Origin of the sequence: Maribacter sp. UBA3344 (assembly GCF_002362375.1) — a bacterium.
Taxonomy (GTDB): Bacteria; Bacteroidota; Bacteroidia; order Flavobacteriales; family Flavobacteriaceae; genus Maribacter; species Maribacter dokdonensis.
This window is the reverse complement of the sequence record NZ_DERI01000028.1, coordinates 1-57671: the sequence shown is the minus strand read 5'-3', so window position 1 is coordinate 57671 and position 57671 is coordinate 1. Positions and strand designations below refer to the sequence as shown.

The following is a 57671-nucleotide window of genomic DNA, read 5'->3' as shown; positions in this document are numbered from 1 at the left end:
TCTAAACCATTCTTTATCTCTGGTAAAATGAATAGTACTAAAACTCATAAAACAATATGTTCTTATTGCGGTGTAGGCTGTGGTATGTTGGTAGACGTTGATGCAAAAGGAACAATAAGTGTAGATGGTAATCCAGATTACCCATCTAATAAAGGTATGCTTTGTACCAAAGGACGAAATCTAAACTACGTAGCGCAAGATACAACAGATCGTATTTTGTATCCAGAAATGAAATGGAGTAGAAATCATCCTTTACAACGTGTTTCTTGGGATGCCGCCTTTGAACGTGCTGCGGCGGTTTTTAAGAGTATCATTGCAAAACACGGTCCAGATAGTGTAGGATTTTATGTGTCAGGCCAATGCCTAACAGAAGAATACTATCTAATAAACAAATTGACCAAAGGTTTTATAGGCACAAATAATATAGATACCAATTCTAGACTGTGCATGAGTTCTGCCGTAGTAGGATATAAGAAAACTTTAGGGGAAGACTCCGTTCCAATTTGTTATGAGGATATAGAATTGGCAGATTGTTTTTTAATAGCAGGAGCAAATCCGGCTTGGTGCCATCCTATTTTATATAGAAGATTGGAAAAGCATAAAGAAGAAAATCCGCAGGTTAAAGTAATTGTCGTAGATCCTAGAAAAACCCAAACCTGTGCAGGGGCAGATTTACATTTGCAGATTTTACCGGGTACCGATGTAATTTTATTTAATGCCATTGCGCGTAGATTAATAGATAAAAGAAAAATAGATGTTGCCTTTATTAAAAAACACACTGCAAATTTTGAAGCGTGTAAAGAAATGGCTTATACACTAACGCTCAAAGAGGCGGCTAAAAAATGTGGTATTCCAGTAGCGGATATACGTAAAGCGGCAGAGTATATTGGCAATGCCAAAAAGTTCATTAGTATGTGGACCATGGGGCTGAACCAAAGTGTTATAGGTGTTGCTAAAAATGTCTCGTTATTAAACCTATCGTTATTAACAGGTCAAATAGGAAAACCTGGTTCTGGTCCGTTTTCATTGACAGGGCAACCAAATGCCATGGGGGGTAGAGAAGTTGGTGGTATGGCCAGTTTATTGGCAGCCCATAAAAACTTGGGCAACCCTAAGCATAGAAAAGAAGTGTCCGACTTTTGGGGAGGTGGAGAAATTCAGGCAGAACCAGGGTATACCGCTACAGAAATGTTCGATGCCTTGGATGAAGGAAAACTAAAGGCCATTTGGATCATCTGTACCAATCCTGCAGTTAGTATGCCCAATGTAAAAAAGGTAGAAAGAGCATTGAAAAAGGCAAAATTCGTGGTGGTACAAGACATATCACATAACTCGGAGACGACTAAATTTGCAGATTTACTACTACCTGCTGCAGGTTGGTTAGAAAAAGAAGGTACCATGACCAATTCTGAAAGAAGAATTAGTTATCTGCCAAAAGTAATAGATGCGCCAGGAGAGGCCTTGCCAGATGCAGAGATTATTTGGCGTTTTGCACAAGCAATGGGCTATACAGGATTTGATTATGCAAATAGTAGTGAGGTCTATGATGAGCATTGTTTGCTTACCAAAGGCACGGAGATAGATATATCTGGTCTGTCTTATGATCGATTGAAGAATGAAGGTAGTTTTCAATGGCCCGTACCGCACAAAACACATAAGGGAACACCAAGGTTATTTACAGATCGTAAGTTCTTTACCAATGACAAAAAGGCACATTTTAATGCCCCTTCAACGCTTTATAATAAATCTGAGGAAACGGATAACGAATATCCATTAATATTAAATTCAGGTAGGGTACGCGATCAGTGGCATACACGTACCAAGACCGGTAAGGTTAAGAGGTTATTGACCCATATTCCACAACCTTATTTAGAAATGAATGCTGTAGATGCCTACTTAAGAAAAATTAAGGATGGAGATATTGCAGTGGTCAAAAGCAGACGTGGGCAGGTACAGGTGAAGGTACAGCTCAACTATGATATAAGAGAATCGGTAGTTTTTTTACCAATGCATTGGGGTAAAGTATTGAACAATGATTTTGGTAGGGCAAATAACCTGACCAACGATTTGGTAGACCCAATATCTAAAGAGCCGGATTTTAAATACTGTGCGGTTGAGGTCTCCAAATTTGTCAAAAAGAAGCAGAAGGTAGTAGTCGTAGGTGCCGGTGCCGCTGCATATCGTTTCATACAATCTTACAGAGAAAAAAATACAGAAGATGAACTTCATGTGTTTTCAAAGGAAAAAGACCCTTTTTATAATAGGGTTCTACTACCGGAATATGTTAGTGATGAACTTTCTTGGGAAGCTTTGGAAAAATTGAAGGAAGGTGAGTTGCAAAAGTTAGATGTCACCTTGCATTCCGGTATTTGTATTGACAATATCAATGCAGATGAAAAGACGATTTTAGATTCTTTGGGGAAAGTGCATTCTTATGATCTGCTTATTATGGCAACGGGTAGTAGGGCATTTATCCCTAGTGATGTTCAAATAAAATTACCTGGTCGCTTCACCATGCGTGAAAGAGGCGATGCCGATAAGCTTAGAAAATATTTAGCGGAAACCGGTCTAAAGGCAAAAGATCAGAATGTGGTCATTGTAGGTGGCGGACTTTTAGGTTTGGAGCTTGCAGCGGCATTGAAAAAGATCAACATCAACATTAGCATTATTCAAAGGGCACCGCGTTTAATGGAACGTCAATTGGATAGTGTTGCAAGTAGGCTGTTAGCGGAAGATGTGATGGAACGTGGCATAAACCTCTATTTTGATAATGAGGTAAGTACCGTTTTTGAGGATAAGGGCCAAAAACATAGTCTTTTAGTAAATCTAAAAACAGGTAGAACCATTCAATGTAATGCCATTGTGTATGCCATTGGTACTAGGCCCAATATAGAATTGGCAAAACAGACTGGGGTTCATACCCGAAGGGGAGTCGTTGTAAATTCATACTTACAAAGTAGCGACCCTTCTATTTTTGCACTCGGGGAAATAGCGGAATACAAAAATTCGTTGTTCGGAATTACCTCGGCAGCTGAACAACAAGCTGATATTGCAGCAAATTTTATTCTTGGCGATTTCAGCAGTATTTACAACGGCTCTGTTTTAATGAATATTTTAAAGTTCGAAAATTTAGATCTCTGCAGCATTGGCATGGTCAACTCACCGTTAGGGGATCCATCGTATGAAGAAATTATTTTAATGGATGTCAGCAAGCGCTTTTACAAGAAATGTATCGTAAAAGATGATACGCTTAAAGGAGCCATTTTAATGGGCGATAAAAATGAATTTGCAGAATTTAAAAGGCTCATAGAAGAGGAAATTGAACTCTCTGAAAAGCGGGATGAGCTGTTGCGTGGCGCTTCTACCTCTGTTCCGTTAAAGGGCAAGTTGGTCTGTTCCTGTAGTCAAGTGGGCGAGGGCAATGTTATTGATGCCATTAATGGCGGATGCTCCGAGTTCAACAAATTATGCTCAGAAACAGGTGCAGGTTTAGGCTGTGGTAGCTGTAAGCCAGAGATTAAGGAGTTATTACAAAAACAGCTGGTATTGGCTAATTAAAAATAGGACATTATGAACGATGATCTGCATAGAATATTGATCAAGGGAGGGGTTACTTCCCCGGGTGAATTAAAGGATATTATTACCATGCTAGAGTCTGCCGGTCTTACCAGTGTTAACTTTGGTTCTAGACAAGATATTTTATTTCCGTTGAAAGATGCCAAAGAAGAGCAATTGGAAAGTATTTCAAAATTTAATACTGATATCATTGCCAATAGATCGTATCAGAATATTGTAAGCTCTTACGTATCTGCAGATATTTTTGACATGACCCATTGGTTAAAGGGATCTACGTATTTATATATTTTAGAAGGTTTTGATTTTTTACCAAAACTCAAAATCAATATTACCGATCCTAAACAAAGGCTAGTGCCTATTTTTAGTGGCAATCTCAATTTTATAGCATCTGATCAAGAAGATTATTGGTATTTAAACATTAAACTTCCACACTGGAAATCATCTGCTTTTTATCCGGTTTTAATTTATAGTTGGGATATAAATTCCATTTCAAAGCAAATAGAGGAAATTCATGAAGACATTTCAGATATAGATGAGTTGTTCTTTGTAATGAACAAAAACTTGGAGACGAACAATAAAACCATGGAAAAGGAATTAAAGGTTCCTTTTCAGACCTTCCCGTACTATGAGGGTATGAACCGGTTGGGTACCGATCTTTATTGGTTGGGACTGTACTGGAGAAATAATAAATATGACCTATCGTTTTTAAAGGCGTTCTGTGGTTTTTGTTTAGATAATAGTATTGGTAAAATCTGTATTACACCCTGGAAATCTTTCGTGGTAAAAGGAATTAAAAAATCAAGTAGACCAGAACTTGAAAGGTTTTTGGGCAAAAGGGGAATTAATGTTAGGCACTCTCAGTTAGAGATGAACTGGCACGTACCAATTGATGACGGTGAAGCCCTTGAGCTTAAAAAATATTTGGTCAGAAGTTTTGATCAAAATGATATTAGTACCTACGGTCTTACTTTTGGTATAAGCAATGAAGTGGGTAAGCGTTCGCACTTTGCCTCGGTGATTATTGAAAAGAACAGCTTGCCCACCATTGTTAAAGAGTTTGAAGTTCGCCCAACGTACAATGTGCTACATTTTGAACATTTTGATCCCAATAGTCAAAAGTATATTACCTACGCCCAAGATATTGATAAAATAGAACTGCCCGGTCTGTTAATGGAGTTGAGTAAGATGTATTTTGACCAACTAGGGCAAGTTGACGATTTGGAAAAAACTACAGATGTTGAGGTGGTTGAAACTAAACAGCAGTTATATCAATGTCAAGATTGCTTTACGGTATATGATGAATCTTTTGGAGATGAAGATTTCAATATAGTTGCAGGCACAAAATTTCAAGATATAAGTGAGGCATATGAGTGCCCGGTCTGCTCCGCTCCTAAATCAAAGTTTAAGGAAGCCATGATACAAATGGGCTAATAATACTATATGGTTTTCTAGTTGCCCTATATTCAATAAGTTAGTGTATATTTAATGGAGGTAATAAATTCGCTTTTGGAGTTAAAACTTAAAAACGTGAAGCCATAATTTTGTGGTATTATTCTAAATAAACCAACACTCATGACCAGGGTAAATGTAAATGAAAGCCGTAAAGAACCGGTATTGGCCAAAGCATTAAAGTTCACTATTGTAATTGCCGTTATCGGTATTCTGTTATGTGTACTGTTTATGGCTTTTGGTATTTAAACTTTACAGTTATTGAAAAAACACCGTAATCAGCCTTACCACTTTTCTACTATGGTTGCATTACAGGAAGTTCAAGTATGCGGTCTGGTCCGTAGAATTTTAAAGCAATACCGAACACGATTACAGATAATACCATACCTATCATAAAAATGGTATATGTCCATCTTAGAATGCGATACTTTCTTTCCAGGACCACACCCAGAAAATATAGGTCTTTTGTTAGAGAACTATATATATAATCCTTGTCCTTTATAAGTTCTTTCATAGCCCAATTGTACTGCTCTAGTTTCATTTTGTGAAAATTACCGAAGAACAATAAATTGACTTTTTTGGTGGTAACCTCTTCTTCTGTAAACTGTCCAGTGGTTACGTTAGGTTTTGTGGCAATAATGGACATTACCATAGAAACTACACTAAAAATGATGAACAAAAAGGTAGGGTAGAATAAATAATCGTTTGTGGGGTTGTCTAATTTGGGCACCAAATTAGCGAGCGCCATAGATATGATAATGGCATTTACGGACAATAGGATGTTTGCCTTGGTGTCTGCAATGTCACTAAGTTTTAAATGATTTTGTAACGTAACTCTATACAATGTCTGTATTCCCCTATCTGGCAGTTCTCCTTTGAACTTAGCTTTTAAACTTTCTTTTTTTACGAGCTCTTTGTGCTTTTTTCTCGCTTTAATGAGCCTCTTAATATTTTTATCTTTTCCCTTTTGCCAATTATTTATGGCATAATCTGTATAAAAGCGATGATTGGTAAGTAAGAATTTTATATTCTCTTCGCGCCAATCTGCCGTTGTAAAGCTTTGTTTGCCAATAAGGGCGAGTTCTTCACGTAAAAGCTCTGTAGATGCAACAAAATTTTTAATATGAAAGTGTGATGAGTCTGCATCGCGAATTATTTTCTCTAATTCGTTTACTGGCTCGTAATTTTTTTTAGTGGCCATAATAAGGCTACAAACAACTTCAGAGAAGGAAACGGAAATTTTATATTCTGCCAAGAAATCTTTTACCAATAGGCAACTTTGCTCTTCGTGATCGGTATAAGATTTTGTGTAGCCCAGATCATGAAACCAAGCGGCAACTAATAATTGTTCACTTTCTTCGTCTGAAATATTCTCTCCTTCGATCAATTCTTTAGTACTCTCTACAACACGTTGGGTGTGCCTAAGATTATGATATAAAAATCTTGGGTCAATATTGCCGGTCAAGAGATCTGTGGCAAATACTTCGGCTTTTGAAACTATTGTAGACATAAGTTTAATGAAAAAGATAATACTTTAGAAATGTACAAAAATTATCTGCTTATGTTAAATGGATATTCCAAAACCAACCTGAATAAGATTACTTTCCTTAGAATTAAAATACCCAATATTAAACGTAAGTGCCTTTAAGCTGCTGATCCAAAAACCGCCGCCTTGGGAAGTATGCCAAACATTTGAACTTTCATTGGGCATCCATACCCTACCATAATCAAACCCACCATACATACCAATGGTCACAGGAGATACAGCGGTGATGTAACGCTTTAGTTTTAGTTTAAGATCTGAAGATTGGTAGAAATAAGACTTGCCGGTAAAACGTTCATCCCTAAATCCTCTAAGTCCGTTACCACCACCAATAGAGGGTGTATGGTAAAAATATACATCATTGTAATCAAAAAGTCCTTTGTATTCCGCAGTAGTACTAAATACAAGGTTTCCTTTATGTTCTAATTTATGGTCAAAACCTACTTTCAAAGAAGCATAACCAAACTTGTTGTCATTATTGGCGATATTCATTTTATAACCAGCGGAGAAGCCAAAGTAAATTGCTTTTGATGGAAAATCACCTGCGTCATCACGATCATATTCCCCTGTCAATTCTAGTCCTCCGTAGTTTTGGGTTTCAAATATTTCATTATTAAGATTGTTACTATTGAACAATCTGTTTGGGTTGTCATCTACCTTAAACGACTCAAATAACCCTCTGATACGAAGGCTGTAATATGCTAAACCGGCACTTGCCTTGAACATTCTAATTCTGCCTCTATAATAATCTCTATCAAGGGCATCTTCATTGTTTACAGTTTCGTTACCAAAGCCAAAAAAGTTCTTTACATAACGATCATTGGCAAAGTAGGCACTTGTTTCAAAATTCCATCCGGGGAAAACACTTCCGTAAATACCAGAGTAAGACAGTTCAGCAGCTTTAAAATTAAAGTAGTAATTGGCACTAATGCTATGCTGTTGTCTAAATGAATTGCCATCTATTCCTTTTTGGGTATAGGTGTTTGATGCTCCTAGAAAAAAACCATCGTCCGTTCTAAACCCTAATGTGGGCACCAATACATTGGTATTAGGCTCAAAATATCTAAAATGAAAAGTGTTCGTCTTATAATTATCGGTTAATAGGGTTTTAGGTTTTTGATCTTGAATATCAATCTTTTCATGTTCCCAATCGTACAATTTTACTTTTTTCTTATTGCCTATGGTGTAAGTATCGTCACCATAACCTCCAATTATTCTTAATTTGGTTTTAGGGTTTTCTTCACCTTCAACAACAAAAACATCATCATCACCTAAACCATAGATCCAGACTTCTTTCGTTAAACTATCATTGAATGTTCTTGAGTAGACCAATTCATTTTTTTCATCACTTAAAATACGTTTTACTACAACCTTGGTTTCACCATTTTTCATTCTGGTCATGGTAAAGATGTCGTCTTTTTCGGTACCGAGTACGGCTACAATTTTATTAAGGTAATTTGCATACGCTTCAGCGGTTTTGGGCAATGTTTCTAGTCGTTGTTTTAAACTTTGCTTAATATATTCTGAAGTTTCATCTTGCACCGCCATGGGCAAACGTTTAAAGGCTTTTTCTATAACCTCTGCCGTCATTCCATCTTGTATGGCTCTTGCCTCTTCTACCCATGCCTCTGGTCCATAACTAGTGGCCAATGTTCTATCTAATCTGTTACCGGAAAGGTTCAGCCATTTTACATTATCTACATCCTCATCATAGGTTTCCCAATTTCTTGTACCGGGAACAAACCACTGTACAAAAGGGATTACTTTGCCATCGAACCTTGGGAATGCATTGTCCCTATCTCTTGGAACGGGCATAAACTCTTTCTCACCATCCGGACTTTCATATTCGATCCACCTCCATTGATCTTGGTGGCGGTCCCAATCGCCAATAAGCATATCGAAAATTCTAGCTCTAATAAAGCTCTTTTCATCTACCCCATAAGACTCATCGCTCTTTATTTTTTCTAACATATCAGTAGTACTTTCATAGTCTACCACTTCACCGGAATTTTCATGGATCGTTCTTCTATAGCCCTTATAATGTGCTTGTTCTTCAGACGGTCTACGCTCTATATAATATAACTCATCACCATAGTTTTCATTGAACTGTTTAAGGCTGTCTTGCTTTGGAACATAAAACAAATCTGTATCAGAATGGTTTATTCCTACGGATTTAGCTAAAGGATTAATGACCAGCTGCATGTATGGGTGGGCAGTAGTAAAGAAATCTGAAATTGCTTTTTCTGCCCAAGTATCTTGATAATCTTGCGTATTATACGATATGCCCGGAAGCTTGAATTTTAAAAACTTAAGCGCGCTTTTCTTTAATGATCGCATGGCATATTGTTTGCCGTTTGCATCTTCTAAACGAAGGGAGAAAGATTGGTGTCCGCCTCCTTCTTTAACAACCGAAAGACCTCCGTAAAGGGTGTCTAATTGAACTATGGGGGCTTCTACAGGCTGACCATAATAGTTACGATAACGCTCTCCCCACAAAAATTTATAAAATCCACTTTTATTGTAATCCTTTGGGTCGTCTAAGATATTGGTCTCTTCTATTTCCTTACCATTTGCCGTAAATTGATCAAATTCTTTTTCAGGTTCTTTTTTAGAAAGGACATTAAAGGTCTTGCTAGATGAAAGATCGTTTTCAGAAACAAACGTTACTTTAGAACTACCATCTTTAAAATAGTCTAGCCTTGCAAAGCCACGCTCGCCATACACATATTCACCATGATAATCAATAGAACCACCTATGGCGGTAATTCTACCAGCTGTTAGTTTGGCCGCACTTTTTTCTCCTAAAGAGCCACTTACTATTTGGTGAATGCCACCACCTTCCAATAATTGCAGACTTTCTTCATGACCGGAAATCAAGGTAATTCTATCATTGGCCTGTGCCAAGGCACTTACTGCAATACGTAGATAATTATATCTTCTGGAATTTACATGTTCAGGATCAAACGCACCCAAGTCCATCACGGCATTTTTAATAGTACCCACTAACGGTAGCGGTGTAGCGTGATCTTTAACCGTTGTTTTACCAGCGTAGGTACCGTTGGTAAATACGGGGTGATGCATAGCTATGACAATATTCTTGCCTTGACCATCGCCTATGTACCCTTCCAACTCCTCCATAAATCGTCTACGGGTAATAATATCAGAGCACTTTTTGTTAATGTCTTCAACTCTGGACCAGTTGGATACAAACCATTTAGAATCCACTAAAATAAGATCAAGGTCGTCATTTATGACCTTGTGTTCTATAGGGCAACCATTATTTGGAAGTACTGCAGTGTTTTGTCGTTCAATATCCTTCAGATAGTTTTCTACTTTTTCTATCTTGTTTAGCTTATAACTTTTCCATTCGTTGTTACCAGGCAAGAATATGGTTTCTCCCTTAAAATTAGATGAAAGATCTAACTGTTGTTGAATAAAAAGGCTATCGATCAGCCAATTATTGGTCTCGGGAGATATATTATCACCCGTAAAGACCAACGTACTATTTTCTGTAGCTAGATCTAGTTCTTCTTTAAAGCGCTGTAAAAGTGCATTGTTAGGTACCGAAGATGCGTTGCCCAGACCGCCTGCAATGTAGAAGGTATGGGTAATATCATTAGTATTTTCCACAGTTGAGTCACTGTGAATATTGCTTTGCTCTTTGTATGTTGCGCAAGAAGATATAAACAGTAAAGCAATTAGAATACTAAAAGGTTTTACGGTCAAATAATTTACCCAAGAATGGTATGGTGGGTTGGTCATATAAATGTTTAAGTTGATACTGGTCTAAGAGGTTTTTTTAATTGGTAAAAAACACGTTTGAAACAATGATCCCAATTATGAGAATGACCAAAAATGATATTAAAATGGTTACGCCCAGTTTTGTTTTTTTGTTTTTCTGAAGGATAAATTCCCTGGTTTCTTCTTCGGGTTCTTTTACGAACTTTGTCTCTTTTGTATTCTCTTTCATGTTTTTATTTTTTAATGTATACTGTTTTTTTGTTAACGAATTCCAATATGCCTTCCCTAGACAGTTCTCTACCATAACCGGAAGCTTTTGTACCTCCAAATGGTAATCTAGGGTCAGATTTCACCATGTCATTGATAAAGAATGCTCCATCTGGAATTTGTGATATCATATCCATGGCACTATCTATATCTTGGGTAAATAACATACTACCCAGTCCAAATCTAGAATTGGTCGCTAATTGTATTGCCTCTTCTCTATTTGCCACTTTGGTAATAGCAGCTACAGGACCAAAAGTTTCTTCTTTGAACACTGGCATTTCTTTGGTGACATTGGTAAGTATGGTAGGTGAAAAATAAGCGCCATTTATTTCATTGCCAAGAATAACTTCTGCACCCATATCAATGGAATTCTGTACTTGTTTTTGAAGTTCTTCAGCCAAATCTTCCCGCGCCATAACACCGATAAAAGTATCTTTATCCATTGGGTCACCTGTTTTAAAAGATTTAATTTCTGCGGTGAACTTTTCTATGAAGTCATCATAAATATCAGCACATACAATGAACCTTTTTGCGGCAATACAACTTTGTCCCGTATTCTGCATACGTGCAGTGGCCATTGTTGATATGTATTGGTCCAGATCAGCATCTTCCCATATAATACATGCATTGTTCCCACCAAGTTCCAGGACAGATTTTTTAAGATTTTCACCTGCTGTACGGGCAATAGACCTACCTGCTTTCTCACTGCCGGTGAGGGTGACGGCCTTAATACCTTCGTGGGCAATAAGTTTTTCTATTTCTTCATGACCTGATTTTATACTTTGAAAACACCCTTCTGGATATCCGGCATCTAAAAACAATTGCTCTATGGCCAGAGAACATCCCGTAACGTTTTTTGCATGTTTCAATAAAGCGGTGTTACCAGCGGTCAATGTAGGTGCCGCAAACCTTAACACTTGCCAAAATGGATAATTCCAGGGCATAACCGCTAAAATGCATCCTAAGGGATCATGACTAATAAAACTTTCATCTGCATCCGTATCAATAAGTTCATCGGCTAAAAGGTCTTCGGCATTTAAAGCATAAAAATCACAGACCCAAGCGCACTTTTCAATTTCGGCAACGCCTTGTGATATCGGCTTGCCCATTTCTTGGGTCATTAGCTTTGCGTATTCCTCTTTACGTTCTATAAGCAACTCGGCGACATTGGTCAACAGTTGACATCTATCTTCAATTTCCATGTTGGCCCATGAAGTTTGGATTTCCAATGCTTTCTTCAACTTAGAATGTATAGACTTACTATCATCTAAAGTATAAGTAGCTATAGTATCGCCAGTGTATGGGTTTTTTAAATCGTAATCTTTCATAACGGCAAATTTAGGTGTAAGGGGTTGTGTGTATTAATTCGTTCCATATTATTCTTAACCCTTTAAGTTAGGTATTGTTACGGTCAATATTATAAGGTTTTGAGTTAAGTAATTGTATAGGTATTAAAGATCTTTGTTGAAGATGATAGCTAGACCGCTATTATTGAATAAAAGAAACGTTTAATCTAAAATTTAAAATATGAACAATAGTGGAAATACATTATTAGCAATTATTGCAGGTTCTGCCATTGGTGCAGCCTTAGGAATTCTTTATGCACCGGATAAGGGTGAGAATACAAGAAGATTAATTGCAGATCAAGCAGCATCTACAAGAGATAATTTTACAGAAAGTGCTTTAGATCTAAAGAACAGAGTAGTATCAAAAATGTCTGATGAAAGAGAGACTTTAGATACCAGGGTAGAATCTTTGGTTTCTGATATAAGTTATAAAACCGAAGATGTTATTTCAACATTGGAGAAAAAATTGGCCGAGTTGAAGACCAAAAATAAGAAACTGCAGAAAACAGTATAAATGGGAGTAATTGATTCACTTAACGAAACGTCTAATAAAGCTATTGATGTAGGAGAGGTTTATTATAAAAAAACCCAAGAATACTACAGGCTAAAAGTGTTTCAACAATTAACTATGACCACTGGTATGCTGCTGAAAACAGCTGTATTTGGTGGTCTTGGTTTTATGGCACTTGTTTTTATTACGGTTGCCGGTGTTGTGTATTTGGCAAAAATCATTGATAGTATGGTAGGCGCATGTCTAATTGCCGGTGCTTTCTTTATCCTTTTATTGATATTGGCCTATTTATTTAGGAGCAAAATTGATAATCTGTTGGTGAAAAAGCTGTCGGTCAAATTCTTTAATTAAATAGAGCTATGTATAAAAATTTTGAGGAAGTAGAGTTTCATTTAAAGCGCTTGAAATTAGAGCGTGAAATTGCTTTAGAAGAACTTAAGGGCATAAAGAATGACGTAAAACAAGATTTGAGTCCGTACAACTGGGTTTCCACTGCAATCTCCGCTGCCAAAAAATTTGGAATGCTTTATTTGGTACGTAAAGTGGTCAAATAAAATATATAACCATTTGAAAAGCATAAAAAAAGCACCTCATTAAATGAGGTGCTTTTTTTATGTGTAATGTTTGTTGATGTTATTCTTTGGTCCAAGCATCTAACATCCAACTTACTTTTTCAATTTCGCCAATGTATCCACCGATCATATCAATGGTTCCTTCATCGCCACCAGCCTCTGCAACTTTAACAACCTTGCTCATTTGCTTTAATAAGGTCTCATGCTGATCAAGTATATTTTTTACCATTTCGGTATCAGAGATTAGGGAAGACGTTTCTTTGATGGACGACATTTCAAAATATTTTGAAAATTCACTGGTTGGGTTATCTCTTAACGTTAAAATACGTTCAGCTATTTCATCAATTTTTATTCTAGCGTCTGTATACAGCTCTTCAAACTTAATGTGTAGGTCAAAAAAGTTTTTACCGGACACATTCCAGTGATAGCCTCTTAAGTTTTGATAGTAGAGATTGTAATCTGCCAACAATGTATTTAATTCATTGACAATTGGTTTAATATCCTTTGATTTTATATCTAAGTAGCTCATAAAAATTTGTTTAATTGTTTAGTACAAAATTAATAATGTTAACGGTAGGGTGTTGACCCAGAAAGCTTAATGATCAACATTTTAACCTTTTTTAACGTTAGTAGTGTTATTAAGGCTTTACAAGGGGCTTTAGGTTAATGTATGAATAGTTTATTTCACCAACATGTTCATACTCGGTAGAGTTTTGTTTTAAGGAACCCCAATCAAATTGATCATCCAAATTGTTCTCTTTGTAGAAATTGGTCAAGCCTTCGGTAAACAATAAATATTCGTTCATTCTTACCTTATTCTTTAAAAGCTTGTGGGCAATGATAAGGTCTTCGCCAAACAGCTTAATGCTGTTGCCAACCTTGGTCAATGCTATTTCTTTTCCATAATGCAGGATTATTTTAAGACCTAATATTTCAGGTATGGAAGCGGCATCTTTGTTTTTCTTATATTTTTCTCTCAACGCATCCAATTCCTTGTAGAATTCAGTGTAGAATATTCTACACTGTTCAATGAGTGCTTGTAATGATGGCATTTCTCCAGTCTTAAAAAAGAGTACGGCATCGCCTTCAATTTCAGAAACTTTTAATCCAATCTTATTCGTGTAGATAATCTGATTTAAAAGCGCAGGAATAATTTTTGAACTTAGCTCAAAATCCGTTTCGCTCATAAATTCAGTAAAGCCACTAATGTCTGGTATACAAATTAACATGGGTGATCCTTTCATATGCGGCAGTATAAAGATATTGGGGCAAGGTAGAAAACTTCTATTATCAAAAAGACCTCGTTTCATAAAAATGATATCACAATCCAACTAGCAAATGAAAAGTCATTTAGGCTATAAAACAGTTTTTTTGGGCACTAAAAAGATGACCGCATTATTTATTTTTGTTTCATGATATATTAAAAAGAATAAACAAAAAATTAATACCTTTCACTTTACTTCTCTAAAATGAATTATTCAGAACTATTGGCTAGTGAGCCCCATGATATTGCTGCACATATGCAATTAAAATATGTAGATAGAGAAGCCTTGACCATACAAAGGGTGAAAAAAAAAGACAAGTTTCTGTATTTGCTGAAGAATAAACCTTTGCAAAAAGAAACTGAACTAAAAAGGATAAAAAAGTTAGTAATTCCACCTGCCTGGCAAGAAGTTAAAATAGCATCGATAGCCAACGCACATTTACAAGCAGTGGGCTATGACTTAAAACATAGATTGCAATATAGGTATCATGAACTTTGGCTAAGGGTAAGAAACCGTACCAAGTTTTTGAGAATGCACCATTTTGGGCAGGCATTGCCCAGTATACGCAAACGGGTAGATGAAGATCTACAATTAAAAGGTTGGCCAAAAGATAAGGTGCTAGCACTTATAGTTAGGTTAATGGAAGAAACGCATATTCGTATAGGTAATCAACAATATGCCAAAAGAAACAAGACCTATGGGCTGTCTACACTTAGAAACAAGCATTTAAAAACCAGTAAGAACAAATTAAAGTTTGAGTTTACGGGTAAACGGGGCAAGAAACATAACATCACCCTAAATAATAGACGATTACGCAGGTTAGTACTGCAGTGCGAAGAAATACCCGGCTGGAATCTTTTTCAGTTTTACGATGAAGATGGGGTTAAAACAAATGTCGATAGTGGTATGGTCAACGAATATTTACAAGAGATCAGCAGAGACCTATATACGGCAAAAGATTTTAGAACCTGGTCTGGCACAATTATATTCTTTGAATCATTAATGGAGAATGAGCCGACAAAAGACGAAAACCAACTAAAAAAGAATATTATAAAAGCCTATGATGCTACTGCCAAAGCACTCGGTAATACTAGAAATGTTTGCAAAAAGTATTATGTACACCCATTTGTGGTCAGTTCGTATGAAAAAGGTGAATTAGATGAGGTTTTTAAAGGTTTGGAGAATAAGTCATCATCAGAATACCAAACAACCGCAGAGAAGGCATTAATCAAATTGATATCCGATTTTAACCCTTTACTAGACCTGTCAAGAAAGAAATAGCGTATAATTTATTATTGGTTTTCAATTAATCTGCACGTTCAACCTCACTTTCACTTTTTAGAACAAAATCACCATCTTCTTGCTTAATATATAGCGCTTTGTCGTCATCGCTATCATTTCTGGTTACTTCGTTCCCTTTTATGGTCTTTGTGGTTTTAGATGTATACGTTTCTTCTACAGTACCTTCTGCAGTACCATTACCCCATGACCATTTTACTACTGTACCTTTTCTAATCATACCTATTTATTGTTGTTTGTGCATTTCCATCACTTCTAGTTTTTTGGAGAACCAGTGATGGAAATTACCTTTTTCAGGGGCACAAACACGAGAACTAAAATTTGATATTGCAATTTCTATAATATTTGAAATTATTGTGTGAAATGCCGCATTTATTTTTTGCTCTAAACACCTGAATATTAACCCAATTCAAAGGAGTTAATGGATCTTTTTTTAAGGATAAAAAGAACCAATGATCACGTATATATTTGATATCAAAACAATGCGATGATAGATTTTGTTATAGGGATATCGATAATAATAGGTCTAGGTTATCTAGGTTTTTTGGTAAACGAATATTTGATCGATAATACTGTTGATGATTTGGGCAAAACCCAAAGAGATGAGTTTTGCGAAATTGATTTAGATCATATGTTGATGTATTCCGATCAAAGCAAGGCGAAAGATTTGAACGAGCTAAAAAGAAAATTACAAGATTTTAAAAACAGAAATAAATTTTACAAGATGTAATAGTGATCAACATCTTTAAAAAAGAGGTCACGTAATTAAAACTATATAAAATGAGTACATATACAGAAGAAGTTGGAAATAAATTAAATGAGTTGTTGGAGAAAACCTATGATGCCGAGAAAGGCTTTAAAAAAGCGGCCGAAAATACTGAGAATCCTCAATTAAAGGCGTTTTTTGAATCAAAGGCAAAACAACGTTATGATTTTGGTCATGAGTTAAAAACAGAGATTAGGTCATTTGGTCAGAAAATTGATAAGGGTGATAGTATTACCGGTAAAGCACACAGAGCTTGGATGGACGTTAAAGCCTTATTTTCACTTGATAATGCAGAATCCATGTTAGAAGAAGCTATTAGAGGTGAAAAAGCAGCTATTGAAGAGTATGAAGATGTATTGGAAGATACCTCCTTACCGTCTACCACGGCTACAATTTTAAGAAGTCAAAAAGAGGCGATCAAAAATGGTTTGTCCAATATTAAAATTTTAGAAGACGTACGATAAACAATAGTGTTTAAACTAATGAAAGAGGCTTATTTAAGCCTCTTTTTTTTGGATTGTATGCAAGAATTTAAGGAGTACATAAACTTATTTTTAATGCGTCATCATTTTTAGTTTCTGCAATAAGAGATCCTTGCTAAATAACTGAACTTTATGTCTAAAGCAAAAGATTGATATGTATTTTAAAATTTCGAATACAGCAAAGATGAAGGAGATAGAGCGAGACGTAAATGCTTTGTTCAAATATCCCAATTTATATACCCCCCAAGTTGTTATCAGCGGTCTAACGGAAGTGTCTATACCCATAGTAACCATGGATGAGCCAAACACCATATCTTTAGCTATCTGGGGTCTATTGCCCAGTAGTTTTAATGAGGATTGGGAGCTTTTTCAAAAACTGAACAATACACTCAATATACCCACCCATAAGATGGATACTGAAATCTGGTATCATGATTCTTTTTTAAACAGAAGGTGTATAATACCCGTTACAGGTTTCTTTACATCAGTACTAAGAAATGGAGAAATTTATCCGTACCACGTTAGTAGAACAAACGGTGAAATATTATACTTGGCAGGTATTTATACCATTTTGGACGATGGGTTTTTAACATGTTCGTTACTTACAGGACCATTGGAAGAAGAGGTTATAGACTATCAGAATTTAGTGGATTATATGCCTAGCATTATAGACCATGAAGATAAACAAGAATGGCTATCTGGTGATATTTCAGTAGAACAAGCTAAAACATTATTAAGACCACCGCATAAAACAGATCTTGCGGTAAGACCGATCGCTAAAAGTCTTTTCAATCAAGACATATCATACGATAGTATGCTCAACTCTTGCGAGTATCCTGAAAATTAACGTATAGATGAGTTTTTGTTCTTTATATGCTTTCTATACTCGGTAGGTAGTATATCATATGCTTCAAAGAAAATTTTAGAGAAATAACTTCTACTTTTAATTCCTATGGCATAGACTATTTCTGAAACGGAGAGATCGGAATTTTTTAGATAATTCTTAGAAATTTCAAGCTTTAAAGATCGTACATACTCATTGACCGTTTTTGAATATAAAATTTTAAAACCTAATTGTAATTTTTTAGGGCTTAGTCCAGACTCTTCACTTAAGGTGGTAATTGATATATTCTCGGATATATTTTCAATAATATAGGTGGTCAATTTGTGAATTTTTAGAATATCCTCTTTAGAAATAGCTTCAGGTAAATTCATATTTTCTTCAAAATTTTTATGTTCTAATAATTGCAGAGATAGTATAAGATAGACCCTACCCTCTAGTGATAAGGATCTTAGCATAGCGTTGTCAATATCTATGTTGTTGAGCAATTTTATTTCTTCCGCAATTCTTAGACTATAACTACCACCGTGCTGAAAAGCGGTGTCGCATTCATTGTCATTAAAAATTGAAACCAATAATTGATTTAATTGCGAAATGTCATTGTTCTTTTTTTGTAAATATTCTTGACGTTCTACCCGTATAAAATTGATCTTTAAATGCTCACCTTTTGGAAATAGAAATGTTTTTTTGGCATTTCTTTTATGAGAGATAATCGTATTTTGAAACTGCTTAAGCCTATTGAAAGCATCGGTACAGTTTTCGCTATACTCAAAATAGCCTTTTGTAATAAAAATGAATTCAATTGGCGATAGTTCATCGGTATCAAACACAATTTTTACATCTTCATTGAGCTTTAAGTCACAATCAATTAGAGATAGGCCCCAATTAAAATCAATGGTTCTCAGCGTACCTTTTCCTGTGCTATTATTGAAGGTTATGATTTTTTCGCCCCAGTCACCTTTAAGTTCACCCTGCAAACACGTTTGTATCTGGGTAAAAATGTTTTCTGACTTAGTACTATTTATAATCAACTCCCTCATTGTTTTATCATTGGTATACACTGGTAATTGTATACTACAAAACAACTGTAAAAAGCAGAATTAGGTTAACACTTTTGAAATGTTAATTGACACAAATGGGTGCTTTTAATTTTGTATGAAATGTTAAAAAATGAATGAAAGCAACTTTGATTAAATTTAAAAAGCATACCTAAATAGCAGTGGTATCATCTTTTTTCTTGGTGGTCTCTAATTTTTGCATATACTGTTTTGGCGACATAGAATATCGTTCTTTAAACAATTTAGAAAAGTAACTTCTAGAGTTTATTCCAATTCTATAGGTGATTTCAGTGATGTTCAAATTGGTATTCTCCATTAAATGCCTAGCTTTTTCCATGCGTTTATTTTGAGAATATTCTTTGACCGAAAGTCCAAATAAGCTTTGAAAACCGTTTTGTAGTGTATTTTGATTTAAGCCTACTTTTTTTGAAAGTGTTAAAACATCTGGTGCCTGGTCTAAACTTTCATCTATAATATTTGCGGCATTTTCTATTTTAACAACGGTAGACTGTCTAAGAATTGTTCTTTTTTCGCTTGGGGAGGCGTCATCTACATATTGCCTTAGATGGTGCGCCAGTATTTCATAGCACTTACCTTCAATAAATACACTTTTTGTAAAACCTTGATCTTCCGTTTGGTTGATTTCCTCAATACATTTTGCAATATCAAGGCTATAATGGGCTTTGTGAAAAAAAAGGTTAATACCGTTAACATCTCTAAACAGACCCTCTAGGTCTTCGTTCATTTCCGGTAAAAAAGACTCAATTTTTTCTTCGAACAATTTTCTATTGATCTCTAGGCTAAAAAAGCAAACAGGTTCTTTGGCTTTAAGTGTAAGTACATTTCCGTATTTACTGTTACAAGAAAAAATGGCACTTTCTAAATGCTTTATTTCTGTTTGTTTTTCTTGGCCTTCAAACTCATGCCAAATACTCTTTTCTCTGTTGAATACAATTTCCAATGGCTGCACTAAAGATTGATTAAGTACAAACCGTGTGTCTTTCTTAAGGGTAATATCAACATCTAAAATACCCACACCATGAGAAAAACTAATTGCTTTTATATGACCGGTACCAGCCTCTTTAGGGATATCCATACAAATTTCATTGTTCTCTTCCCTATAATCAACATCTAATCTGTGGGCAATATCCTTTACGACATCAACCACGTTCAACTCCTTAAACTCTTTTTTTGTACCCATACTAATTGGATTATGTGTACAAGATAAGTCAATTTACGAAAGGATATTTGGCTTATTAAAGTTTTAGATTAACACAAAAATGTAGGTAAAGAATTATATGTTAGTCAATTAACCATATTGTTTGGATGAGTTAAGATTTAATTTTTTACAACCAAGCAAAACAGGGTATTAGTGTCATTTTTGTATCAACAATAATGAAATACTGTTTAGAACATTTCATTATGAACAATCAAAATATTAACCTAATTATTAAAATCTATATTATGAAGAAGTCACTATTAATGTTCTTATTTGCTATTATGACTGTGAGCGTTGCAACCAGTTGTAGAGAAGAAAAATCAGCAGGAGAAAAAATGGAAGAAGGTATTGAAGATGTTGGTGATGGTATTGAAGACGGTGCAGAAGAAGTTGAAGATGCGGTAGAAGATGCTACTGACGACAACTAGTATAAAAATTGCTATGAAATTTAAAGCCAGATAGATTTTCTATCTGGCTTTTTTATGTTTGGCCTTTAGGCTATTCTTTTTTGCCATTGCTGGTAAGTACATCTACCAGGCCATCTTGTAGGTTTATCCACAAATAATTGAAAAACGATTTATGTTGTGTGCGTTCAACGGAAATTGTACCATACCTAAAACCGTTTTCATCAGCTTTTGAGCCATCGTTAACAAATAAATTACCAATAAAGGAAAGCACCTTTTTTACACCGTTTCTTTCTTTGTTCAACAACTGAAATTTAAAATCTTCATATCGCATTTTGATGTCTCCGCTAGAGGTGTATTCATCACCCGATATGGTAAAATAGAGTTGTTCAATGGTTCCGGTAGTTTGGGTTCTTAAGTTGGGTACAAGAAAATCGTTTAGCTTTTCAGTATAAAAATTTGAAAGCTTGCCAGATATTAAAAAAGAATCATGTGGATCGTTCACTTTGAACTTCCAATCTAAGTGCAGTGCACCGGCATCCATTAAATTAGCGTTTAGCTTAATGTTTACTGTATTGTTAACTGTTTTCAAATTGGATAGATTATTAATATCTGCATTTAAATTGGTAAAACGTAAAGCACCCGCTTTTACATTATTGGGTGCATCTTCTTTATAAACAATTGTTCCTTGTTGAATTAAAATGGTATCTATTGCTATTATAAAGGGTAGTCTTCTTAACAGTGTACCGTAAAGAGGCTTTGTACTAAAATCTTCCAATGGAGACTTATCCCTATAAATTTCTAGGTTGGGCTCTATGAGTTTTACTTCTTTGAAATTAATTTGAAGTGAATCTTTGTTGGCCACATAATTGTGATCGTTGATAGAAATAGCCGGAATTGTTAAGCTTACATGATCTCTCTCATAGGTAATTTGCTTACTGAGTTCTGCTTTAGAATATTTGGTTAAAAGAGAAATATCAGTCATGTCTATAGAAGAATTGTTCATCACTAAAGAGGCCATTTGCAGATTTTCGTATTCCCCAAGGGGAGCTTTAAATTGCGCTAATTCTATTTGATAATTAGAAAATGTAAACGGAACATATTTGGTAATTGTCTCGGGGTCGGTAGCTACATCTTTTAAATGAAGACCTAAAGATGCTACTGAAATGAGTTCAATTTCTTCATTGGCGTCCCAAATTTCCACAACACCAGATTCGAACTTTAATTCTTCAACAAAAATTTCTTTCAAGAGATTAATGGGATTGCTTTTGTTGGCAACTACGTTGTTAGGGTCTTTTGGGCAAGTTTTAAAATGAAGATGAGGTGTTGACAGTGTCAAGGTTTTTATATAAACAGACTTTTGAAAAAGTATTTTCCAGTAACTAAATCCTTCAATGGAAAGCTCGTTGGCATTTACTCTTATTTCGCACGAAGAGGTTTGCTTGCCTAAACTGACTACGGCAACGTCGGAAAAAGCAATGTTGCCCTCTAATAGGTTTATTGAAAGTTTATCATATGAAAAATTAATGTGATCGGGTACTTTTCGCTCTAAAAAACTGATAATCTCATGTTTCATTTTCCATTCGGCAAGCATATAACCACCTATGGAGAAAATGAGAATAACAACTAGCCATTTTAAAATCTTTGACATAAGGTAAAAGTTAGAGCTTAACAAAAGGTAAAGCACCTATTTGTTGAGAAGTAAATTCTAAAATGGGATTTAGGACCTTGTTACTTATAAGGCTTTTCTATACCCGCGCTATCAGGGTCCATATATTGTTTAAAATCCGATGCGCTGGTAAGTTCTATGAAATCTTTTCCTTTAATGACAATGGCATTTTTTAAAAGACTAGGTTTTTTATCTAAAATTTTCAACCAACCATCATCATCTAAATTAACGGTTTTATCGCCATACTCATCCTTAAAATCCGGGTGGTCGGTATTTATCAATTCAGAGATGGTCTTGCCTAGGCCATCTGCCAGCTCTGCCCATTGGGTGCCGGTGACATTTGTCTTAGAGATATCTATTGTTAAATGTTCTTTACCAGAAGATTCCACGTAAGCGTTCAATTGCTTACCAATTGAATTTTCTGAACTGTAATAAAGGGTTATCTGTTTTTTATCCATAGCAATTACTCCCATCACTTTTTTTTAAAAGTACTCACAACCACAACGAGTAATTAACTCGTTTAAAACTAAAAATATCTTGAAAGGTTAATTAGGGTGTACACCGCGCGATTTTATAGTATATTGTTGATAAACAATTTATAAGGTGGTGAATACTTTTTTTTGGGTTGCATATATAGCGGTAACGCTGTGGAGTATCGTCAATATTATTTTCAATGGATCAAGGGCAACTAAGATGATTAGTTGGTCTTTGTCTGTTATAATATTTCCTTTTTTGGGTCCGCTGTTATACTATTTGTTCGGTATTAACAGAAGAAAGTTCAAGCTGTTTAAATTAAAACAAACAGAGAAAAGACGATTATATTCTGAAACCTATAAAGAGTTGGAGGGCGGCGAACAAAGCGTTCATGATTTTGATGACTACAAGAGAGATAAATTAGCATCACTAATAAGAAAGAACAGTTATTTTGCCCCTTATGAAGGTAATGAGGTAACCTTGCTCAATAGTGGAGAAGAAGCCTTTGGTGCCATATTCAAAGCTATTAAAGGGGCTAAGAAATTCATACACATCCAATACTATATTTTAGAAGATGGAATGTTGTTAGACAAGTTCTATGAACTGTTCAAAGAGAAGGTAAAAGAAGGTGTAGAAATTAGAATGTTGTATGATTCTTTTGGTAGCAATTCAATGCGTGGTAAAAGAGTACAGCGATTTAAGGATATTGGGGTCAAAGCATTTTCAACAATGCCCATTCGTTTTGGAAACCTCTTGTTTACCCTTAACTATAGAAATCACAGAAAAATTGTAATCATAGACGGTAACGTTGGTTTTACCGGTGGTTTCAATGTGTCCGATAAGTATATGAAGCCAGTGTCAGAGCTGGGAATATGGCAAGATTTGCATGTACAGATCAAAGGACCGGCAGTAAATAGCTTGCAGCGTGTTTTTGTAAAGGATTATCATTTTGCAGGTAAAGAAGAATTATTGCTACAGGATAAATATTTTCCCAAAGTAGACTCTTCTGGCAAAACGGTTGCGCAGATTATTTCAAGTGGACCAGATTCTAGATACCCTGCAATTATGCAGCAATATTTGGCAATGATCAATATAGCCACAAAGAGTATTTGCATTGCCAACCCTTATTTTATCCCTGGTGAGCCGGTCTTGGAAGCCATAAGAATCGCGGCATTGAGCGGAATACAGGTCACATTGTTGACCCCTAAGATTTCAGATTCATTGTTGGCACAATATAGTATGTTCTCCACTTTTGAAGCATTGCTTGAAGTGGGCGCCAATATATATTTAAGACCAGATTTTTCTCATAGCAAGGTCATTATTATTGATGGGGAAATAGTATCGGTAGGCTCAGGTAATTTTGATTACAGAAGTTTTGAGCACAATTTTGAGACCAATGCTATTTTATACGATAAAGAAAAAGCATCGCATATAGAAAAACTATTTACAAAACACTGTACGGAAGAAGTCAAAGTAGATTTAGAAAAATTTAGACAGAGGTCACCGTTCAGTAAATTTTTAGAAGGGCTTGCTAAATTCTTTAGTCCGCTTTTATGATTACACCAGAATCCGTTAAAAAATTAAACTATTTAATCTTATTTATATTCAGTTTCCCTATGGTTGCATCTGCACAACATATAATTCCAGAAGTAATAACCCAAGAAGCAAAAATTGCGCTTTCCCATTATCCGGAACTTACAGATGTTGCTATTGAATTTAAGTTCAAGAAGAACATTAAAAAGTCTACCATGCAGGCACAACCTTCTTTTTGGAGTGTTTTTAAATCAAAGAAAAAAAGGTCATATAAAATATTGATAAGCGAAAGAATAAAAATAGCCGATTCTGTGTACTATACCAAAGACATTCCGTCAGAAATTATGATCGGATGGTTGGGTCACGAACTTGGGCATGTGATGGATTATCAACAGCGCAGTGGGTTGAATTTAATCGCATTTGGGTTTAAATATATAACCTCTAAAAATTATATACGTGAAGCAGAACGCCGTGCAGATTCTTATGCGGTAAACCACGGTATGGAAACCTATATACTAGCTACAAAAGAGTTCATTTTAAAGAAAGCTGGCTTAACCCAAAAATATGTGGATAGAATTAAGAATTTCTATCTATCCCCAGAAGAAATAATGGTATTGGTAGAAGAGAGAGACGCCGCGCTTAACGAGTAGCTTAAATATTATGATGTTTTTTAACGAACTCTTCCCACTCGGCAAACTTTTCCTCTTTCATAACTCGCTCCATTTTTACTTGTCCGCCTTTCTTTTTGTTACTATCGTTCCAATCGTAAAAAACTTCTGGATCTACGGTGAAAACCTTCACTCCTTTCAAAGCTTTAGACCTGGCAACCTTGTAATTTTTATTGGCAGCTTTTAATGATTCGTCAAGTTTTTCCGCAATCTTTTCAGGGTTTTGAGTAGCGGTAGTGCCTAGGTACCATGTATGGTAAAAACCATCTTCGTACTTTTTTGCACAAAGGGTGTATTCCGGCACTTCAATGTCAAAAGTTTCCATGATATCTTGTAGCGCATCATCCAATTTATTGACAGATAACTGTGAACCCACGGTGTTTAAGAAAAATTTGGTGCGCCCCGTAATTTTTATTTCGGCACGTTCCACATCTGTAAATTCTATGGTATCTCCAATTAGGTAACGCCAAGCACCGCTGACCGTACTGATAATGAGCACGTAGTTCTGTCCTTTTTCAACTTCAGAAAGAGTTAATGATGGTGCATCTTGAGCAAGAGAACCATCTTCAAGAATATAATCTGGATCAAAAGGAACAAACTCAAAATAAATACCATTGTCGGTCACCAACTTCATGGCATCGGTTTCTGGTCTTGCTTGAAAAGCAATAAACCCTTCAGATGCCAAATAGGTATCAATTACCGTAACGGGTTTGCCCATTAAGGCGTTAAAACTCTTTTCGTAGGGACCAAAAGCTACGCCACCAGAAGTGTAGACCTGTAGATTGGGCCATATTTCGTGGATGTTTTTAAGGTTGTGTTTTTTAATGACCTCCTTCAGCATTAGTTCTATCCAAGAAGGAATTCCGCTTAACGCTCCTATATCCCAGTCAGCAGCCTTTTCGGCAATCTTTGCAACACGTTCGTCCCAATCATCTATTTGGGCAATTTCCTTTCCAGGTTTATAATAACCACTAAACCATGACGGAATGTTACTGGCACTAATACCACTGATTTCACCTTCTAAATGATCATCGTTTTCAACCAAATCCGTAGAACTGCCCAGCATTAAAATGCCGGTTTCAAAGAAATCTGCCGGAAGATCGAAGTTTGAAATGGCCAGCACCTGCTTTATACCTGCCTGTCTTATGGCATCTATCATGGCATCTGTTACGGGAATACGTTTACTTGTTTTTCCGGTGGTGCCAGAACTCAGTGCAAAATAATCGGGACTACCCGGCCATGTGACATCGGTTTGTCCCTCATGTAATTTATGCCACCAAGCGTCATTGATTTGATTATAATCAAAATAAGGAACAGCATTACGAAATGCCTGTTGAGGGTTGTTGCTCTCTAGAATATCTTCAAATGCATACGCTTTACCAAAAGAAGTGTCTTTTGCCGTTTCCAATAGGTTTTGAAGCACAGCCTTTTGATCTTCAATAGGGTTGTCTTCACCGGTAATTTTATCGGTAACATTGATAATCCCTTTAATAAAGTTTCCTATGATATTCATGAGCCAAAAGTATTTCTAGATTAATGCCTATAAAGGTAGTTTGGGGTAGAGATAAAGATTAACCCTAATCTGAAATATGTGGACTTTATTAGGTTGGTGGACAAAGCGTTATCTTAAAATTATAAATAGCTAGAAATTCAACTATATAATATGTCTTGAAAATTATACTTTAATAATTCTTATTTACGTTCAATCGTAACCCAGGAATTATCAAATCCAATTGCATCGAGTATTTTGGTTTTGTCAAGCTTTTCTGGTTGCTTTATTTTTAATATCAAAGTTTTCTTTGGGACTTGCTCAGTTATTGTAAATTGAGATCCGTGAGGTTGCCATGTAAAACGCTTATTTTGGCTTTTATGCTCAGCACTTTTATCATAACCTTCTAAATTCCCATTCCTGTTCCAAATAAACTCATACTTGTCTGAATCATACCTTATAGTATCAAATTCGAAAACCGCTACTTGGGTTAAATCGCTTGATTTGACAAGCACAACTGTTCGAAGATGCTTAAATTTTTCGCGAATTGCAGATACTCTTTCGTTCCAAATTTCTAGAACCTGCTCTCCAATTATATTTGGATTTGCACTTGTGTCTATTGTTCCTCCGTAGGAATAAACAGGTGAATTTCGACCTGATATAAGCCGGATACTTTTTAAGTTTTTAAAGTCCTTAATATTTGATTTTACGGTTTTTGCCCCCCAAGCGGTATTGCCCATGACAACATCATCTAAACCAACATTAGAAGGTTTCCAATCTGCTCCAACACATTTAGCAAAAATTTGTTCCCATTCATCGCCTTGTAAATCTGCCCTACCTTTACTTGCTAGTAAATAAACAATTTCTTGACCTAATGTATATGGGAAATCAGCATTAAATTGATTTAATGGGTAAGCAGAAATAGACTTAGATACTGTTCTTAATTTTGGTGATAATTTTGCCATTAACTAGGATTGTATTTTAAATCATATTCTCTAAGTACCGTGGCTTGATCTAGACTCTTTGCAACGTATGGTAGAAGTTTATCAACAACTGCCTTAATCATATTTACAGGTACAGCGTTTCCAGCCTGTTTTTTTGCTTGAGCATCACTAACTTTTATCTCATACCAATCAGGAAACCCTTGTAGTCTAAACATTTCCCTAGGTGTCAATCTTCTTTCTCCATTTACTAAAAGATAATTATGAGAAGCACCTGAACGAAGTGCGCAAGAATATGGATATGAACAAATATTACCAGATTTATTTTCATGCCAAATCGATGGGTAATAAGATGATTTATGTTTCTTTTTTCTTTTTTCTCTTATATAATCAGATGCAAAATACTTATCATCAACTTCTTGTTCTAAAATCTTATTTAATGATATGTAAGGTTTTTCTGGGGTCGGAAAAGTAAACATTATGGGCTCACGATGACCAACGATTACTACTCTTTCGCGTTTTTGAGGTAATCCATAATCTAAGGCATTTAATACACTGTATTGAACATGGTAACCTATATCTGTTAATGATTGAACGATTACTTTTAAAGTTTTGCCGCCATCATGCCCTACAAGTTGTTTTACATTTTCTAAAATAAATGCTTTTGGTTTTTTCTCTTTTATGATACGGGCAATATCGAAAAATAATGTTCCTCTTGTGTCATCCATACCTTTCATTTGTCCAATGATGCTAAATGGTTGACATGGAAATCCTCCAAAAAGAATATCATGGTCTGGAACATCTTTTTCATCAATTTGAGTAATGTCGCCTGCAGGTCTTTCTCCAAAATTAGCCTCATAGCTATCTTGTGCATATTTGTCTATATCAGAAGAAAACACGCATTCAGGTTGAATGTCATTTTCCTCACAAGCGTTTTCAAAAGCTACTCTAAAACCTCCAATTCCGCAAAATAGGTCTATGAATTTTAGTTTTTCGTTGTACATATTGTAAAGATAATTAAAGATAATTAGCTATTATATTATTTTATAAATCTAAATATTTAAGTCAATGAATGTTGCTGAAAAAAACGAAAACACTAACTAAGCATAATAAGCACGGCACCTACAGCGGTCAAAACCAAAATCATTTTTCTGAAAAATGCTTCTTTAATGTATTTAATAAATTTGACCCCTACGAAGAAACCCAATAGAATGCCAGGCAAGAGCATCAAGTTTAATTGTAACGACTCTACGGAAATGGTTTTCCAAACAAAAAAGTGAAAGGGTAGTTTAATAATGTTTATGATCAAGAACAACCAAGCCGCAGTGCCAATAAAATGGTTTTTAGGTAGGCGCATGGCTAAAAAATAAATATTGGAAAAAGCTCCCGCCAAATTTCCCACCATGGTGGTAATACCTGCAATGGTACCAATAGATCCTGCAAACGACCAATGTGATGGTACGTTCTTATCTTTTTTACGGTCCCAATAGAACATCATACCTACGGTAATGATGATGATGGTGGCCATTGCTATTTTAAAAAACTTCTCAGGCAGCCCATTACCGACAAACACCCCTATTAAAAGTCCGACCAACATCCATGGTAGTACTTTAAAAACATATTTCCATTGTGTGTATCGGTTATAGTAAATTACTGCAAAAATATCGGCGAGAACCAGTAACGGTACTACCATACCCGTAGATTGTCTTGCGCCAAATGCCAACGCCATGATCGTAACGTTTAAAACGGCAATGCCTTTTATTCCCGCTTTGGATAATCCTATGATAAAGGTGGCTATAGAAGCAAGAATCCAGGCCGTTGGGGTAATTTCAGAAGTTATTGATAGTAGCACGTAGTACGTTTAGCGTATTAGATATAAAAATGTCCTAAAATAATATATCTTTAACAACCAACCTAAAACCAACTTATGGAACTCAGTACATTAGACTATGCATTTATTATAGTTTTCTTCTCTCTTGTCCTAGGAATAGGAGTATATGTGTCAAAAAAATCAGGTAAGAACTCTTCAGAATTTTTTCTATCGGGCCGTACTATGCCGTGGTGGCTATTAGGTCTTTCAATGGTAGCGACGACATTTTCAACGGATACCCCCAATTTGGTGACAGATATTGTTCGTACTAACGGAGTTTCGGGGAACTGGGTGTGGTGGTGTTTTTTGATTACCGGTATGTTGACCGTTTTCGTTTATGCCAAACTTTGGCGTAAATCTAACGTAAATACAGATTTAGAGTTTTATGAAATGCGCTATGGTGGTAAGCCGGCCAGTTTTTTAAGAAAGTTCAGGGCAGTTTATTTGGGCGTTATCTTTAATGTGATTACCATGTCTGCGGTAACTTTGGCAGCAATTAAAATAGGTAGTATAATGCTGGGTCTAGAACCATGGCAAACCGTGGTCAGTGCAGGTCTTATAACGGTTACCTTTAGTGCCTTAGGCGGATTCAAAGGTGTGGTATATACAGATTTCCTTTTGTTTTTTGTTGCCATGGCCGGTGCCATAGGAGCAGCATATTATTTAGTGAATATTCCTGAAGTTGGAGGAATTGAAGCTTTAATGGCGAATGAAAATGTAACAGAGAAACTGAACATATTGCCAGATTTCAGTAACAAGAAAGCATTGATAACTTTATTCATAATACCGCTAGCCGTACAGTGGTGGAGTTCTTGGTACCCAGGTGCTGAGCCAGGCGGTGGTGGTTATATTGCTCAACGTATGTTGGCGGCAAAAGATGAGAACCATGCTATTGGGGCAACCTTCTTTTTTAATATTATGCACTACGCATTAAGACCTTGGCCATGGATTTTAGTGGCATTGGCATCTATTGTAGTTTACCCAGATTTGGCGAGCATACAGGAAGCTTTCCCAAATGTAACGGCAGATAAATTAGGTCATGATTTAGCATATTCGGCAATGTTGACCAAACTACCAAGCGGATTGTTAGGAGTTGTTTTGGCATCTTTGGTGGCGGCCTACATGAGTACCATTAGTACCCAATTGAACTGGGGCTCTTCATACATCGTTTATGATTTTTATAAACAACAGATTAATCCTAATGCATCTGAAAAGCGATTGGTGGCGGTAGGTAGAATTTCAACCGTAGTATTAATGATATTCAGTGCGGCACTGGCATTATTGCTACAAAATGCATTACAGCTGTTCGATGTGCTATTGGCATTCGGAGCAGGTACAGGGTTGATTTTTATACTTAGATGGTTCTGGTGGAGGATTAATGCATGGAGTGAGATTACGGCAATGTTTGCATCGGGTATTATTTCTATCATCTTAAAATTAACTCCCGTAGGTACTTATTTATTTGCTACCGAAACAGGTTTGCTGCCAGATTGGTCAGAGTATATATTTATAGTAGTGGTAACGACCATTATTTGGTTGATCGCTACATTTATGACGCAGCCAGAGTCTAATGAAACGTTGAGAAGCTTCTACGGAAAAATACAACCAGGTGGACCGGGTTGGTCCAAAGTAGTTGATGAAGCAAAAACCGATGCAGTGGAAATTGTAAAGGATAAAGAAAAATGGAGCGTACCTGCAGGGGTTACCGCAATGTTATTAGGTGTATTATTGATCTATTCGATCATGTTCGCTACGGGATATTGGATCTATGGCAGAACTACCCAAGCAATCGTATTAACGGTTGTTTCAATAATAGCAGGTGTATTGCTGGTAAAAGCATGGAATCGCTTAAAAGGCAATATTTTATAAGATCAGCATGAAGAAGGACAGAATTGTTTCGGTCGACATCTTTAGAGGAGCTACCATACTGTTAATGGTATTGGTGAATACACCAGGAACATGGTCAAATGTGTACGGGCCTTTTTTGCATGCAGATTGGCACGGTTATACACCAACAGATTTGGTTTTTCCGTTCTTCTTGTTCATTGTTGGTACATCAATAGCCTTTTCCTATAAGAACAGAATTGTTGATGCAAAAGCATATAAAAAAATTGCGATCCGGGCATTGAAGTTAATTGCTTTGGGTCTTTTCTTAGGGGCATTTTTAATTCATAACCCATTCTTTAAAAAATTCAGTGACATTAGATTTCCTGGGGTATTGCAACGTATAGGAGTGGTATTCTTTTTAACAGCTATTTTGTTTATTAACCTAAGTTGGAAAAAACTAATTTGGGTAACGGGGGTATTACTAATAGGATATTGGTTGTTAATGACGTTCGTTCCTGTAGAAGGAGTGACATCCACCTTGGAAAGAGCACCCAATAATTTGGCAAACTGGATAGATGTAAAAGTTTTTGGTACGCATAACTATAAGGCAGATTACGATCCAGAAGGCTTGTTAAGTACAGTACCAGCTATTGCCAGTTCTTTATTAGGGGTATTTACAGGATTGATACTAACCGCTAAGCAAGAAAAGAAAGCCACTATTCTAATGGGCATAGGCGGTAGCTTCTTGATCATAGGGCATATGTGGGATCTAGTGTTTCCCATTAATAAAGCACTATGGACAAGCAGTTTTGTATTGGTCACTGCAGGTTGGGCAAACCTTATTTTGGCACTTATATATTACCTGACAGATGTAAAGAAAATTGAATTTGGATCTATATTCAGATATGCAGGAGCAAATGCTATTGTAATATATTTTCTTTCTAGCTTTATTAGCAAGGTGATGGGTCAAATACAAGTGGGCGACACCTCATTACACGGTTGGTTGTTTCAAAAAGTATATGTCCATGACTTTCTTGCACTAGAAACTTCATCCTTATTATATGGGCTAAGTGTAGTACTGTTCTATAGTCTTTTGGGCTATATCCTATATCAGAAAAAGATATTTATAAAGGTGTAGCAATAGGCTTACTTAATCATCAATTTTGCTACGTACTTGCCAATAACATCAAATTCCAAGTTTACAATGGTGCCCGGTTTATAGGTGTTAAACCTAGTGTGTTCGTAGGTGTAAGGTATAATGGCAACTTCAAAGGTATTCTTGCCAGAATTAACAACGGTTAAGCTTGTACCATCTATAGTAATAGAACCTTTTTCAATAGTGGGGTTACCAGTTGCCGCATCATAGGTGAAAGAGAAAATCCAGCTTCCATTATCTTCTCGAACACTTGTACATTCCCCGGTCTGATCTACATGGCCTTGAACAATATGCCCATCTAACCTAGAGCCCAAGATCATAGCACGTTCAAGGTTGACCGTATCATTTATCTTAAGTGTATCAAGGTTGGTTTTACTCAACGTTTCGGCAATTGCGGTAACCGTATAAGTAGTATCCGTAAGGCTAACGACAGTTAAACATACACCGTTATGAGCTACGCTTTGATCAATTTTAAGCTCTGGAGTTAAACTAGATGCTATCGTAATGTCCAAGTTGCCACCTTTAGGTTCAAGAGCGGTGACCTTACCTAATGTTTCAATAATTCCCGTAAACATGTGTCGTTTAATTTAAGTAATTTTGAAAATTCAAAATTGAGTACAAAGGTACAGATTATCATGGACGAAAATAGGAAAATAAGGTTAGGTATCTCTATAGGAGACTTAAATGGTATAGGTTGTGAGGTCGCTTTAAAAACATTCGAGGACAGTAGAATGTTAGATTTTTGCACACCGGTTATTTTTGCCTCAAATAAAACCGTTTCCTTTCAAATGAAAGAATTAAAATTAAATATTGCTTTCAATGGTATACCTCATGCTTCAAAAGCAATAGATAATAAAATCAATATTGTAAATGTTTGGAAAGAAGTGCCTAGGGTTGATTTTGGTCAAGCGACCAAAGCAGGTGGCGAGTATGCTATTAAATCATTAAAAGCAGCAGTGGAAGCTTTAAAGAATGGAGATATAGATGTATTGGTAACGGCACCCATCAATAAGAACAATATACAATCTGAGGAGTTTAATTTTCCAGGGCATACAGATTTTTTAGCGCAAGAGCTAGAAGGTGAAAGTCTAATGTTTATGGTTACAGATACGTTAAAGGTTGGTTTGCTTACAGATCATGTGGCCGTAAAAGATGTATCTGCCGCTATAGTACCTAGGTTAATACGTGATAAGATCAACACCATAGAGAAATCATTGAAAATGGATTTCGGTATTCGCAAGCCAAAAATAGCTTTGTTGGGTATTAATCCGCATAGTGGTGATAATGGAGTAATAGGCAAAGAAGATGATGAAGTTTTAAAACCTGTCATAAAAGAAATGGCCGAAAAGGGACATTTGGTCTTTGGTCCATATTCTGCCGATAGTTTTTTTGGTTCTGACGCCTATAAAAAATTCGATGCTATTTTAGCGGCATATCACGATCAAGGTCTTATACCTTTTAAAACAATATCGTTTGGGCAAGGAGTCAATTTTACCGCCGGATTGAATAAAGTAAGAACTTCACCCGATCACGGTACCGCATTTGAGATAGCTGGTAAAGGTGTTGCAGATGAAAGTTCTTTTAAAGAAGCTGTGTTCATGGCATTGAACATTTTTAAGAACAGAACAGAATATCAAGAGCTAACACAAGATGTATTAAAAAAGCAGCGTTTAAAGAGAGAACGTTAAATTTTGGTACAATAAAAAAGTTATAAAGATAAATAGTTGATAACTATTGTCTTTTATTAAAATAATAGTATCTTTGCACCCGCCTTTTATGGGCGATTAGTGTTAATTTAAGTGTGTACGTGATGAAGCAAAAGGAGTTCAATATTCCTTTCTCAGGTTTGAAGCAAGGAAAACACAACTTTAATTACCAGATTGACAATACGTTCTTTGATTCTTTTGGATACGATGAATTTAACGCAGCCAGCATCAATTTAGATGTAGTACTTCATAAAACAAGTACAATGATGGAGGTTGATATGAACGCATCGGGAACAGTTAATGTAGCTTGTGATATTACCAGTGAACCATACGATCAGTCCATAAGTGGAGATTTACATTTGGTGGTAAAATTCGGTGAGGAGTATAACGATGAAGATGATGAAATTTTGATTCTTCCTCATGGTGAACATCAATTGAACATTGCACAGTATGTGTATGAAATGTTGGTGTTGGCGGTTCCGCAAAAAAGAATACACCCTGGTATTGAAGATGGCACTTTACAATCTGAAGTGTTGGACAAATTGAACGAGCTTCAACCAAAAGAGAAAAGATCAAACAAAGAAGAAAACGATCCCAGATGGGATGAATTAAAGAAACTATTAACGGATAAATAAGGTTTAAATGGCACATCCTAAAAGAAAAATTTCCAAAACAAGGAGAGACAAGAGAAGAACTCATTATAAAGCGGTAGCACCTACTTTAGCAAAAGATTCTACTACAGGTGAAACACACCTTTACCACAGAGCACACTGGCACGAAGGTAAATTACATTATAGAGGTCAAGTTTTGGTTGATAAAACCGAAGAAGCAGAAGCTTAAGACTTTTTTACAATATACTAAGCTCCCACTTCATTAGAAGTAGGGAGTTTTTTTTAGTCCAATTTGTATTTTATCACCTTGTAACTCAGATAATTTAAAAGGTTATAGCCTTAGTGCTATCAATTGCAATTTTTCAAAAACCCGATAACTTTAGGCGAAAAGTCGTTGAAAATCACTAATTTTCATGACTTTTGACTCGTTTTTTAAGTTTTTTACAAGAAAGCAAATAAAGTATGACCAAAATTACAGCAGCTATTACCGCAGTAGGAGGCTATGTTCCCCAGTTTGTAATGACGAACAAAATGCTTGAGGAAATGGTTGACACCAATGATGAATGGATTACTACCAGAACAGGTATTAAGGAAAGAAGGGTGTTAAAAAAGGAAGAAGGGGAAGGTACTTCGTATTTAGCCATTAAGGCGGCCCAAGACCTTATGGAAAAGAAAGGGCTTGATGCTGCCGAAATAGATTTGGTCATTGTAGCTACCGCTACACCAGATAGTATGGTAGCTTCTACGGCAGCTTTCGTAGCTTCTGAAATTGGGGCTGTAAACGCCTTTGCTTATGATCTATTGGCGGCATGCTCCAGTTTTCTTTTTGGAATGTCAACGGTTGCCGGGCATATTGAGACAGGTAGATATAAAAAGGTATTACTTATAGGTGCAGATAAAATGTCATCTATAATAGATTATACAGATAGAACAACCTGTATAATTTTCGGTGATGGTGCCGGAGCAGTACTTTTTGAACCTAATACCGAAGGCTTGGGTCTACAAGATGAATACCTTAGGGCAGATGGTACAGGAAGACAATTTTTAGGCATGGAAGGCGGTGGATCTTTAATGCCGGCCACAATTGAAAGTGTAACCAATAAAAAACACTATATTTTTCAGGAAGGAAAAACAGTGTTCAAATTTGCGGTTTCCAATATGGCAGATGTAGCGGCCAAGATCATGGATAGAAATGATCTTACCGAGTCAGACGTTGACTGGTTGGTGCCACATCAAGCTAATAAGAGAATCATTGATGCCACAGCAAAAAGAATGGGTGTAGATGATTCAAAAGTGTTGATGAATATTCAGCGCTACGGTAATACCACATCCGGTACATTACCACTTTTACTTTTCGACTACGAAAAACAGCTTAAAAAAGGGGATAACTTGGTTTTCGCAGCCTTTGGTGGCGGCTTTACCTGGGGTTCTATCTACCTTAAATGGGCGTATAACTAACATCAACTACCAATTATAACTTAGAGAAATATGGATATTAAAGAAATTCAAAGCCTTATCAAGTTTGTTGCCAAGTCTGGCGCTAGCGAGGTAAAACTCGAGACGGATGATATAAAGATTACCATCCGTACCGGAAGCTTAACTGGTAATTCTGAGCCAACCTATGTACATACAATGCCTATGGCTCAACCTGCCGTACCTGCTCCTGTAGCAGCTGCACCGGCAGAAGTAGCTGCACCTGCAGCGGCTGCATCTGAAGCTGAGCAGAAAAAAGCGGATGATGATAAATACATCACGATCAAATCTCCGATCATTGGTACTTTCTACAGAAAGCCTTCTCCTGACAAACCAGTATTTGTTGAGGTAGGAGATACTATAGGGACCGGCGATGTACTATGTGTTATTGAGGCAATGAAATTGTTCAATGATATAGAATCTGAAGTTTCTGGTAAAATTGTCAAGATTTTGGTAGATGACTCTTCTCCAGTTGAGTTTGATCAGCCATTATTTTTGGTAGACCCTTCTTAACTAAATTTTGAGTAGTCATTGTTAGATGCCGTTATTGAACGGTGTGTAAGAATCATGTAGAACCAAGAACTTAAAATTTAAAAGATGTTTAAAAAAATACTGATTGCCAATAGGGGAGAAATCGCTTTGCGTGTTATCCGTACCTGTAAAGAAATGGGTATTAAAACGGTAGCCGTTTATAGCAAGGCCGATGAAGAAAGTTTGCATGTTCGTTTTGCAGATGAAGCTGTATGTATTGGTCCTGCCGCTAGTAGCGAATCTTATTTAAAGATCCCTAACATTATTGCTGCTGCTGAAATAACCAATGCAGATGCAATACACCCAGGGTACGGTTTTCTATCTGAAAACTCAAAGTTCTCACGTATCTGTGCAGAACACGATATAAAATTTATTGGAGCATCTGGCGATCAAATTGATCGTATGGGTGATAAGGCTACGGCCAAGCAAACCATGAAAGAGGCAGGTGTACCTTGTGTACCTGGTTCAGATGGTCTTTTAAAAGATGTTGCCGATGCCAAGAAAGTAGCCAAAAAAATGGGCTACCCGGTAATGATCAAAGCTACTGCCGGTGGTGGTGGTAAAGGTATGCGTGCCGTAATGTCTGAAGACAAAATGGAAGAGCTTTTTGATAGTGCCGTAAATGAGGCTACCGCTGCCTTTGGTAACGGTGGTATGTATATGGAAAAGCTGATAGAAGAACCTCGTCATATTGAAATTCAAATTGTCGGTGATCAATTCGGTAAGGCATGTCACTTATCTGAAAGAGACTGTTCAGTACAACGTCGTCACCAAAAGTTAACGGAAGAGACTCCTTCACCTTTCATGACAGACAAGTTAAGGGAGCAAATGGGTGAAGCTGCAGTTAAAGCTGCAGAGTACATAAAATATGAAGGTGCAGGTACCATTGAATTTTTGGTAGACAAGCACCGTAAGTTCTATTTTATGGAGATGAATACACGTATTCAGGTAGAACACCCAATTACGGAGCAGGTTATAGATTACGATTTAATTCGTGAGCAAATATTGGTAGCCGCTGGTGTGCCAATTTCTGGTAAGAACTATCTTCCAAAACTACACTCTATAGAATGTAGAATTAATGCAGAAGATCCTTATAATAATTTTAGACCATCGCCAGGTAAGATTACGACCTTACATACACCAGGTGGTCATGGAGTTCGTATGGACACCCACGTGTATAGTGGGTACAGTATTCCTCCAAATTACGATTCAATGATCGCTAAGTTGATTACCACCGCCCAAACTAGGGAAGAGGCAATCAATAAAATGAAACGCGCCTTAGATGAGTTCGTAATTGAAGGGATTAAAACCACCATACCTTTTCATAGGCAATTAATGGATCACCCAGATTATTTGGCGGGTAATTATACTACGGCCTTTATGGATGATTTTAAAATGGATCCTCCAAAAGAACATTAATAAAAACTCCAACAGCAATGTTGGAGTTTTTTTTGTTCTATTTTGTGATGGAATTTCTATCTTATATCACAATCAAAATAGTACTATGGATCTAAGCTACTGGGAACGTACATCATGGTTTTCTAATATCGATTTTACAATCGTGGGTAGTGGTATAGTAGGTTTAAATTGTGCTTTAGAATTGCGTAGGCAGCATCCAAAAGCACATATTCTAATATTGGAAAAAGGAAAACTGCCGCAAGGCGCTAGTACAAAGAATGCTGGTTTTGCCTGTTTTGGCAGTATTTCAGAAATCTTATCAGACCTTAAAACACATACAGAACTAGAAGTGGTGCAATTGGTACAAGATAGGTTCAATGGCATACAATCGCTTCGTACTATTTTGGGTGATGCTGCCATAGGATATCAAAATAATGGTGGACATGAATTATTTCTGGAAAAAGATTTGGCCTTATATGAGAGATGTATACAGAAGATGGAAACCATCAATGAGTTGCTACGCCCTGTGTTTAAAAAGAACGCTTTCAAAATAGCTCCAAATGATTTTGGTTTTAAAGGGCTTCATAAAAACTACATTTCACAAGTTTTTGAAGGACAAATAAACACGGGTAAAATGATGTGTTCTTTGGTACAATTGGCACATCAAAAAGGCATCAGAATCCTAAATTCAACACAGGTGAAAACTTTTGAGGATTCCGGATCGTCCGTAACGGTTAAAACAGACGACATAGAATTTGTGACCAAGAAATTGTTAATAGCTACAAATGGTTTTGCCGCCCAATTACTATCAGAAAATGTAAAACCGGCAAGAGCACAAGTGTTAATTACAAAACCGATAAATAATTTGGCCATTAAAGGCACGTTCCACTTAGAAGAAGGGTATTATTATTTTAGAAATATTGATGACCGTATTTTATTGGGCGGCGGAAGAAACCTAGATTTTAAAACAGAGGAGACAACCGAGTTTGGAACTACAAGTTTGGTAGGAAATAAACTAAAAGAGCTGCTTGCCAATATCATTTTACCTGAAATGGCTTTTGAAATAGATTACAGTTGGAGCGGTATTATGGGTGTTGGTCAACAAAAGAAACCCATTGTAAAACAAGTATCTGCTAATGTAGCCTGTGGTGTGCGTTTAGGTGGTATGGGCATTGCCATAGGTACCACAATTGGTAAAAAATTAGCACGTTTGGTCAACTAATAAATGCACCATTTAACCTGTTTTTTTAAATCTTGTCCAAAAGAGAGGTGTACTCTTGTTTTTATTTATAAATTGTATGCCCCCTCAGATTATCTATTACCCTAAATGCGCTTATAAGTTTGCCCTAGAACAGTGAACTTTTAAGAAGGTTTGTAATAGCATGTATACTATATGAGAACATTATTGAATAGAATTGCTACAGCTGTGCTAACAGTTGTAATGGGTTTTACTTGTTTAACAAGTTGTGGATTGACAAAAACCGATTATCAGCGAGAATATGCCAGGGTATGGAAAGAGCATATTAAGAGCGAAGCATGGAAACAATCTCTCATTTCAAATAATGAGTATGCCAAAGATGATTTATATGCCAGTACAGACACTGAAGTGACTTTAGCAGAAGAGGAAACAAAGGTTTCCGGATTCAATGCCACATATGAGTCTTTAGTTTCAAAAGCCTATTTTAAAATTATTACCGAAGCGGAAAAAGCAGATGCTAAAATTACAGCAGACTACAAGATGCTAAAGGATAATGAAACAGCACTAAAAGTAGACAAGAAGAGGGCACAAGCGATTACAAATCGCTATGAAGCACATAAAGCAATGCTTAGCGGGTTAAAATCTTGGAATATTTTTAGCGAAGACCGCTCTGGTGATTTGGAATATTTTAAGGCAGAAAATGAAATTGAGATTCAAAATATGCTCAGTGCTGGTGAAAGTGATAATCAAATTGTAAATTACTTGATCTATAAACTGGCAGATCTGTATCACATTGAAGGAAATTGATTCACTTAAAAATCTAAAAAAAGACGCTTACAACTTTTGTGTTCTTTTCGTTAACGAGAGGTTGGCGAGAATTCAAGGTCAGATCAAGGAACTTGAAACGGCTTTAACCTCAGAGACCAAAAGTAGTGCTGGTGACAAGCATGAAACCGGTCGCGCCATGATTCAGTTAGAACGGGAAAAACTAGGGCAGCAGCTGGCTGAACTTGAAAAAACCCAGCAATTATTATCTAAGGTCCCAAAGGAAGGAAATGCAGAAACTGTAGGTTTGGGAAGTCTGGTCATTACAGACTCGTTCATATATTTCATTGCTATATCAGCAGGCGAATTTAACGGTACGGGTAAGTCCGTCTACTGTATTTCTGCGGCAACGCCTATTGGTAAGCTTGTCTTTGGTAAAAAAGTAGGGGATGTTTTTAGTTTTAATGGTAAAGAACTAACTATCATTGATGTTCATTGATGAACCTTTGTGCTTAAATTTTAGCTAACTTATAGTGCTATATTAAATAGCTTTTTTTAATCACAGGTAACATTTGATTCAAGTAAATTTTTAGTCAGTAAATCATGGAAATATTCTACTTACTTATTGCGGTCATTGCCATAATTATATTGACGACTAAGCTTAAGATCCATGCTTTTTTAGCCTTGTTTATCATATCTATTTTATATGGGATTTTTGCTGGTATGCCTTATGGCGATATCATTACATCTATAAATGATGGTTTTGGGGGTACACTTGGTAAAATAGGGCTGATTATTGTACTGGGAGTAATTATTGGTGCATTTTTGGAGCATACCGGTGGTGCATTTGCAATTGCAGAAAAAGTCTTGGGGTGGATAGGTAGAAAACGGGTACCCACGGCAATGGGTATTATTGGTTATATCGTATCTATTCCGGTATTTGCAGATAGTGGTTTTATGTTGCTACATCCTCTGAATAAAAGTCTTTCCAAGAAAGCCAAAATCTCCATTGCCGGTCCGGCAATAGCATTGGGTTTGGGTTTAATGGCGTCGCATACTATGGTGCCACCAACACCCGGTCCTATAGCGGCGGCAGGTATTTTGGGTGCAGATTTAGGTTTGGTCATCGCATTTGGATTTCCCACCAGTATAGTCGCTTTGGTTGTCGGTATCATATTTGCTAAAAAGTATGCTTCAAAAACAATGATAACGCCCAATGTTGAAGATGCGCTAGAAGCAGAACAAGAAATTAAAGATTCGCCAAGCGCTTTAAAGGCCTCTATTCCTATTTTGGTCCCTATTTTATTAATTGTCTTGAAATCCGTCTTGAATTCCATGAACATTGGGCAAGAAAACGGACTTCTGGATTTCATCAATTTTGTGGGTGAGCCGGTTATTTCTTTATTGATCGGCGTATTCTTATGCCTGCTCTTGCCCAAAAAATTAAATTACGATATGCTTTCTTCTGCGGGGTGGGTAGGTAAGGCTATCAAAGACGCTGCGTCTATACTTTTGATTACTGGAGCTGGAGGAATTTTTGGTAAAATTTTACAGAACTCGGGCATAGCCGATATTCTAGGGCAAACCTTGACCGATTATAATATGGGTATCTTTCTTCCTTTTGTTTTAGCTGCGGCCTTAAAAACTGCACAAGGTTCATCTACCGTAGCATTGGTAACTACGGCATCTATCATAATGCCTATGATGTCCTCTTTGGGTTTTGATACAGAAATACAAAAAGCTTTGGTCGTAGTGGTTATTGGGGCAGGTTCTGCGGTAATTTCCCATGCGAACGACAGCTTTTTTTGGGTAGTAACACAAATGAGTGGTATGAACGTAAAAACAGGATATCGACTTTTTGGATTAGGTACGGGCGTTCTTGGTCTTACAGGAGCAATAACTGTATTTGTATTCTACACTATATTCGTTTAAAAATACAGCGTTTAATAATCTGGTTTACTTCGGTTAACTTTTTTGAGCGAAGCAATTTTCTTGCTTTTCAATCTTTTTTCTATAGAAGAACGGGTGGGCTTACTTTTCTTTCGTGCTTTGGGTACGATCAATGACTTTTCCAAAAGCTTAAAAAATCTTTTAATGACCAAGTCTTTATTCTTGTGTTGGCTACGGGATTCATCGCACTGTAAAATCAAAATGCCCTCTTTGCTGAGTTTGTTGCCTAATTTTAAAAGAAGCCTTTTTTTCTGTCGTTCTGTGAGTCCGTCAGAAGCTGCTATCTGAAACGACAATTCTACTTTAGAAGATACTTTATTTGCATGCTGACCACCGGGGCCACTACTTCTAATGGCTTTAAACTGGAGTTCATTAAGAATTTGTTCTTGGTTCACAATATGCTTTTTGTAAATGTAGTCAAAAAGTAAAGCGTTCTATATAGTGGCGTAATAGATACTATACTACGAATTTGAAAACAAAGCTATTACATTATAGATTAGATGCAGCTTCTTGTATACGCTGATTGATGGTTTCAATGGCTACATTTAAAAATACCTCTTTCCCCTTAGGGTATAGTTTGTCCCCATTGAAATAGATAGTTTCATTGTCATCACTCTTGCTTTCGGTTAAATAATGACTGCCCATAGGATAAGCCTTTTCTACGGTAACATGAAAACCAGAGGAGGGTGAAACCCTAAACTCATGTGCATAAACAATTATTTTTCTTTTGGTATTGGCGTACGTTTTAAGCACATCTATAGAGATCATACTGGCTTCACCAAAGAGCGATGCTACATATAAGCTTTTAGGGTTTTTATATAACTCCATAGGTCTTGCCCTTGCAATGATCTTGTTATCACGTAGTACAACAGCTCTGTCTGCAAACGGTAGAACATCGTTAACATCATGCGTGGCAACAATAGTCGTAATTCTATGTTCTTTTAAGTAATTAAAGATGTTACGGCGTAAACTGTTCTTTAAAAAATTGTCAATATGGCTAAAAGGTTCATCTAAAAGCAATACCTCTGGTTTTTGAGCCAGAACCCTTGCCAGTGCTACACGTTGCTGTTGACCGCCACTAAGTGTCTTTACTTTTTTATCTGCAAATGCTGTGAGCTCTATCATTTCTAAAAGCTCTTGAATTCTTTCCTTTAATTCATCTGGATAAAAAACAGAAAGGTATTGGCTAATATTTTCTGCCACAGAAATAAAAGGCATTAAATCAAAATCTTGAGAAAGGTATTTCATAAAAGGCATACCTGGAACCAAGTTGAATGCAGGACCTAAAATTGGCTCATCTTCCCAAAAAATCTCACCTTGTTCCAGATCCATTAGCCCATACATTAACTTTAACAAGGTGCTTTTTCCGCAACCGCTTTCTCCAATGATAGCCACATGTTCACCACGTTGAATACGCAGATCGATTGACGCTAATACTGGAAGTTTGTCATAAGAAAATGATAGGTTCTCTACTCGTAACATGCTTTTGTGCTTAGAACTGTAAAATTGAAAAATCCGTTCCAATTTGAAACGGATTTTTCGATAATTTATTGATTTAAAAAAATTTTACTCTTTAAATTCCTTTAAAACACTTTTATTGGGTAGTTCTGAGTATCCCATATTAAATAGGGTGAACCCAAAAATATCGGCATATTGTTCAATGGTTTTGCTTACGGGTGTACCTGCTCCATGACCTGCATTGGTTTCTATACGGATTAAAGTTGGGTTAGACCCTGCTTGTTTTTCCTGTAGTTCTGCCGCAAACTTAAAACTATGCGCAGGTACTACCCTATCGTCATGATCGCCGGTAGTTACCAAGGTTGCAGGGTATGCAGTACCTGTTTTTACATTATGTACAGGGGAGTAGCCTTTTAAATACTGGAACATTTCATCACTATCTTCTGCAGTACCATAGTCATAGGCCCAACCGGCACCAGCTGTAAATGTATGATAACGAAGCATATCCATTACACCCACTGCAGGTAGCGCTACCTGTATTAAATCTGGTCTTTGGGTCATTGTGGCGCCAACAAGTAAACCACCGTTAGAGCCGCCACGAATAGCTAAATACTCCTTTGAAGTATAGTTGTTGTCCACTAAATATTCTGCAGCTGCGATAAAGTCATCAAAAACATTTTGCTTTTTAGTTTTTATTCCCGCATCATGCCATTTTTTGCCATATTCACCACCACCACGTAAATTGGGTACAGCGTAAATTCCACCCTGTTCCATCCAAACGGCATTACCGATGCTAAAAGACGGAGTTAAACTAACATTGAATCCGCCGTAGGCGTACAGAATAGTTGGGTTTTTACCATTAAGTTCGGTTCCTTTTTTATAGGTAATGATCATTGGTACTTTAGTGCCATCTTTAGAACTATAGAAAACCTGTTCAGAAGTGTAGTTCTCAGGATTGAAATCTATATTCGGTTTCCAATACAGCTCATATATACCACTTTCTACATCATATTTAAAAGTTGATCCCGGCGTATTGTAATTGGTAAATGAGAAATACAATTCCTTATCTTCCTTTTCACCGCCAAAACCACCCACAGAACCAAGACCTGGTAAATCTACTTCACGTATAAGTTTGCCTTCATAATCATACTGAAAAACCTTTGAGATAGCATCAACCATGTATTCTGCAAAGAAATAGCCACCACCTGTATTGGGGTTCAATACATTTTCGGTTTCTGGGATAAAATCTACCCAATTTTTAGCTTCGGGGTTACTGGCATCTACTGTGACTATTTTTTTATTGGGAGCATTTCTATTGGTTACAATGTATAGTTTTGAACCAACATTGTCAATTACATAGTTGTCAGATTCCGTGTCTTCAACCATAGGTATCAACAATCCATTTGGATCTTCAAGGTTTCTTATAAACAATTTGTTTCCAGAAGTAGAAACCGATGCACTGATCAATAAGTACTTGTTGTCCTCAGTAACACTGGCACCAATATAACGATGTTTTTCTGTAGGTGTACCGCCAAAAATAAGTTCATCATTTTTTTGTGGAGTACCCAGTTTATGATAGTATACTTTATGTTGATCTGTTTTGGCAGAGAGTTCGCTACCTTTTGGTTTGTCATAACTAGAATAGTAAAAACCATCATTTCCTTTCCAAGAAAGTCCGCTGAATTTAATATCAATTAAGGTATCCTCCACAACCTCTTTGGTTTCGGCATTGAGAATAATAGCTTTTCGCCAATCGCTACCACCTTCCGAAATGAGATAGGCAGCTAAAGATCCATCTTTGGTAAAACTTAATCCTGCTAAAGATGTGGTGCCATCTTCAGAAAAGGTGTTGGGGTCTAAAAAAACCTCAGGTTCTTGATCTCCTTTAGCCCTATATACAACATATTGATTTTGTAGGCCGTCATTCTTATAGAAATAGGTGTAATCTCCCTTTTTGAACGGAGACCCTAATTTCTCATAATTCCATAATTTTTCCAATCGGTTTTTAAGGTCGTCTCTAAATGGAATTTTTTCTAGGTAGTCAAATGTAGTTTTGTTTTGATCTTTTACCCAAGCTTCTGTCTCTGGGCTTCTATCATCTTCAAGCCAGCGGTATGGATCTTTGACCTCGGTGCCAAAATAAGTGTCTACGGTATCTACTTTTGCGGTAACAGGGTAATTCACGATAATGGGTTCTGGTTTAGATTCGTTTTTACAAGAAGAAATTAGCGCAACAGCAAAGAGCGCCGGTATAACATTTTTCATGTGTAGTTCAGTTTGTACTAAAATACCATAAAAAAACCTTCAAAACTGTGAAGTTTTGAAGGTTTTAACGTTCTAAGGGTATAAATTAAACTAAGCCTTTTTCTACTAAATATTCAGAAATTTGAACAGCGTTTGTTGCGGCACCTTTTCTAAGATTATCTGCTACGATCCACATATTCAAAGTGTTTCTTTGAGTTTCATCTCTACGTAAACGCCCAACGAATACCTCATCTTTGTCATGAGCATAAATTGGCATTGGGTAGGTATTGGTATCTGGGTTGTCTTGTACCGTAACACCTGGCATTTCGTTCAATAATTGGCGCACCTCGTTTAATTCAAAATCATTTTCAAATTCCACGTTTACAGATTCTGAATGCCCACCTGCCGTAGGAATACGAACAGCGGTTGCACTAACTGAGAATGTACGGTCATCAAGAATCTTCTGTGGCTCACGGGCCAGTTTCATTTCTTCTTTTGTATAACCATTTTCTAAGAACACATCGCAATGGGGCAGGGCATTTCTACCAATAGGATAAGGGTATGCCATTTCGCCCTGAACACCGGCAATTTCATTCTCCAGCTGTTTAACTGCTTTTACCCCGGTACCAGAAACAGACTGGTAGGTTGAAACGACCACACGTTTCATTTTATATTTTTTATGTAAAGGGTGTAACGCCATGACCAATTGTATGGTAGAACAGTTGGGGTTGGCTATAATTTTATCTTCAGCGGTAAGCTCATGGGCATTGATTTCTGGAACCACTAATTTTTTTGTAGGGTCCATTCTCCATGCTGAGGAATTATCTACGACTGTAGTACCAACTTCGGCAAATTTTGGAGCCCATTCTAAAGAAGTGTCGCCACCGGCAGAAAATATGGCAATATTTGGTGTTGCAGCTACAGCATCTGCTAAGCCTATAACCGTATATTCATTTCCTTTAAAGGTCATTTTTTTACCTACGGAACGCTCAGAGGCAACCAATAATAATTCCGTTAACGGAAAATTACGTTCTGCCAATACTTTCAACATTACATCGCCAACCATACCTGTGGCACCAATAACAGCTACTTTCATTTGTGAAACAATTATATTAAGCGGCAAAAATACGTATTACAAGTACTTGCACAAGCAAAAAAGAAAAGAATAATCAAAATATAACAAAATGTTTTATTTGTAACAATTAATTAGTAGTGTGGACTTGGATAGTAGATAAAAAAGAACCGTCAATGTTGTTAGCGAAACAACGTTGACGGTTTAAATTAAAATAGGTTGCAGTGCAACGGTTCCCTTTTCCAAGGGTATATTTTAAATTACTTTTTTAAAGCATCTCTAATCTCTACCAATAATTCTTCAGCAGTAGGTCCTTTTGGAGCCTCTTCAACTGGAGCAGGAGGAGTTTTAGTTTTGTTGTAAGCTTTAACAATGATAAATAATACAAAACCAACGATAACCAAGTTGATGATAGCATTGATCCACTTACCGTAAAGAATAGCATTCTCTGGTTTGGTCACCGTTCCATCAGCAGCAACAACAGCTTCATCCAATACAACTTTCATATCGGCGAAATCAAGTCCACCACTAAAATGACCAACAATTGGCATCATTACATCGCTAACGAAACCGCTAACAACTAATCCCATAGCGCCTGCAAGTAATACGGCTACGGCTAAATCTATGACATTACCTGTCATAATAAACTCCTTAAATTCTTTTAACATGTTCTAGTGTTTTTATTAATGGTTAAATATAATAAGTGAGGCAATTTACAAAAAAAAGCGATTCCTTAAATAAATGTTAACAAATCAGTGAACGATTATTCTTTTAATTCGCTGTGAAAGACCTGTTAAAAGTTCATATGAAATGGTTTGTGCGGTTTCGGCAAATTCGTTTGCCGGTAAGGGTTTTCCAAAAATAATGACCTCATCGCCCTCATCGCATGCAATAGAAGTAACATCTATCATAATCATATCCATGCAAACATTACCTATTATTGGAGCCAATTGACCGTTAACGCTTACAAAAGTTTTACCATGACCGTATTCTCTACCTATACCATCTGCATGCCCTATGGGTAAAGTAGCGGTAATTCTTTTGGAATTGGAGGTATATTTTCTGTTATAACCCACAGACTCACCTTCAGAAATAACGTGTTTTTGGGCAATTATGGTTTTTAAGGTCATGACGGGTTGTAACGTAGCGTCAACTTCTGGTTCGTTTCCGTAACCATATAAGCCAATTCCACTTCGCACCATATTGTACTGCGCTTCTGGGTAATTTATAATACCCGAAGTATTTAATACATGTTTAAGCGGTTTATCCTTAAAAAGTTGGTCCACTTGCTGGCAAATGTTCTTAAATCGTTGTAATTGCAAATTGGTGAACGCTCTTTCATCATGATCTTCGGTTGCTGCCAAATGTGATAATACCGCCACAATTTTAATCGCTTTTTGTTGTTCAACAAGACTTGCAATTATGGGCAATTCATCTGCTGAAAACCCTAATCGGTTTAGTCCAGTATTAAATTTTAAATGTACGGGGTAGTCTACGATGTTCATAGCATTTGCCGTAGCAATAAAATCGGTCAAAATAGATTGCGAATATATGCTAGGCTCTAACCGGTGTTCAATTAGACTTGTAAAATGTACTTTTTGTGGGTGTAAAACCAAAATGGGTGCGGTAATACCACCTTCTCTAAGGGTAATGCCTTCGTTAACATATGCAACTGCAAAATAATCTGTACCCAACTCTTGTAAGTGTTTGGCAATAGCGACCGAATCGCTACCATAGGCATATGCCTTTACGACAGCCATAAATTTGGTTTCGGGCTTTATTTTTGATCGTAGTACATTGTAATTATGACCAAGTGCTTTTAGGTCGATCTCTAAAACGGTCTCTTCTGCCTTAGCCATTTTCGCTTTTTTTGACCGTATTTACCTCTTCGGAATTTACATCGATCGTTTTCACTTTCTCTTTAAGCATGGCTTTATAATAAGCGCCACGGCTTAAGGGTTCATATTCATTAACCTCACCTAGCATCACCAATTTATCGTTGCTCGATTTTCTAAAACTGTAGTTGGCCAAATTACCGGTACGTGTACAAATGGCGTGTACTTTGGTAACATATTCTGCAGTGGCCATAAGCGCAGGCATAGGTCCAAAAGGTTTTCCTTTAAAATCCATATCCAGACCTGCAACAATAACGCGTACCCCTTTATTGGCAAGGTCGTTGCAAACGGTAACTATTTCATCATCAAAGAATTGAGCTTCATCAATGCCTATAACATCACAAGTGTCTGCCAAAATACGAATGTTGGCTGCCGCGGGTACCGGAGTAGACCTAATTTCATTTGCATCGTGCGATACCACCATTTCATCATCATAACGGGTATCAACCATTGGCTTAAAGATTTCAACCTTTAATTTGGCAAATTGGGCACGTTTAAGTCTACGGATCAGTTCTTCTGTCTTTCCAGAAAACATAGACCCGGCAATGACTTCTATCCAGCCGAATTGTTCTTTATGATTAACTGTGTTTTCAAGAAACATTTTGTAATTTTAGACGAAAATAAGTGGATTTTCGTTTATTCTTTAAAGATGATAAAGGTATTTAAAAATCCTGCTATTTAGGTCTTGACCTTAAAAATTGTACTATGAAAAACAAGTTGAAACTGGAATTGAGAAAGTTATCTACAGAAATTTTGACTGCGGAGAACTTAGATGATGTTACAAGTTTGTATGAGATTTCTAAGAACTTGTATGAAAAATTAGCAGTATTAAAATTCATTGAGGTAGAGCTCAATGACATGGAAGTAGATGTTTCTAAAAATGCGATAGCGGCAAAATTTGAGGAAATGGCAAATGCCGTTTTAGATTCTAATAAATCTGTACCGGAAAGTAATCCACATGAAGAGGATATTATTCAATACCCAGGTATGGATACCATTAAAGGTTTTGTTTCTGAAATGCCCAGCACAGATGAATTAGAAGATGTTTTGACAGAATTTATGTCGAAGCCAGATTTAATGAAGAACGATAAAGAATTGTTCACCCCCACAAAAGCAGATCTTAAGCAGGCCGAAACATTACCAAAGTCCCTTAACGATCGCTTGGCAAAAAGTAATGTAAAGGTAGATTTAAATGATCGCTTGGCTTTTGTGAAGCATTTGTTCAATGACAGTATGGAAGATTATAACCGTGTGTTGTCGCAATTGAATACTATTGATACTGAAGAAAGGTCAATTGCGTTTATAAAGAATATGGTGAAACCTGATTACAATAATTGGGTAGGAAAAGAAGCATTTGAAGAACGATTCATAGAATTGGTTTCTCGTAGATTTTCTTAAGAGTTATAAAACTAAATATCATATACCCAGCACTTGTGTTGGGTTTTTTATACGATAATCAAGAGTTGAATCAAATCTACGCTTGCATCTAAATCTAAATTAAATTTTCAATACAATGCTTCGAGGTCGTGCCTTGAGGTTGTTCACTTTAAAACAAATGGGAAAGCTGTATTTAGTGCCAACACCTATAGGAAACTTAGAAGACATGACCTTAAGGGCCATACGGGTTCTTAAAGAGGTAGATTTGATTCTGGCGGAAGATACCCGTACCAGTGGAAAGCTCTTGCATCATTTTGAAATTGGTACACCAATGAAGAGTCACCATATGCATAATGAGCATAAAATGGTCGATTTTTTAGTGGGAAAACTAAAAGTAGGGGAGCATATTGCATTGATTTCCGATGCTGGCACGCCGGCAATTTCAGATCCTGGATTTTTATTGACCCGTGCCTGTGTAGAAGCAGGTATTGAGGTAGAATGCTTACCGGGAGCCACGGCGTTTGTACCTGCATTGGTCAACAGTGGTTTGCCAAATGACAAATTTGTTTTTGAAGGATTTCTTCCGGTAAAGAAAGGAAGGCAAACACGTTTAAAGTTATTGGCAGAAGAACCACGCACCATTATCTTTTATGAATCTCCACATAAACTTTTAAAGACATTAGGAAATTTTGTTGAATATTTCGGTGCAGAAAGACCGGTTTCCGTATCAAGGGAATTAACTAAGTTGTACGAAGAAACCGTTCGTGGTACTGCCGAAGAAGTTTTAAAACATTTTACGGAAAAACCGCCAAAAGGTGAGATCGTTATTATTGTTGGGGGGAATAAATAATAGTTTTACACTTAAATTAAAGTGAATTTAAATCTACATATTCTACAACAATTTTAGAATTTGAAATATTTTCTACAGCAATATATAAAGTATCGTTAACAATAGTTAAGCCTTCAATATCCACCAAACTCGGATCTATACTTTCAAAATTGATAGAGGTTTCTACAACAGAATTTGTTTCTACATTTAAGACACCAAAAAAGAAGTTTGGCTCATTCTCCACAAAAGGTAATTTACCAGAAACGAAGATTAGATTCTCATATCTGCAAGCTGTAGTTTCAAATATTCCTTTAGGTAAATCAAAATAATCTAAAGAGCCATTATCCAAGTTGTATTTAAAACCGGTTTTAATTAATTCATATGGATTTGAGTTCTCAACTAATCCGCCAAAAACATATAAATCAGAATCAACTATTTCTCCTTCTGCAATAGTCCTTGATTCCTCTATGGTAAAAACATCTTGCAAATCATAAGTGCTATTGTTTAAACTTCGGATTTTGAAAGGAACTTTTGGATTGTCTAGAACAGTTAAATCTCCTCCAAGTAAATACACTTGAGAATCAACGGCTGCAGAACCAGCTCTTGATAAATTAGAAGCATATGGGTAGGTACTAATTTCAGAATCCAATGTGTTTTTCATTGTTGATACTCGTCCTGAACCCACAACCACTAATTGATCATCAATTAAATGTAATCTGCTTGAAGTAAATTCGGAACCAGTATACGTTATTTCGGTAGAATCCAGAACCTGCGAATTAATATCATATTTGTAGACCCTTCTAACTCTTGGGTAACTGCTATCATCACGGTAAGATAGATATAAACTGTTGGTGTTATTGCTCCCTACAAATCCAGTAGTTTTACCATAGCTGGTAATATTGTTGAAATTTGCAAATGATTTAAAGTTAATGTTAGTGGGAGCTATTTTATAATCGTCACTAGTTTTTTGGACCAATGAAACCATTAATTTGGAATTAGTGGCTTCATCAACTATAATTTCACCGGAAATTTTATTTTCAGTGTCCTTGATCAGTGTAAACTCTGGATGTACTATTTCTATATTATCATTAATAATAAAGTCAAGCTCCACAGGCGACGAATAATTATCATTCGCGATTGATGAATTTGCATCAGCAATATGGTTTATACCTTTTCTCTTTTTCCAGGTTAAAATACCTGATACTTCATCGGAAGAATTAGAAGACGTAAAAATAAATTCATCATCCAAAATGCTGCTATTAGCGGTAATATCTAATGTCCCCGTAGCATTAATTAATGAAGCGCTTGAAATGTGCCAAGTCTTTTTTACTCCATTATTTAATGTATTCTCAATTAAAAGCTGAAGTAAATCATTCTTTGATTGCAATATTTCTTGCTCTGATGGTCCTTCTGGTAAAGGTTCTACAATTTCTTCTTCCGGTTCTTCGACCTCCTCGGTTATTTGATCATCATCATTATCAATTACGATGTCCTCATTTGAAGAGCAGGCTATAATAAAGATAAACAAGAATGAAAATGTGAATTTAATCGAAGATAACCTTAGGAGTCTATTGTTCATATTATAAATGCAAAAGGGTTTGTATATTGAAATATAACGTTTCTTTTCTGACTTTCTGATACTCATAAAACGCTGTTTACCTAAATCATTTAAAATCAATAGCCATAAGTGTTAATTTGGAGAAATAATTAAGAAATTTTCAAAATGAGAATTACCTTTACTCCAGTTTAGCATGAAAAAAATTCTCACATATACTTTTATCCTTCTTTACCTCACTGCAATGGTAAAGCCGGTATTGCCTGTGTTAGAGTATGTGTTAAATCAAGATTATATTGCTGAAGTACTGTGTATCAATAAAGACAAGCCCATGCTTAATTGTGATGGTAAATGTTACTTGGCACAAATGATCAAAGAGCAACAAGAAAAAGATCATCAAGATATACCTTCTGCCGATCTTCGCGAATATCCTATTGGCTTTGTAAATATTCTTGATGTTGATTTTGAAAGTGTATTGATCATAACAGCTTTGGATTCAATGCATCCTAACTTGAACGAACAACAGTTTATATCTACTGTTTTTCGTCCACCAAATTTCATCTCCTAAATAGCATTGTAGTTAGGCAAGCTTATTTAAAGTGATGCCCAGCTATGTGTTATTACCCCGGCTCAAATCCTGAAGTCGGGGGCAACTGATCAATTATTTTATTTAAAAATATCTTATGCCTGTGCATAAGGTGAAACCATTACAATGACAAGAATGTAACAAGCCAGTTTTACATGGCTTCTGCATTCACAATAATATATCAACAGATGAAATCTATATATAAAATATTAGCAATAACCTTAGTATTAACCGTATTCGTTAGTTGTAGCAGCGATGATGATACTGCTACGGAGTTAACTGGCGAGAACAGTGTAACGCTTGAGTTTGATAACAGTGTGGGATCAGATGATCTTTTACTGGCAACATCTAGCTATACCAATTCCCAAAATGAAACATTGACAATTACAAGGCTCAATTATATTGTCAGTAATTTTCGTTTAACCAATGATCAAGGTGAAACCTTTACTTATGAAAAAGATGACAGCTACTTTGTTACCAGTGAAGAAACCGGTAATACAGAGGTAGTGTTAGAGAATATACCTGCGGGAACCTATGTGTCTATCACTTTTGGTGTGGGTGTAGATCAAGAAAAGTACCTTCAAGGTGCTGAAGGCCAGGGCGATTTTTTAACCGTAGCGGAAGAAACCAATATGATGTGGTCATGGCAGGCAGGCTATAAGTTTTTGAATTTCGAAGGAACGTTTACTTCGGAAACCGTGACCGAAACAACAGATTTTAAAGTGCATATGGGTAGTCATGGTTCAAGCTTGGATAATTATAAGGAAGTTACCCTAAGCCTGGGTACAGATGCTTTGGTAAGTGATGAAATGTCTCCCATTATTCACCTAGTGGCAGATGCCAATGCTATTTTAGACGGAGCGCATAAATTATCACTTTCTGAACAGTCGGTAATTATGGTAAGCGAAGAAAAGTCGCCATTGGTGGCCTTAAATACGGCAAGTATGTTTACGGTAGATCACGTACATAACGGATTGGAACACTCTCATTAATCACATATGGGGTCGCTTAATTTTAGCGGCCCTGTTTTAAAATTAAAACAGATGAAATATCTATTTTGGGTATTTCTGTTAGTGTGTTTGGTGTCCTGCAATAATGAGGAATATCTACCATTGGAGAATACCTTGTTGACGGTAGAAGTTCCTGAGAATTTTCCTGATTTGGTGTATGACATAGAAGCCAACCCGCCAACACAATTAGGTTTTGAGTTGGGCAAAAAATTGTTCTATGATGGCAAACTCTCTTCCAACGGGTTTATCTCTTGCGGGTTCTGCCATGAGCAGAATTTTGCATTCACCCACCACGGTCATCAATTTAGTCATGGTGTAGATGATTTGGAAGGCACAAGAAATACGCCTACCATTGCTAACATGGCATTTTTTAATGAATTTGCTTGGGATGGAGCTACATCGCATTTAGACCTTTTTCCAATCATACCTATAACCAATGAGGTAGAAATGGGGGAGACCATGACAGGAGTCATCAATAAACTCATAGCGGACAGTGAATATCAGAAACAGTTTGAAAATGCTTTTGAAGAAGGTGGTGTAAACGCCGAGAATTTTTTAAAGGCCTTATCCCAGTTTATGGTCATGATGATTTCCTCAAATTCTAAGTATGACAAGTTTGTACGAAATGAAGAGGGCGGGGAATTAACCGAAGTTGAAGCATATGGTTTAACGGTTTTTCAACAAAAGTGTGCCACTTGCCATGCTACTGATTTATTTACCGATGGTAGTTTTAGAAACAATGGATTGCCTCCCAATCCTCAATTGAACGATGTTGGTAGGGCTGAGGTTAGCGGTAGTGTTCATGATAATTACAAGTTTAAAGTGCCCAGTTTACGTAATGTAGCGCTAACGGCTCCTTACATGCACGATGGTAGGTTCGGTAGCCTAGAATCCGTACTGAATTTTTATGCCAATGGCGTGGTAGATTCAGAAACATTGGATGATTCTTTAAGAACGGATGACGGACTTGGAATAGCATTAAACAATGAAGAAAAAGAAGGACTATTGGCCTTCTTTGAACTATTGACAGATGAGACTTTTATAAACGACGAACGATTTTCAGAATATTAAAAAATGAACAAGATTATAATATGTATGTTTTTGCTTGGCGGACTATTTAGTGCCAAAGCAAATGATTTGCCAGAAGTAGGATCTGATTGTATTTGGAAAAATACCGAATTTGAATATTTCTGCGACACCTGTGGCTGCGGGGGTAACGGTGGTAGCATGGGTTTTGGAACAGGGTTGAACAATAATTTCGTAGGGTTGAGATATATAGGTCAGAAGTATCGTTCAAGGGATGGTATTTTTGATAATTCCCCTTGGATCAACGAAAACTTCAATACGGTACAGGCCTGGGGAAAATTCCCGGTTGGGAAAAGGGTATTGATCAATGCCCTGTTGCCGTATCATTTTCATAACAGAACCTTTGCAGATAATACTGAGCAGACCATAACGGGCATAGGTGATGCTACTGTTTTGGCATATTACAATGTACTACGGCAAACACCTGATAGTATTAATTCTATAAAACCGGAACATGCCTTGCAAATTGGTGGAGGTCTAAAATTGCCTACGGGTAGTTTTGATGCCGCAAATATTGAGGGCAGTGTAAATCCAAGTTTTCAATTAGGTACCGGAAGTTGGGATTATATTTTGGCTGCCAATTATGGTATTCGCCATAGAAATTGGGGCTTGTCCACTTTAGTAAATTATACCATTAAAACGGAGAACAGTAAAAAGTATCAATTTGGAAATCAATGGAATGTAGCATTAAATACATATAAGACCTACTATGTATCCCCATCTGTATCCCTTACTCCGCAAATAGGTGTTGGAGGCGAATTTTTTGAAGAGAATTTAGAGTTTAGTTTAGCGGTACCAGATACCGGTGGCAATGTCTATTTTGGGCGATTGGCCGTAGAGTTAAATTACAATAGGTATGCACTTGGGATTTCTAGTATGCTGCCCATTTCGCAAAATTTGAATGAAGGTAAAGTTGAGGTAAAAAATAGGGTTTCATTATATTTGAATATCAATATATGATAGATAACCTTTTAAAAACCTAAATAACTGACCATGACATTAGTAGAGTTTAAGAAAAAACTAACTGCAGCACCAAAAGAAATATCTTTTTCGGACACTATGCAGGTAATAGATTCTAAATATAGTTTTACGCCTACGGCATTTACCAATGGAGAAGTAAAAAATGAAGCTGGCCAAAACTCTGGTTCGTGCAAATTATTTTCGTTTGCAATCAAAGAGGGCCTCACAAAAGAAGAGACCTTGGTTTGTTTTGGTTCTTATTATTTTGATGAGGTATTATTAGATTTAAAAGGAGACTCTCATCAGAATATTAGAAATTTTATTGAGACCGGTTTTGAAGGTTTACATTTTGAGGGCGAAGCATTGAAATTATTATAGAATAAGTAAAGAATCTTTATCACAAACCCATGCAAGAATTATTGGTTGAAATAAGAAATTGTAAGGTTTGTGAGGCACATTTGCCATTAGAACCAAGACCTATTGTTGCAGGTTCTGAGAATTCTAGAATAATAGTGATAGGGCAGGCACCTGGTAGAAAAGCCCATGTGGAGAATAAACCATGGGACGACCCCAGCGGAAGAAAACTTAGAGAATGGTTAGGGGTAACCGATGACGATTTTTATGATCCTGATAATTTTGGAATTATTCCCATGGGGTTTTGTTATCCGGGTAAGGGTAAATCTGGTGACTTGCCCCCAAGGAAAGAATGCGCCCCGTTGTGGCACCCAAAAGTGTGGGAAGAGTTCAAGAATGTAAAACTCATTCTACTTATTGGCAAGTATGCGCAAGACCAGTATTTGGGTCAAGAAGCTAAAAAGAACTTGACTGAGAATGTGTTGTACTACGAAGAGTTTCTGCCAAAATATTTCCTTTTACCACATCCATCACCAGTAAATCGTTTTTGGCGAAGTAAAAATCCTTGGTTCGAAGAAAAGGTGGTAGGGGAATTGCAGAAATTGGTTGCTAATATTTTAGGTTGATTTTATAAACATGAATGAGTTATTCTTCTACTAAAAATAATTCTTCTACACTAAGGCTGAACAATTTTGCCATTTTAATCGCTAAAATTACTGAAGGGTTAAATTTATTTTTTTCAATTGCATGAATAGTTTGCCTTGAAACCCCTAGTTTTTCTGCTAAATCTGCTTGAGTAAGATCTAATCGAGCTCGTTCTACTTTTACCAGGTTTTTCATTAGTGTAATTGTCTTTTTTTGAAATAAAATATAATCAGAAATATAATAATGAAGATATATAGGGGATAGGATAGATTAAACATCATTTCAGCATTGATTAAATGTAAAATGAAGGTAATCGCTAAACATATTATAGTGGCTAATTGATATGATTCTAACCTTAATTTGGTAATGTAATCATCCTCTACCTTTTCTTTAGATAGCATGTAAACCAGCATCCCTAGAATCGTCAAAATATTCGCATATTTCATTATGGTGGGGTTCAATAATTCATGAAGAAATGGTGAATTTTCATTGCTTTCAAAAGGTTGGGTAAATCCCATAAAAAAAGAAATAATTGAAGGTATTCCGAAGAAAATAAAGAAAGTAAATAGTCCAACTATTTTAAACTTATTAGGTAGTATTTGTAAACTCATAGTCTATTATTATAGACTAAAAGTACATAATACTTTACATAATGACAAAAATAATAGTTATATTAATTTATAGTAAAGAGTTTTAAGGTTATAAATACATATTGTAGTATGGTAAATAGCGTTACCAAATTCAGATGGTTACGGCTACTTTCTCAATGAAGTTTAAAACAAGACTTATGTAATTGATACAAGTATTTAATGATCATTTCGAGAAAATTTTTGAGGCACGAGAAAATTAGTATCGAGAAGCTTTCGTGTTCCAAAAGGCGATGTCCTGAGCTCTGTCGAAGGGTTCTCGATACTTTTTCTTATTTAATGAAATTATTTCAGCAGGCAACTAGCTCCTGTAATTCAAAATTTTTAACTTTTGCTAATTGCTAATTGCTAATTG

General features: G+C 36.4%; 59 protein-coding genes. 33 read left to right on the top strand and 26 right to left on the bottom strand.

Going from position 1 to position 57671, the window contains the following annotated elements:
* Positions 1-27: 27 nt before the first annotated feature.
* The 3 genes from B2Z27_RS16910 (at position 28) to B2Z27_RS16900 (ending at position 5274) form a co-directional block, all read left to right on the top strand.
* Positions 28-3558 (top strand): nitrate reductase, encoded by a 3531-nt coding sequence (locus B2Z27_RS16910; RefSeq protein WP_286814542.1) that lies wholly within the window; start codon positions 28-30, stop codon positions 3556-3558.
* 12 nt (positions 3559-3570) lie between these two features.
* Positions 3571-5007: a rubredoxin gene (locus tag B2Z27_RS16905; protein WP_286814541.1), complete on the top strand. Its 1437-nt coding sequence runs from the start codon at positions 3571-3573 to the stop codon at positions 5005-5007.
* A 141-nt stretch (positions 5008-5148) separates the two neighbouring features.
* Positions 5149-5274, top strand: a complete 126-nt coding sequence (locus B2Z27_RS16900; RefSeq protein WP_286814539.1) for a hypothetical protein — start codon at positions 5149-5151, stop codon at positions 5272-5274.
* A gap of 49 nt (positions 5275-5323) precedes the next feature.
* On the opposite strand, the gene B2Z27_RS16895 is transcribed toward B2Z27_RS16900, so the two are convergent.
* The 4 genes from B2Z27_RS16895 to B2Z27_RS16880 are packed head-to-tail and all read right to left on the bottom strand — an operon-like array spanning position 5324 to position 11904.
* A complete protein-coding gene (locus tag B2Z27_RS16895) occupies positions 5324-6535 on the bottom strand; it encodes a Pycsar system effector family protein (protein ID WP_286814538.1) in 1212 nt (403 codons plus the stop codon).
* Positions 6536-6589: 54 nt separating this feature from the next.
* A complete protein-coding gene (locus B2Z27_RS16890) occupies positions 6590-10330 on the bottom strand; it encodes a hypothetical protein (protein WP_286814537.1) in 3741 nt (1246 codons plus the stop codon).
* Positions 10331-10367: 37 nt separating this feature from the next.
* Positions 10368-10538, bottom strand: coding sequence for a hypothetical protein (locus B2Z27_RS16885; RefSeq protein WP_156894544.1), 171 nt, complete (start codon positions 10536-10538; stop codon positions 10368-10370).
* Positions 10539-10542: 4 nt separating this feature from the next.
* The gene (locus B2Z27_RS16880) at positions 10543-11904 is read right to left on the bottom strand and encodes an NAD-dependent succinate-semialdehyde dehydrogenase (RefSeq protein ID WP_286814535.1); all 1362 of its coding nucleotides are present in this window, start codon (positions 11902-11904) and stop codon (positions 10543-10545) included.
* Positions 11905-12103: 199 nt separating this feature from the next.
* Between B2Z27_RS16880 and B2Z27_RS16875 the strand changes: the two genes are divergently transcribed.
* The 3 genes from B2Z27_RS16875 to B2Z27_RS16865 are packed head-to-tail and all read left to right on the top strand — an operon-like array spanning position 12104 to position 12987.
* Positions 12104-12436, top strand: a complete 333-nt coding sequence (locus B2Z27_RS16875) for a YtxH domain-containing protein (protein WP_058104646.1) — start codon at positions 12104-12106, stop codon at positions 12434-12436.
* Positions 12437-12784 carry a hypothetical protein gene (locus tag B2Z27_RS16870; protein ID WP_058104647.1) on the top strand — a complete coding sequence of 116 codons (348 nt, stop codon included), beginning with the start codon at positions 12437-12439 and terminating at the stop codon, positions 12782-12784. It begins immediately after the preceding gene.
* Positions 12785-12792: 8 nt separating this feature from the next.
* Positions 12793-12987 carry a hypothetical protein gene (locus B2Z27_RS16865; protein WP_036150676.1) on the top strand — a complete coding sequence of 65 codons (195 nt, stop codon included), beginning with the start codon at positions 12793-12795 and terminating at the stop codon, positions 12985-12987.
* Between the two features lie 79 nt (positions 12988-13066).
* Here the strand turns inward: B2Z27_RS16865 and B2Z27_RS16860 are convergent, their stop codons facing one another.
* Together B2Z27_RS16860 and B2Z27_RS16855 are read right to left on the bottom strand one after the other, a co-directional pair.
* Positions 13067-13534: a Dps family protein gene (locus tag B2Z27_RS16860; RefSeq protein WP_058104648.1), complete on the bottom strand. Its 468-nt coding sequence runs from the start codon at positions 13532-13534 to the stop codon at positions 13067-13069.
* Positions 13535-13643: 109 nt separating this feature from the next.
* On the bottom strand, positions 13644-14249 hold the full coding sequence (locus B2Z27_RS16855) for a DUF2652 domain-containing protein (RefSeq protein ID WP_058104649.1): 606 nt from the start codon (positions 14247-14249) through the stop codon (positions 13644-13646).
* A gap of 225 nt (positions 14250-14474) precedes the next feature.
* Between B2Z27_RS16855 and B2Z27_RS16850 the strand changes: the two genes are divergently transcribed.
* Positions 14475-15551 (top strand): DNA topoisomerase IB, encoded by a 1077-nt coding sequence (locus B2Z27_RS16850; protein ID WP_286814532.1) that lies wholly within the window; start codon positions 14475-14477, stop codon positions 15549-15551.
* A 25-nt stretch (positions 15552-15576) separates the two neighbouring features.
* Here the strand turns inward: B2Z27_RS16850 and B2Z27_RS16845 are convergent, their stop codons facing one another.
* Positions 15577-15789, bottom strand: coding sequence for a DUF2945 domain-containing protein (locus tag B2Z27_RS16845; RefSeq protein ID WP_286814531.1), 213 nt, complete (start codon positions 15787-15789; stop codon positions 15577-15579).
* Positions 15790-16056: 267 nt separating this feature from the next.
* Between B2Z27_RS16845 and B2Z27_RS16840 the strand changes: the two genes are divergently transcribed.
* From B2Z27_RS16840 to B2Z27_RS16830, 3 genes are all read left to right on the top strand, one after another.
* Complete coding sequence (locus tag B2Z27_RS16840; protein WP_215996923.1) at positions 16057-16299, top strand: hypothetical protein; 243 nt, start codon at positions 16057-16059, stop codon at positions 16297-16299.
* A 50-nt stretch (positions 16300-16349) separates the two neighbouring features.
* Complete coding sequence (locus B2Z27_RS16835; RefSeq protein ID WP_286814530.1) at positions 16350-16799, top strand: ferritin-like domain-containing protein; 450 nt, start codon at positions 16350-16352, stop codon at positions 16797-16799.
* A gap of 202 nt (positions 16800-17001) precedes the next feature.
* Positions 17002-17664, top strand: a complete 663-nt coding sequence (locus B2Z27_RS16830; RefSeq protein WP_286814529.1) for an SOS response-associated peptidase — start codon at positions 17002-17004, stop codon at positions 17662-17664.
* Here B2Z27_RS16830 and B2Z27_RS16825 read toward each other — a convergent pair.
* Positions 17661-18698: a helix-turn-helix domain-containing protein gene (locus tag B2Z27_RS16825; protein WP_286814528.1), complete on the bottom strand. Its 1038-nt coding sequence runs from the start codon at positions 18696-18698 to the stop codon at positions 17661-17663. The two genes, B2Z27_RS16830 and B2Z27_RS16825, sit on opposite strands and share 4 nt — an antisense overlap.
* A 169-nt stretch (positions 18699-18867) precedes the next feature.
* Positions 18868-19917: a helix-turn-helix domain-containing protein gene (locus B2Z27_RS16820; RefSeq protein WP_286814527.1), complete on the bottom strand. Its 1050-nt coding sequence runs from the start codon at positions 19915-19917 to the stop codon at positions 18868-18870.
* A gap of 263 nt (positions 19918-20180) precedes the next feature.
* Between B2Z27_RS16820 and B2Z27_RS16815 the strand changes: the two genes are divergently transcribed.
* Positions 20181-20363: a hypothetical protein gene (locus B2Z27_RS16815; protein WP_071342534.1), complete on the top strand. Its 183-nt coding sequence runs from the start codon at positions 20181-20183 to the stop codon at positions 20361-20363.
* Positions 20364-20433: 70 nt separating this feature from the next.
* Here B2Z27_RS16815 and B2Z27_RS16810 read toward each other — a convergent pair whose 3' ends face one another.
* Both B2Z27_RS16810 and B2Z27_RS16805 read right to left on the bottom strand, forming a co-directional pair.
* On the bottom strand, positions 20434-21990 hold the full coding sequence (locus B2Z27_RS16810) for a hypothetical protein (protein WP_286814524.1): 1557 nt from the start codon (positions 21988-21990) through the stop codon (positions 20434-20436).
* Positions 21991-22070: 80 nt separating this feature from the next.
* Positions 22071-22481 (bottom strand): arsenate reductase family protein, encoded by a 411-nt coding sequence (locus B2Z27_RS16805; protein WP_058104657.1) that lies wholly within the window; start codon positions 22479-22481, stop codon positions 22071-22073.
* 133 nt (positions 22482-22614) lie between these two features.
* On the opposite strand from B2Z27_RS16805, the gene cls reads away from it, so the two are divergent.
* Positions 22615-24039: a cardiolipin synthase gene (cls, locus tag B2Z27_RS16800; protein ID WP_286814521.1), complete on the top strand. Its 1425-nt coding sequence runs from the start codon at positions 22615-22617 to the stop codon at positions 24037-24039.
* Positions 24036-24665: a hypothetical protein gene (locus B2Z27_RS16795; protein ID WP_414673383.1), complete on the top strand. Its 630-nt coding sequence runs from the start codon at positions 24036-24038 to the stop codon at positions 24663-24665. The genes cls and B2Z27_RS16795 overlap by 4 nt, the downstream gene beginning before the upstream one ends.
* A 1-nt stretch (position 24666) precedes the next feature.
* On the opposite strand, the gene B2Z27_RS16790 is transcribed toward B2Z27_RS16795, so the two are convergent.
* The 4 genes from B2Z27_RS16790 to B2Z27_RS16775 form a co-directional block, all read right to left on the bottom strand.
* Complete coding sequence (locus tag B2Z27_RS16790) at positions 24667-26196, bottom strand: GH3 family domain-containing protein (protein WP_286814519.1); 1530 nt, start codon at positions 26194-26196, stop codon at positions 24667-24669.
* Between the two features lie 179 nt (positions 26197-26375).
* A complete protein-coding gene (locus tag B2Z27_RS16785) occupies positions 26376-27137 on the bottom strand; it encodes a hypothetical protein (RefSeq protein WP_286814517.1) in 762 nt (253 codons plus the stop codon).
* Positions 27137-28117, bottom strand: a complete 981-nt coding sequence (locus B2Z27_RS16780; protein WP_286814516.1) for a DNA cytosine methyltransferase — start codon at positions 28115-28117, stop codon at positions 27137-27139. The genes B2Z27_RS16785 and B2Z27_RS16780 overlap by 1 nt, the downstream gene beginning before the upstream one ends.
* Before the next feature lie 92 nt (positions 28118-28209).
* Positions 28210-28965: a sulfite exporter TauE/SafE family protein gene (locus B2Z27_RS16775; protein ID WP_071340706.1), complete on the bottom strand. Its 756-nt coding sequence runs from the start codon at positions 28963-28965 to the stop codon at positions 28210-28212.
* 75 nt (positions 28966-29040) lie between these two features.
* On the opposite strand from B2Z27_RS16775, the gene B2Z27_RS16770 reads away from it, so the two are divergent.
* Both B2Z27_RS16770 and B2Z27_RS16765 read left to right on the top strand, forming a co-directional pair.
* Positions 29041-30852, top strand: a complete 1812-nt coding sequence (locus B2Z27_RS16770) for a sodium:solute symporter family protein (RefSeq protein ID WP_286814515.1) — start codon at positions 29041-29043, stop codon at positions 30850-30852.
* A 7-nt stretch (positions 30853-30859) separates the two neighbouring features.
* The gene (locus B2Z27_RS16765; RefSeq protein WP_286814514.1) at positions 30860-31948 is read left to right on the top strand and encodes an acyltransferase family protein; all 1089 of its coding nucleotides are present in this window, start codon (positions 30860-30862) and stop codon (positions 31946-31948) included.
* 8 nt (positions 31949-31956) lie between these two features.
* Here the strand turns inward: B2Z27_RS16765 and B2Z27_RS16760 are convergent, their stop codons facing one another.
* Entirely contained in the window at positions 31957-32541 is a 585-nt protein-coding gene (locus B2Z27_RS16760; protein ID WP_058104662.1) for a riboflavin synthase, read from the bottom strand.
* 60 nt (positions 32542-32601) lie between these two features.
* Between B2Z27_RS16760 and pdxA the strand changes: the two genes are divergently transcribed.
* The 10 genes from pdxA to B2Z27_RS16710 all read left to right on the top strand — a co-directional run bounded on the left by pdxA (position 32602) and on the right by B2Z27_RS16710 (position 41580).
* Complete coding sequence (gene pdxA, locus B2Z27_RS16755; RefSeq protein WP_286814628.1) at positions 32602-33654, top strand: 4-hydroxythreonine-4-phosphate dehydrogenase PdxA; 1053 nt, start codon at positions 32602-32604, stop codon at positions 33652-33654.
* A gap of 122 nt (positions 33655-33776) precedes the next feature.
* On the top strand, positions 33777-34307 hold the full coding sequence (locus tag B2Z27_RS16750; RefSeq protein WP_286814513.1) for a YceD family protein: 531 nt from the start codon (positions 33777-33779) through the stop codon (positions 34305-34307).
* Between the two features lie 7 nt (positions 34308-34314).
* Positions 34315-34512 (top strand): 50S ribosomal protein L32, encoded by a 198-nt coding sequence (gene rpmF, locus B2Z27_RS16745; RefSeq protein ID WP_058104665.1) that lies wholly within the window; start codon positions 34315-34317, stop codon positions 34510-34512.
* A gap of 233 nt (positions 34513-34745) precedes the next feature.
* Complete coding sequence (locus B2Z27_RS16740) at positions 34746-35741, top strand: beta-ketoacyl-ACP synthase III (RefSeq protein WP_058104666.1); 996 nt, start codon at positions 34746-34748, stop codon at positions 35739-35741.
* A 30-nt stretch (positions 35742-35771) separates the two neighbouring features.
* Positions 35772-36269, top strand: a complete 498-nt coding sequence (accB, locus tag B2Z27_RS16735; protein ID WP_058104667.1) for an acetyl-CoA carboxylase biotin carboxyl carrier protein — start codon at positions 35772-35774, stop codon at positions 36267-36269.
* A gap of 84 nt (positions 36270-36353) precedes the next feature.
* Complete coding sequence (accC, locus tag B2Z27_RS16730; RefSeq protein WP_058104668.1) at positions 36354-37706, top strand: acetyl-CoA carboxylase biotin carboxylase subunit; 1353 nt, start codon at positions 36354-36356, stop codon at positions 37704-37706.
* A gap of 85 nt (positions 37707-37791) precedes the next feature.
* Positions 37792-38907, top strand: a complete 1116-nt coding sequence (locus B2Z27_RS16725) for an NAD(P)/FAD-dependent oxidoreductase (RefSeq protein ID WP_286814512.1) — start codon at positions 37792-37794, stop codon at positions 38905-38907.
* Positions 38908-39078: 171 nt separating this feature from the next.
* Complete coding sequence (locus tag B2Z27_RS16720; RefSeq protein ID WP_286814511.1) at positions 39079-39690, top strand: hypothetical protein; 612 nt, start codon at positions 39079-39081, stop codon at positions 39688-39690.
* Entirely contained in the window at positions 39677-40147 is a 471-nt protein-coding gene (locus B2Z27_RS16715) for a 3-oxoacyl-ACP synthase (protein ID WP_339632763.1), read from the top strand. Before B2Z27_RS16720 ends, B2Z27_RS16715 begins: the two co-directional genes overlap by 14 nt.
* Before the next feature lie 104 nt (positions 40148-40251).
* Complete coding sequence (locus tag B2Z27_RS16710) at positions 40252-41580, top strand: GntP family permease (protein WP_058104671.1); 1329 nt, start codon at positions 40252-40254, stop codon at positions 41578-41580.
* An 11-nt stretch (positions 41581-41591) separates the two neighbouring features.
* On the opposite strand, the gene arfB is transcribed toward B2Z27_RS16710, so the two are convergent.
* The 7 genes from arfB to B2Z27_RS16675 form a co-directional block, all read right to left on the bottom strand.
* Positions 41592-41993, bottom strand: coding sequence for an alternative ribosome rescue aminoacyl-tRNA hydrolase ArfB (arfB, locus tag B2Z27_RS16705; RefSeq protein WP_286814510.1), 402 nt, complete (start codon positions 41991-41993; stop codon positions 41592-41594).
* Positions 41994-42087: 94 nt separating this feature from the next.
* Positions 42088-43080, bottom strand: a complete 993-nt coding sequence (locus B2Z27_RS16700) for an ABC transporter ATP-binding protein (RefSeq protein WP_286814509.1) — start codon at positions 43078-43080, stop codon at positions 42088-42090.
* 84 nt (positions 43081-43164) lie between these two features.
* Positions 43165-45321, bottom strand: a complete 2157-nt coding sequence (locus B2Z27_RS16695; protein WP_286814508.1) for a prolyl oligopeptidase family serine peptidase — start codon at positions 45319-45321, stop codon at positions 43165-43167.
* A gap of 85 nt (positions 45322-45406) precedes the next feature.
* A complete protein-coding gene (locus tag B2Z27_RS16690; protein WP_286814507.1) occupies positions 45407-46396 on the bottom strand; it encodes an aspartate-semialdehyde dehydrogenase in 990 nt (329 codons plus the stop codon).
* Positions 46397-46632: 236 nt separating this feature from the next.
* On the bottom strand, positions 46633-47040 hold the full coding sequence (mscL, locus tag B2Z27_RS16685; RefSeq protein ID WP_286814506.1) for a large conductance mechanosensitive channel protein MscL: 408 nt from the start codon (positions 47038-47040) through the stop codon (positions 46633-46635).
* A gap of 84 nt (positions 47041-47124) precedes the next feature.
* A complete protein-coding gene (gene alr / locus B2Z27_RS16680; RefSeq protein WP_286814505.1) occupies positions 47125-48231 on the bottom strand; it encodes an alanine racemase in 1107 nt (368 codons plus the stop codon).
* Positions 48224-48868, bottom strand: coding sequence for a thymidine kinase (locus B2Z27_RS16675; protein WP_286814504.1), 645 nt, complete (start codon positions 48866-48868; stop codon positions 48224-48226). The genes alr and B2Z27_RS16675 overlap by 8 nt, the downstream gene beginning before the upstream one ends.
* Positions 48869-48972: 104 nt before the next feature.
* Between B2Z27_RS16675 and B2Z27_RS16670 the strand changes: the two genes are divergently transcribed.
* On the top strand, positions 48973-49665 hold the full coding sequence (locus B2Z27_RS16670; RefSeq protein WP_215996941.1) for a hypothetical protein: 693 nt from the start codon (positions 48973-48975) through the stop codon (positions 49663-49665).
* A 157-nt stretch (positions 49666-49822) separates the two neighbouring features.
* Positions 49823-50494, top strand: coding sequence for a 16S rRNA (cytidine(1402)-2'-O)-methyltransferase (gene rsmI / locus B2Z27_RS16665; protein WP_210708700.1), 672 nt, complete (start codon positions 49823-49825; stop codon positions 50492-50494).
* A 16-nt stretch (positions 50495-50510) separates the two neighbouring features.
* Here the strand turns inward: rsmI and B2Z27_RS16660 are convergent, their stop codons facing one another.
* Positions 50511-52001 carry a hypothetical protein gene (locus B2Z27_RS16660; RefSeq protein ID WP_286814502.1) on the bottom strand — a complete coding sequence of 497 codons (1491 nt, stop codon included), beginning with the start codon at positions 51999-52001 and terminating at the stop codon, positions 50511-50513.
* Positions 52002-52224: 223 nt separating this feature from the next.
* Between B2Z27_RS16660 and B2Z27_RS16655 the strand changes: the two genes are divergently transcribed.
* The 6 genes from B2Z27_RS16655 to B2Z27_RS16630 all read left to right on the top strand — a co-directional run bounded on the left by B2Z27_RS16655 (position 52225) and on the right by B2Z27_RS16630 (position 56650).
* Positions 52225-52596, top strand: coding sequence for a hypothetical protein (locus B2Z27_RS16655; protein ID WP_286814501.1), 372 nt, complete (start codon positions 52225-52227; stop codon positions 52594-52596).
* Positions 52597-52802: 206 nt separating this feature from the next.
* On the top strand, positions 52803-53606 hold the full coding sequence (locus B2Z27_RS16650) for an MbnP family protein (protein ID WP_286814499.1): 804 nt from the start codon (positions 52803-52805) through the stop codon (positions 53604-53606).
* A gap of 51 nt (positions 53607-53657) precedes the next feature.
* Entirely contained in the window at positions 53658-54695 is a 1038-nt protein-coding gene (locus B2Z27_RS16645) for a cytochrome-c peroxidase (protein ID WP_286814497.1), read from the top strand.
* Between the two features lie 3 nt (positions 54696-54698).
* On the top strand, positions 54699-55670 hold the full coding sequence (locus B2Z27_RS16640; RefSeq protein WP_286814495.1) for a transporter: 972 nt from the start codon (positions 54699-54701) through the stop codon (positions 55668-55670).
* Positions 55671-55703: 33 nt separating this feature from the next.
* Positions 55704-56048: a HopJ type III effector protein gene (locus B2Z27_RS16635; RefSeq protein ID WP_058104686.1), complete on the top strand. Its 345-nt coding sequence runs from the start codon at positions 55704-55706 to the stop codon at positions 56046-56048.
* A gap of 29 nt (positions 56049-56077) precedes the next feature.
* Positions 56078-56650: a uracil-DNA glycosylase family protein gene (locus B2Z27_RS16630; protein ID WP_286814493.1), complete on the top strand. Its 573-nt coding sequence runs from the start codon at positions 56078-56080 to the stop codon at positions 56648-56650.
* A 19-nt stretch (positions 56651-56669) separates the two neighbouring features.
* Here the strand turns inward: B2Z27_RS16630 and B2Z27_RS16625 are convergent, their stop codons facing one another.
* Together B2Z27_RS16625 and B2Z27_RS16620 are read right to left on the bottom strand one after the other, a co-directional pair.
* On the bottom strand, positions 56670-56864 hold the full coding sequence (locus B2Z27_RS16625) for a helix-turn-helix transcriptional regulator (protein ID WP_058104688.1): 195 nt from the start codon (positions 56862-56864) through the stop codon (positions 56670-56672).
* Positions 56864-57280, bottom strand: coding sequence for a hypothetical protein (locus tag B2Z27_RS16620; RefSeq protein ID WP_286814490.1), 417 nt, complete (start codon positions 57278-57280; stop codon positions 56864-56866). Before B2Z27_RS16620 ends, B2Z27_RS16625 begins: the two co-directional genes overlap by 1 nt.
* Positions 57281-57671: the final 391 nt, after the last annotated feature.

What these genes read in the sequence shown, in the direction of transcription:
- B2Z27_RS16910 (WP_286814542.1), top strand. Translation starts at nt 28, where the DNA reads ATGAATAGTACTAAAACTCATAAAACAATATGTTCTTATTGCGGTGTA.
- B2Z27_RS16830 (WP_286814529.1), top strand. Translation starts at nt 17,002, where the DNA reads ATGAAGGAGATAGAGCGAGACGTAAATGCTTTGTTCAAATATCCCAAT.
- B2Z27_RS16670 (WP_215996941.1), top strand. Translation starts at nt 48,973, where the DNA reads ATGAAAAACAAGTTGAAACTGGAATTGAGAAAGTTATCTACAGAAATT.
- B2Z27_RS16655 (WP_286814501.1), top strand. Translation starts at nt 52,225, where the DNA reads ATGAAAAAAATTCTCACATATACTTTTATCCTTCTTTACCTCACTGCA.
- accB (WP_058104667.1), top strand. Translation starts at nt 35,772, where the DNA reads ATGGATATTAAAGAAATTCAAAGCCTTATCAAGTTTGTTGCCAAGTCT.
- alr (WP_286814505.1), bottom strand. Translation starts at nt 48,231, where the DNA reads ATGGCTAAGGCAGAAGAGACCGTTTTAGAGATCGACCTAAAAGCACTT.
- B2Z27_RS16820 (WP_286814527.1), bottom strand. Translation starts at nt 19,917, where the DNA reads ATGGGTACAAAAAAAGAGTTTAAGGAGTTGAACGTGGTTGATGTCGTA.
- B2Z27_RS16885 (WP_156894544.1), bottom strand. Translation starts at nt 10,538, where the DNA reads ATGAAAGAGAATACAAAAGAGACAAAGTTCGTAAAAGAACCCGAAGAA.
- B2Z27_RS16875 (WP_058104646.1), top strand. Translation starts at nt 12,104, where the DNA reads ATGAACAATAGTGGAAATACATTATTAGCAATTATTGCAGGTTCTGCC.
- B2Z27_RS16810 (WP_286814524.1), bottom strand. Translation starts at nt 21,990, where the DNA reads ATGTCAAAGATTTTAAAATGGCTAGTTGTTATTCTCATTTTCTCCATA.
- B2Z27_RS16805 (WP_058104657.1), bottom strand. Translation starts at nt 22,481, where the DNA reads ATGGGAGTAATTGCTATGGATAAAAAACAGATAACCCTTTATTACAGT.
- B2Z27_RS16880 (WP_286814535.1), bottom strand. Translation starts at nt 11,904, where the DNA reads ATGAAAGATTACGATTTAAAAAACCCATACACTGGCGATACTATAGCT.
- B2Z27_RS16825 (WP_286814528.1), bottom strand. Translation starts at nt 18,698, where the DNA reads ATGAGGGAGTTGATTATAAATAGTACTAAGTCAGAAAACATTTTTACC.
- B2Z27_RS16695 (WP_286814508.1), bottom strand. Translation starts at nt 45,321, where the DNA reads ATGAAAAATGTTATACCGGCGCTCTTTGCTGTTGCGCTAATTTCTTCT.
- B2Z27_RS16860 (WP_058104648.1), bottom strand. Translation starts at nt 13,534, where the DNA reads ATGAGCTACTTAGATATAAAATCAAAGGATATTAAACCAATTGTCAAT.
- rsmI (WP_210708700.1), top strand. Translation starts at nt 49,823, where the DNA reads ATGGGAAAGCTGTATTTAGTGCCAACACCTATAGGAAACTTAGAAGAC.
- B2Z27_RS16835 (WP_286814530.1), top strand. Translation starts at nt 16,350, where the DNA reads ATGAGTACATATACAGAAGAAGTTGGAAATAAATTAAATGAGTTGTTG.
- B2Z27_RS16850 (WP_286814532.1), top strand. Translation starts at nt 14,475, where the DNA reads ATGAATTATTCAGAACTATTGGCTAGTGAGCCCCATGATATTGCTGCA.
- B2Z27_RS16765 (WP_286814514.1), top strand. Translation starts at nt 30,860, where the DNA reads ATGAAGAAGGACAGAATTGTTTCGGTCGACATCTTTAGAGGAGCTACC.
- B2Z27_RS16845 (WP_286814531.1), bottom strand. Translation starts at nt 15,789, where the DNA reads ATGATTAGAAAAGGTACAGTAGTAAAATGGTCATGGGGTAATGGTACT.
- B2Z27_RS16865 (WP_036150676.1), top strand. Translation starts at nt 12,793, where the DNA reads ATGTATAAAAATTTTGAGGAAGTAGAGTTTCATTTAAAGCGCTTGAAA.
- B2Z27_RS16795 (WP_414673383.1), top strand. Translation starts at nt 24,036, where the DNA reads ATGATTACACCAGAATCCGTTAAAAAATTAAACTATTTAATCTTATTT.
- B2Z27_RS16740 (WP_058104666.1), top strand. Translation starts at nt 34,746, where the DNA reads ATGACCAAAATTACAGCAGCTATTACCGCAGTAGGAGGCTATGTTCCC.
- B2Z27_RS16770 (WP_286814515.1), top strand. Translation starts at nt 29,041, where the DNA reads ATGGAACTCAGTACATTAGACTATGCATTTATTATAGTTTTCTTCTCT.
- B2Z27_RS16625 (WP_058104688.1), bottom strand. Translation starts at nt 56,864, where the DNA reads ATGAAAAACCTGGTAAAAGTAGAACGAGCTCGATTAGATCTTACTCAA.
- B2Z27_RS16870 (WP_058104647.1), top strand. Translation starts at nt 12,437, where the DNA reads ATGGGAGTAATTGATTCACTTAACGAAACGTCTAATAAAGCTATTGAT.
- mscL (WP_286814506.1), bottom strand. Translation starts at nt 47,040, where the DNA reads ATGTTAAAAGAATTTAAGGAGTTTATTATGACAGGTAATGTCATAGAT.
- B2Z27_RS16710 (WP_058104671.1), top strand. Translation starts at nt 40,252, where the DNA reads ATGGAAATATTCTACTTACTTATTGCGGTCATTGCCATAATTATATTG.
- B2Z27_RS16635 (WP_058104686.1), top strand. Translation starts at nt 55,704, where the DNA reads ATGACATTAGTAGAGTTTAAGAAAAAACTAACTGCAGCACCAAAAGAA.
- B2Z27_RS16690 (WP_286814507.1), bottom strand. Translation starts at nt 46,396, where the DNA reads ATGAAAGTAGCTGTTATTGGTGCCACAGGTATGGTTGGCGATGTAATG.
- B2Z27_RS16900 (WP_286814539.1), top strand. Translation starts at nt 5,149, where the DNA reads ATGACCAGGGTAAATGTAAATGAAAGCCGTAAAGAACCGGTATTGGCC.
- B2Z27_RS16720 (WP_286814511.1), top strand. Translation starts at nt 39,079, where the DNA reads ATGAGAACATTATTGAATAGAATTGCTACAGCTGTGCTAACAGTTGTA.
- B2Z27_RS16640 (WP_286814495.1), top strand. Translation starts at nt 54,699, where the DNA reads ATGAACAAGATTATAATATGTATGTTTTTGCTTGGCGGACTATTTAGT.
- B2Z27_RS16815 (WP_071342534.1), top strand. Translation starts at nt 20,181, where the DNA reads ATGAAGAAGTCACTATTAATGTTCTTATTTGCTATTATGACTGTGAGC.
- B2Z27_RS16855 (WP_058104649.1), bottom strand. Translation starts at nt 14,249, where the DNA reads ATGAAAGGATCACCCATGTTAATTTGTATACCAGACATTAGTGGCTTT.
- B2Z27_RS16790 (WP_286814519.1), bottom strand. Translation starts at nt 26,196, where the DNA reads ATGAATATCATAGGAAACTTTATTAAAGGGATTATCAATGTTACCGAT.
- B2Z27_RS16725 (WP_286814512.1), top strand. Translation starts at nt 37,792, where the DNA reads ATGGATCTAAGCTACTGGGAACGTACATCATGGTTTTCTAATATCGAT.
- B2Z27_RS16760 (WP_058104662.1), bottom strand. Translation starts at nt 32,541, where the DNA reads ATGTTTACGGGAATTATTGAAACATTAGGTAAGGTCACCGCTCTTGAA.
- B2Z27_RS16620 (WP_286814490.1), bottom strand. Translation starts at nt 57,280, where the DNA reads ATGAGTTTACAAATACTACCTAATAAGTTTAAAATAGTTGGACTATTT.
- pdxA (WP_286814628.1), top strand. Translation starts at nt 32,602, where the DNA reads ATGGACGAAAATAGGAAAATAAGGTTAGGTATCTCTATAGGAGACTTA.
- accC (WP_058104668.1), top strand. Translation starts at nt 36,354, where the DNA reads ATGTTTAAAAAAATACTGATTGCCAATAGGGGAGAAATCGCTTTGCGT.
- B2Z27_RS16630 (WP_286814493.1), top strand. Translation starts at nt 56,078, where the DNA reads ATGCAAGAATTATTGGTTGAAATAAGAAATTGTAAGGTTTGTGAGGCA.
- B2Z27_RS16905 (WP_286814541.1), top strand. Translation starts at nt 3,571, where the DNA reads ATGAACGATGATCTGCATAGAATATTGATCAAGGGAGGGGTTACTTCC.
- B2Z27_RS16780 (WP_286814516.1), bottom strand. Translation starts at nt 28,117, where the DNA reads ATGTACAACGAAAAACTAAAATTCATAGACCTATTTTGCGGAATTGGA.
- B2Z27_RS16645 (WP_286814497.1), top strand. Translation starts at nt 53,658, where the DNA reads ATGAAATATCTATTTTGGGTATTTCTGTTAGTGTGTTTGGTGTCCTGC.
- B2Z27_RS16785 (WP_286814517.1), bottom strand. Translation starts at nt 27,137, where the DNA reads ATGGCAAAATTATCACCAAAATTAAGAACAGTATCTAAGTCTATTTCT.
- B2Z27_RS16675 (WP_286814504.1), bottom strand. Translation starts at nt 48,868, where the DNA reads ATGTTTCTTGAAAACACAGTTAATCATAAAGAACAATTCGGCTGGATA.
- B2Z27_RS16895 (WP_286814538.1), bottom strand. Translation starts at nt 6,535, where the DNA reads ATGTCTACAATAGTTTCAAAAGCCGAAGTATTTGCCACAGATCTCTTG.
- rpmF (WP_058104665.1), top strand. Translation starts at nt 34,315, where the DNA reads ATGGCACATCCTAAAAGAAAAATTTCCAAAACAAGGAGAGACAAGAGA.
- B2Z27_RS16890 (WP_286814537.1), bottom strand. Translation starts at nt 10,330, where the DNA reads ATGACCAACCCACCATACCATTCTTGGGTAAATTATTTGACCGTAAAA.
- B2Z27_RS16700 (WP_286814509.1), bottom strand. Translation starts at nt 43,080, where the DNA reads ATGTTACGAGTAGAGAACCTATCATTTTCTTATGACAAACTTCCAGTA.
- B2Z27_RS16840 (WP_215996923.1), top strand. Translation starts at nt 16,057, where the DNA reads ATGATAGATTTTGTTATAGGGATATCGATAATAATAGGTCTAGGTTAT.
- B2Z27_RS16750 (WP_286814513.1), top strand. Translation starts at nt 33,777, where the DNA reads ATGAAGCAAAAGGAGTTCAATATTCCTTTCTCAGGTTTGAAGCAAGGA.
- B2Z27_RS16650 (WP_286814499.1), top strand. Translation starts at nt 52,803, where the DNA reads ATGAAATCTATATATAAAATATTAGCAATAACCTTAGTATTAACCGTA.